The sequence below is a fragment of the Rubritalea squalenifaciens DSM 18772 genome (assembly GCF_900141815.1).
Taxonomy (GTDB): domain Bacteria; phylum Verrucomicrobiota; class Verrucomicrobiia; order Verrucomicrobiales; family Akkermansiaceae; genus Rubritalea; species Rubritalea squalenifaciens.
In genome coordinates this window covers 115,344-172,239 of sequence record NZ_FQYR01000002.1, presented here as the reverse complement: position 1 = coordinate 172,239, position 56,896 = coordinate 115,344, and the positions used below count along the sequence as shown (strand labels likewise).

Here is a 56,896-nt window from a genome sequence, read left to right as displayed (position 1 = left end):
GCAGGTCTATGACACACCTTCCTGCAACCCGATTAGCAATGACCCTGCTCCTGGCGGGCATCCCTATGACAAGCGTCATGGCGGAGGAACTTGCTAAGGAAACAACAGAGACCTTGGACCCAACCGTAGTCACCGCGACACGTTCACCGGAGTCCATTACCGATACACCTTACACCGCTTCCGTGGTAGACCGCAAAGATCTGGACGATCACCTGATCCGTTCCATCCCGGATGCTTTTGTCGCCGTTCCTGGCGTCTTGATCCAGAAAACTGCCCATGGTCATGGATCTCCCTACATCCGCGGTTTCACTGGCCGTCAGAATCTTCTCTTGGTGGACGGCATCCGCATGAACAACTCTACCTGGCGTTCCGGTCCGGTGCAGTACTGGAACACCTTTGACCAAGAGAACCTGCAGAGCATCGAGCTGATCAAAGGCCAGGGCTCCGTCCTTTATGGATCTGATGCCATCGGTGGTACAGCGAACCTGATTTCCCGCTCAAGCGGTTTCATGGATCAGAGCGGCTTCTTCAGCCAAGGCCGTAGCCACTACCGTTTTGACACCAACTCTGAAAGCCATGTCGGTCGCCTGGAGGCAAATATTGGTGAAGGTGGTAAATGGGGCCTGACCCTAGGCCTGACCGGCAAGGACTTCGGTGACATCCGTGATGACGCCGTCGGCCGCATGAAGCGCACTGGATACTCCGAAGAAGCTTTTGACCTGAAGTTTGAGACAGCGATTTCCGATTCAGCTATCCTGACTCTGGCGCACCAGTATCTGAACCAGGATGACATCTACCGCTGGCACCGCACCATCTACAACCCGGGTTGGGTGCATGAAGGCGAGCAACTCATCGGTGACCAGTCCACATCTGGAGCCAAGGCGGAAATCTATGATCAGGAACGTTCCCTGACCTACGCCCGTCTGGCTGGTTCCGTGGATGGTTCTTTTATCGATAACTATTCGGTGACTCTCTCCTATCAGAAGACCCAGGATTCTACCTATCGTGACCGTACCAATACCGGTGGCAATATCGATACCAAGGTGATCGATCTGGAGACCTACGGCTTTGATCTCCAGTTGGAGTCCAAAGTGGGTCCAGGTTCCCTCATCTATGGTCTAGACTACTACCGTGATGAGGCAGACGCCAGTGCGGCCCGTAACGGGACCTTCCGCCCTAGCAGCCGCCCGGTAGCAGATGATAGCACCTATGATCTCCTGGGTGCCTTTGCCCAGTATCAATGGGAGGCCACGGATGCGCTCAAAGTGACCGCGGGTGCCCGCTATTCCTATGCGGAAGCCGAGTGGGAAGGCTATCGCCCATCCGGCGCGAGTGAAGACCAGTCCGGTGACAACCACTGGGATGACCTCTCCCTCAGCCTGCGTGCCATGTATGACCTGAGCAACAGCTGGTCTGTCTATGGTGGGGTTTCCCAGGCCTTCCGTGCACCAAACCTTAATGATCTAACAGGCAGCACCTACTCCCTGAACGGGATTAACAGCTCCGGCTCCGTGGACGTAGACCCAGAGGAATACATCAACTACGAGCTCGGTTTGCGTTACGCATCCGAAAACACCACCTTCGGTGTAGCTGCCTACTACAATGACATCGAAGACCAGATTGCTGGTGTGGATGATGGCATGGGTGGCTCTACCGCGACCAATGCTGGTGAAGGCTATATCTTTGGTGTTGAAGTAGACGGTGCTTACCGTTTCGCCGAAAACTGGGAAGCCCGTGCCTGGGCTGCCTGGCAAGACGGTAAAGCCGAGTACCCAAGCGTGATCAATGGCCCAATGGAAGAAGACACCATCCGCCGCATGCACCCATTCATGGGTGGTGCTTCCCTGCGCTGGACCCGTACAGACGATCGCCTCTGGATCGAGTCTCGCGTCAAAGGTGCAGCCACTGTCACCAACGTGAATGCCTCCACCAAGGCTTCCGGCAATGACAATACCCGCGTGCCTACCAGCGATACCCCATCCTACTTCATTGTGTCACTCTACAGTGGCTATCAGGTGAATGAGAACCTGGAGCTGACCCTCGGTCTCGAGAACCTGCTCGATGATGACTACCGCTACCACGGCGCTGGTCAAAACGAGCCAGGCCTCAACGCCATCCTCGGCGTCACCATGACCTGGTAACCGCCAGCACAAAGTACCTTTACTCATACCAGGCGGCCCTACGGGGCCGCCTTTTCTGTGCAGGATTCCATTGTTCTATGGGGGTAGAGTATCCCTTCTAACATAGATCGATGAATTCATGTTTGTTAGATGTGGCTAAATGGTGACCTCTTCATGTTCTTTTAATGATCTCCTAGAGATCATGCTTGCGTGTGATCGGTCAGGGGTCTAACAAGAGGTCGCTGCCTGCTCTACCCAAATGTTCCGTGTCCGATTAACCAAGAGTCTGCTGACTGTCCTGCTGTTGTTCCCCATGTTGGTCTTGGCGGAGTCTCAGCCTGAGTTGATGAGTGCTCAAAACGAGGTGAGTCAGGAGAAAAGTGTCTTCAATCGCATTCCCGAACCGGCCACTTGTGCCCTGATTGGACTGGGAGGTATGCTGCTGATATTACGGAAACGCAGGGGTTAAGCTTGGACGCCCGAGATCTGTGTGCATATTTTGTACTCGGTGTTGCTTGCTATCGGTGCAGTCCTCCTGCACCTTCTAGGCATCATGAATGCGACAAGCTCCGTGAATCTCGATGCGGTAAAGTCCTATCTATTGGACCTACAGGACAATATCTGTGCCAAGCTGGAAGCAGCGGATGGCAAAGCAAAATTTAAGGAAGACGCTTGGAAGCGTGAAGAAGGTGGCGGTGGCCGTAGCCGCGTGATTACAGACGGTGCGGTGATCGAGAAAGGTGGAGTGAATTTCTCCCATGTGCATGGGGCTTCCATGCCTGCCTCGGCGACAGCACACCGCCCGGAATTGGCGGGTCGTTCCTTTGAAGCGATGGGTGTTTCCCTGGTGATTCATCCGGAGAACCCCTACGTGCCGACCTCCCACGCCAATGTGCGTATATTTTGTGCTCATAAGGATGGGGCTGACCCTATTTGGTGGTTCGGTGGTGGCTATGACCTGACCCCGTACTACGGCTATGATGAGGACTGTGTCTTCTGGCATGAGACAGCCAAGAAGGCCTGCGATCCCTTCGGTGAAGACATTTATCCACGCTTCAAGAAGTGGTGTGATGACTATTTCTATCTGAAGCACCGCGGTGAGCCGCGTGGTATCGGCGGCCTCTTCTTTGATGATTTCAATGAGCTCGGCTTCGAGAAATGCTTTGAGTTCATGAAGTCAGTTGGTGATTCCTACACAGACGCCTATGTGCCGATCATCGAGAAGCGCAAGGACATGGAATACGGCGAGCGTGAGCGTGAGTTCCAGCTGTATCGCCGCGGCCGCTATGTGGAGTTCAACCTGGTGTTTGACCGGGGAACTCTGTTCGGTCTGCAGTCTGGCGGACGTACCGAGTCTATCCTGATGTCCCTGCCTCCGCTGGTACGCTGGGAGTATGACTGGCATCCAGAGCCAGGCACTCCTGAGGAGAAGCTTTATACCCATTATCTGACCAGCCGCGACTGGCTCGCCAAGTAACTTTGTAGTAGTAGATGCACATATCATAAAGGCGGCACCAGAAATGGTGCCGCCTTTTGCTTAAAATCTAAAGTTTGCCTGAGGCTGTGTAGTCTCGATTATTGAGCGAGTTCTTTTGCGCGCTTCTGGCTCTCCTCGGAGAGGAACTTGATGTCGAAGCTGAGAGTCTTGCCGTCAGACTTCTCAATGGTCAGTTTGTCACCAACGAGGCTCACAAATTTACCAGAGATGGTTTTGTCTCCCTTGGCGCTGGCCCAGTCTTCCACGGCCAATTCCTTGTCCGAACCTTCTTGCGTGTCGGTGCTTTCCTCGGATCCTGATGAGGATTTGAGGCTGTTGGCAAAATCACCACAACCTTTGGTGAGAACATTCAGCGGGTAGCTGCGTTCCTTGCCACCGATGGTCACGATGATAGCTTTGTCGGTAGCTTTCTTGAAGGTGCCTTTGTAGTAGTTGCTGCTGTCTTTGAGCCTCATGAAAATTTCACCCTTTGGCTGAGCATCCGGGTTGTGGGCTTCCATCTTTTCTTTAAGCCCACCGGCAGCTTTTCTCAGTGCCGACTCGTCCGAGAGAACTTTATTGCTGTATATACCGAAGACCTCGTATTGGTTGGGCGAGCAAGCAACAGCAAAGGGATAGGTATTTCCTGCTTCAGGGGATTCAAGTGCACGATAAGTCACTGGCGAGATGTAATCATAGCGATCTTTTGCCTTTCTCGGGAGATATACCATGACTCCCTTGCGTTTGAACTTCTTGAAAGCGGCCACACTGGCCACTGCACAAGGTCCTCAGGTAGTCCCTTTGTCCGTATAGATAAATACCAGAGGAAGTTTTTCCTCCTTTGCCTCGGCAATCGCTTCTTTCATTTCGGTGTGCTCATAGACACCGCTGGGAATTTTGAAGCCTGCCAATGTCGTCATGGCCATGCATAACGACATGAGTACACACATTGCTTTCATAGTGGTGAGTAGGTAAAAGCACGAGAATGCATGATGCAAGGGGAAATCCTAGTATACAGGCATTTGATTTCCTTTTCTTTTTGAGCTGAAAGGTGTTAGCTTGTGATTAATGACTGCTAGAAAAATCAAGATCATCGCGGTGTCTTTGGCTTTGCTGCTGGTGGGAGTGGTGATTTTCCAGAACACGGGAACGATGGAGACCAAGGTGCTCTTTGCGCGCATTGAAATGCCACAGGCTTTCATGTTGTTCCTGACCTTTAGCTTTGGCATGCTGGTAGGATTTGTCCTGGCGTACTCCAAGGCCCACAAGCGCATCGCGGCCACGCTCAAATCCAAAGATTCCTAGATATTGGCGCATTTTAAAAAGCAAGTCAGCGCACGAATTGGACATCCGCCACGTATCGTGCATCATCGCTGATGTGAGGAAGTATGTGGGGACTATGCCGCACTATCGGCTTCCAGAATCATTTCAGAACCTGCATAATACCAATTACCAATATGTCCTATCTCGACAAACTTTATGACCTAGAAGGCAAGGTCGCCGTGATCATCGGTGGCACAGGCGAACTCTGCGGCCATCTCGCCCTCGGGCTGGCCCGTGCAGGTGTGGAAGTGGTTCTTGCCGGCAGAAACGAGGAGAAGGCCCAGGAGAAGCTGGACTTGATCGGAGAAGTCGGTGGCAATGCCTATTTCGTGCCGACCGATCTCACTCAGAAGGGCTCACTCTACGCCCTGCTGGACATCGTCAATGAGCAGTCTGGCCAGGTGGATATCCTGATCAATGGCGCCGGGGTCAACTCACCGACTCCCTTCTTCGATATCAAACTAGAGGATTTCAATACCATCCTGGACATCAACTTGGGAGCGGTCTTCCAGGCATGCCAGGTCTTCGGCCAGTACTTTATTGAGCGTGGAGCTCCGGCATCCATCATCAATATCGGCTCGATCTCAGGTCTCACTCCTCTCTCCCGCGTCTTCACGTACTCAGCTTCCAAGGCAGCAGTGCACAACCTGACCCGCAACCTGGCCCGTGAGTGGGCGGAGCACGATATCCGCGTGAATACTTTGGTGCCAGGCTTCTTCCCGGCAGAGCAGAACAAGGCGGTGCTGGATGAGTCCCGTGTACTGGAAATCCTGCGCAAGACCCCGATGTCTCGCTTCGGAAACCCAGAGGAACTTGTCGGCGCTACACTGCTACTGGCTTCCAGCACGGCTGGTGGATTCATCACTGGTACCGAGATTGTGGTGGACGGTGGCTTCAATGCCATGACCATCTGATCCCGAGTCATCCACTTTAACAAAGAGAACCCCACAAGCCTAGGCCTGTGGGGTTCTTTGTTTACGTAGTGTGCCCTAGAATCTAGCGGCGTCGGCGCAGGATAAATCCAAGTCCTGCCAGCCCGATTAGAGCGGTGCTAGACGGTTCAGGTACTGATGCGAGTGAGTAGCCGATACCGAGGTAGGTGTTACGCTGGATGCCAGAGCCGGTATCTGTGGTGGAAAGGAGGCCTGCGTCCACCGAGATGGTAGTGCCTGTGACTTCGCCGATTTTGACGGCATAGGCTTCCCAGTTGGAATCGCTGGCGCCAGTGACTCCGAGTGAGAACCCGTCTGCGTAGGTATTGGTGTCGACCAAATCAGGATAATCAACGAGTGCGTCTCCAGTGAGTGCTGCGGCGATGCCACCATCGTCATTGCCGTCAGTGCGGCCTAGGTAGATGGCGTAGACATTGTAGGTGGCGTTGGCCAAGCCGGAGATAGAGGTGGTGACAGTCAGGTTGGCGTTATCAGTCGCTCCGTTACCAAAACTGGAGTATGCCGCGCTAAACTCTGCAGGAACGGCGCCCCAAGAGCCGGCGGTGCGGTACTTCCAGGTGTCGGCATCACTGAAGCTGCCCTGGCTACGTGTGGTTACCGCAGTGCCGGGGTCGATATTGGCGAAGACTGTATTTCCAGCAGAGCCGGATGCGTCGAATTCATCGGCTTCGACGACGGTGATGCCACCTAATTCCATGGTGGCGGCCTGAGCATAGCCGAGGCAGGCTAGCAGGCCGGTGAGGAGGATTGTGTGTTTCATAGTTGCATGTGTTTGTTGAGTTTGTCTCCCGAATTGGCGGGAAATAACATTTTAACAGTATCCTCGGATCAAGTAGATTTGGCTATGGACGCCTGATTCAAATCTTATGACAAATCGTCTCACAAATCCTCCCATCACCATCATTTACGCCACTTATGTTTACGATGAGCGTATTCATCGTGGTATTGCGCAGTATTGTCAGTCGCGTGGTTGGCGGGTGAAGCTGCTGCTCCCTCACAATTGGAGGCAGACTGATGTGCCTGATCTGCTAGGCGTCATTAGCTCATTTGAGCCGGAAAAGGATTCCAGTGGGATGAATGCCTTTCTGCTCTCTCTCAAGGTGCCCATCGTGGACATGAGCCGGAATGCTCCGGAGATGGAGCTTCCCAGGTTTCTGCTGGATCTGGAGCGATCCGGTGAGTTGGCGGCCAGTCATCTAAGTGAGAAAGGCTACGATACTCTGGCCTACATCGGCTGGGGAGATACCTGGCATGATGATCTGCGGATCAAAGGCTTCACGCGGATGGCTGAGCAACTGGGTGTGGATGTGAGGATTTGCTGGTTGAGGGGATCTAGTGCGTCCCTTAGCGAGACAATTTCGAATTTTGTTACTAGTTTGCCTAACAATACAGGCATCTATGGTTCCTACGACCGGATTGCGGCCATGGCGCTCTATGAGGCGATCCATGCCAAACGCAAGGTGCCCGGCCAGCTGGGCATCATCGGCAGTCAGAACCATGAAGCAGACTCAGCCTTCACGGAGATCCCGATCAGCACGATAGACTTGAATCTGGTGCAGCAGGGATATTCGGCAGCTGAGGGCTTAGCAGCATTGATTGATGGGAAAACGCTACCAGCAGCAAGTTACCTGATTCCCGGTGCTATGGTCATCGAGCGGGCAAGCACCCAGCCGGGTGGTGAGAGTGAGGACTTTGCCCGGAAGATGACTCGCTACATATTGAAGAACTTGAATCAGGAGATCTCGGTAGCGGATTTATGTGAAGTAACAAATATCTCACGGGCGACATTGCAGCGGAAGTTCAAGGAAAGCTTTGGGCATGGCGTGGCCACCGAAGTCAGGCTACAGCGGATGGAAAAAGCCAAAGAGCTTTTGATGAATACCAAGCAGACCGCGACGTCCATCAGCGAACAGTTAGGCTATAACGACGTCACCCAGTTTTACCGAAGCTTCAAGCGGGTGGTCGGGCTGACTGCCCAAGAGTACCGTGACCAAGGCCGCCAGAGGAGTTCAGTCCAGTGGGCTTGATGACTTGTCAGGGATGCTATTTCTATCGACTGAGTTAGAGATGCTTGTTAATGATAGAGCATGTATTTTGGACCAAACTCTGGATGGATTTGCCGTTTGTTAGCTGCTGGTAGCTTGGTGCTATCACCCCTATTCTTGGGGAGCTGTGCCAATGAACCACTGGGGGCTATGCCCACGAAGGCCGCTCTGCCGAACATGAAGCGTGTCGGTGCAGATAGATATTCCATCAGCTTCCAGACTGCTCCCTTGGCACAACATCCAGGGGGAGCCCAGGCTGTCGTCAAGGGAGGAGGGTTCACCTACATCAGTGGTATCCGGCTAACGGTGGATGGACAGACTATGGAGATCCCTACCAGGGCCTGTACGGATCTGGGGGATCCCATGGAAAAGACGGCCAAGCTGGGTCAGTCTGCGGATGGTTACGTGCTGCAGTTTTCTGGTGGCGATGGAGCGGAGGCCTATATGGCCCGATTCATCTTGAAGAATGGTACGCTGGCCTGGCGTCGGATCACCTGGGTAGGTCCTGATGACACAGGTTTGCGCCTCATGAGCCACTACAAGGATACCTGGTACGCACCCAAAAGATGATCCTCCAAATCCCTCGGGGCTGACAGCATTTGCGGCGCTTTCTGTCGCATTATGTTCAGGATGAGGCCAATCTTCGCGGGTTTCGTCACCCTCTTTGGCGCAATATGTAACTCTAAAAGCCTTTAACTACGCCTTACTCGAATTATGAAATTTCTCCAGTACGCCAAACAATCAGGCCCCGGTTGGGTGCAAGCAGCCGTCACTCTCGGTGGTGGATCACTCGTGGGAGCTCTATATCTAGGGGTAATTGGTGGATACGAATTTTTGTGGCTCCAGCCCTTGGCTATGCTTTGCGGTATTATAATGCTGTCGGCAATCTCTTATGTGACGCTGTCAAATGAAGAGCGTCCCTTCCGCCTAGTGCAGAAAAAAGTTTCTCCTGCATTGGCGTGGGGCTGGTTGATTGCAACAGTCATTGCAGACACAGTCTTTTGCGCAGCTCAGTTCTCGTTGGGGAGTGGAGCTCTTACTGGTAATCTGGGAGTGGATATAAATCCCTATGTGATTACAGGCTCCTTTTTTATCATCTGCCTCTCCTTACTGGCGATTTCTCAAAAGGAGGGAAAGGCCTCCAAGATAATTGATAATGTTCTCAAAGTACTAGTGGCTATCATCGTTCTTTCTTTCATGGGGGTGGTTGCCACTCTGGCCCTTAAAGGAGCAATCAATTGGGGCCATCTCTTCGGTGGTCTCATTCCCGATTTCTCGGCTCTCTTCAAGCCAACGGATCAAATAAATACTGCTATTCAAGCGACGGGTGACCAAGCTGAGTACTGGACGAATTATGTTACGGGTGAGCAGCGTTCAAAAATCATTACGGCCTTTGGTACTGCAGTGGGTATCAACATGACCTTCCTACTTCCCTACTCCTTGCGTAAGAAGGGCTGGGGCAAAGAGCAACGTGAGCTTTCCCGCTTTGACTTGGTTTTCGGATTATTCATTCCGTTTATGCTTGGTGCTTCAGCTTTGGTGATCTCCTCCGCTGCATCATTTCATGCCAAGCATGCTGATGTTATATCGGCTGAAGGAAAGCCTCTGGAAGGTATGGAAGGCATCTACTATGAGGTGTTGGATAAGCGTATTGCTAGCTCGGATGATACGTATGCTGATGACGTAAAAGAAATGAAATCACTCTCCAAAGACATTGCTCTCTGGGAAAAAGAAGGCGGGCCTGCTGAAGAGATTTTAAATGCTCAAGCGCAACTGACTTTGCTATCTGAAGCTGTCGCTACAAAACGTGATGAGGTTCCTCTTCAAGAGAAGCAATTGGCTGCTATGCTCTCAAACCGCAAGGCGAGTAACTTGGCAAAGTCACTAGAACCATTCTTGGGAAGCAGTGCTCAGTTGATCTTTGGTGTGGGAGTTTTAGCCATGGCAATATCTACCATGCTGGTGCACATGATGATGAACGGTTACGCGATCTCTGAAGCATTTAACAAGTTGGGTAATGCAAAGGTATTCATGTTAGGTGCGGCCATGCCTGCGACTGCCGGTTTATTCTCTCCTATACTATGGGACGGCCCGTCAAAGGCGGCTATGCAGGTGCCTGCAGCGGTAATCGCCACCACCCTATTGCCTATTGCTTATCTAGCCTTCCTTTTGCTGATGAACTCGAAGTCTGCATTAGGAGAAGAGTTGCCGAAGAAGCGAGGCCTTATCAATATACTTATGATCCTTTCTGCTGGTATTGCCAGCTTTGCCTCAGTCTGGGCATTAAGTTCTAAAGGCACCGAGGGGATGATCGGTATTGTCGCTCTTGGCGTGCTCGCACTGGTCGGCATCTTCGGCTTTGTGAAGAACAATAAGGTCGCTTAGTAAAATCATTTTATACCAATCAAATTTTATTCCCCAGAACGACATGAAATTCGGAATTATTGGAGGAGGCATGATCGCTCGCTTTCACGCCCAGGCCATCAATGCGATGGAAGACGGCATCTTGCATTCTGTCTACGCTCGTGATGCAGCCAAGGCGGAGTCATTCGCCGAGGAGTTCGGCTGCAAGGCATACACGGAATTTGATGCCTTCCTAGCGGATCAAGAGCTTGAGGTAGTGACCATCGCTACTCCATCCGGTGCCCACCTGGAGCCTGCTCTCGCGGCTGCCAAAGCGGGCATCCACATCGCTTGCGAAAAGCCGCTTGAGGTGACTACCGAGCGTGTTGATGAAATGATTGCTGCGGCGGATGCCCATGGTGTGAAGCTTGCGGGTATTTTTAACCGTCGCTTCTCCCCTGCTGTGGCTGCGATCAAGCAGGCTGCCGAGCAGAAACGTTTCGGTACACTGGCTCTGGCGGAAGCCTCTATCAAGTGGTACCGCGATCAGGCCTACTATGATTCCGGCGCCTGGCGTGGAACCTGGAAACTCGATGGTGGTGGTGCGCTGATGAACCAGGGCATCCATACCGTGGACCAGCTCATCTACATTGCCGGCCCGATCAAGCGCCTCTCCGCAAGTATGGCCACACTGGCCCACGAAGGTATCGAGGTGGAAGACACCGCGGTGGCTGTGCTCGAGTTTGAGAATGGTGCCCGCGGCGTCATTCAGGCCTCTACCGCCTGCTTCTCCAAGACAGGCCATCCGGCTGAAGTTCAGCTCTGCGGTGATCAAGGCTCCGCATTCCTGACAGACGAGTCTTTCCGCGTCTGGGATTTTGCCGAGGAGCAGGAGGAAGACGCAGAGATTCTCTCCACACTCATGCAGGGTGCGGACCAAGGTCTCGGTGCCAATGACCCTACAGCCATCAATTTCTACGGCCACCAGCGCACCTTCGAGGATCTGGTGACCGCCATCCAAAACGATACGGTTCCTGCCGTCGACGGCCATGAAGCCCGCAAGGCGGTTGCCGTCATCCGCGCCATCTACGAATCCGCCCAGAATGGCGGCAAGTGGATGGAACTCTAAACGCTATCCTGGACTTCGCAGTACCTCTCGCGCTCTACATCTACTGCTCATTATCCATGAAAAATCGTACTCTCTCCATACTTCGCGGAGCGGCCTGCTCATCTGCGGCTCTCCTTCTTTCGCTAACATCACAGCTGACAGCGGCAGAAGCCCTGCAGCTGATGCCTTATCCTGCTAAAGTAGAACATGCGGAAGGCGTCTATCAGTTTCCTGAAACTGCGGTGATATCCCAGGGGGCTACCAGACTGAATCTGGAAACCATCGCTGGGCTGAAGCTCACCCCGGGCGAAAACCCGCAGGTGCTCCTGCTTAAAGCCAAAGACGACACTTTCCCAAAGTCTGTGACTTCTCCGGAGCGTCACCAGATTCAAGTGACCCCAAAAGGTGTCGCCATCCGTGCTGCTGAAGAAGTGGGTTACTACCGTGCGCTCCAGACTCTGGCCCAGATGGTGGCTACCACTGGAGGAAAGCTTCCATTGGCCACTGTAACCGACTATCCGCGTTTTGAATGGCGTGGATTTATGTTAGATGAGTCACGCCACTTCACAGGCAAAGATGCGCTGAAGAAGATTCTCGATGAAATGGCGGCTCACAAGATGAACCGCTTTCACTGGCATCTAACAGACTCGCAAGGTTGGCGTATTGAAATCAAGAAATACCCGAAGCTGACCACCGTGGGAGCGATCGGCAACAATACCAATCCGAAGGCTCCTGCTGAGTTTTACACCCAGGAAGAGATCAAGGAAATCGTAGCCTATGCCAAAGCGCGTCACATCACCATCGTTCCAGAGATTGACATGCCGGGCCATGCCGCAGCTGCGGTTCGCGCCTATCCGGAATTCAGCGGTGGTGGTTCCAAGCGTCATCCAGACTTTACCTTCAACCCGGCTTCCAAGGAGACGGAAACCTTCCTACTGGATATTCTCAAGGAAGTGGCCCAGCTCTTCCCGGATGCAAAGGTCATCCACTTCGGTGGTGACGAGTCCCACTTTGGTTGGGAGAAGTGGCCTCAGCTGCCTGCTGTAAAGGCACTGATGAAGGAAAAAGGCTACAAGGATTTGCATCAGGTGGAGCATGACTTCAACCGCCGCATGGCCAAGCACATCAATGACCTCGGCTTCACCGTCGGTGGCTGGGATGAGATTTCCCGCGTCGGTCTCGACAAGAAGAAGACCCTGCTCTTCTGGTGGCGCCACAACAAGCCGGCCGAACTGGATTACGCGCTTAAGAACGGCTACCAGGTTGTCCTTTGCCCGCGCATCCCTTGCTACTTCGATTTTGTGCAGCACAAGACCCACAAGATCGGCCGCCGCTGGGGTTCCGCCTTCGTGCCACTCGATGCCGTCTATGCCTATCCAGACTCTCAGAAGCAAATCGCAGGCAAAGAGCACCTGATCAAAGGGGTGCAGGCGAATCTCTGGACGGAGCAGACTCCGACCCAGCGCCGCCGCGAGTTCATGATCTTCCCACGCCTTCACGCTATCGCTTCTGCCGGTTGGGTTCAGAAGGAGAACAAGGACTACGAGCGTTTCCTTAGCTACATGAACTACAGGCTTCCAGTCATGCAGCAAACCGGTCTTCATCACGCCTCCATCGACCAGCCAAACCAGGAGACAGCCAAGGATGGCAAGGTCGTGGAACGCAAGTAATTCACGACTTATTCACAACCTGCTGTTCACAATGATTGGTGGGTGTGTAAATATCAGACAATCAATCGACAAGAACGCTAAAAAAGCTGGATACGCACAGCTTGCAAACGACTTATTCACATGAAGCTCACAGGATTCGCAGACGAAGCAGCCAGAGACCTCGCCACTCAGATCAAAGCTACCCAGGAACTCGGGTGGGAGTATATTTCCGCTCGCGGCATTGATGGCAAAAATATCCACGATCTCAGTGAGGAAGCATTTGAGACCAGCGTGCAGCAGCTTGAGGCAGCAGGAATCAAGGTGGCAGAGTTCGGCTCCCTGATCGGCAACTGGGCGAAGAAGATTGATACTGATTTTGACATCACACTCGGTGAGATCGAGCGAGCGATCCCGCGCATGAAGCGTCTCGGCACCCAGTACGTGCGCATCATGTCCTATGCTCAGGAGCCATGGGGTAGCGACCAGCAGGAGCAGGAGCGCTTTCACCGCCTGCGTGAGATCGTGGCGCGCTTCTCTGATGCCGGCTTGATTGCCGCCCACGAGAACTGCATGAACTACGGCGGATTCTCCTCTGAGCACACCCTCCGTCTGATCGAGGAAGTGCCCGGCATGAAACTGATCTTTGATACCGGCAACCCGGTCTTCCAGCGTGACCGTTCCAAGCCAGAGCCCTATCCATGGCAGGATGCCTGGGAGTTCTATCAGAACGTCCGTGAACACATCGTTCACATCCACATCAAGGACTGCAAGAACCCGCTAGCAGATGGCGTGGAGCCTGAGTACGTCTTCCCCGGTGAAGGCCAGGGCTACGTCCGTGAAATCATCCGCGATCTCAAGTCTAACAGTTACAACGGCTTCATCGCTATCGAGCCTCACGTCGCCACCGTCTTCCACGTGACCGATGGCCAGGAGCCAGACTGGCAGCAGTGCTATGACTCCTACGTCGCCTACGGCAAGGCAATGGAGGAGATCATCCAGGGGGCGTAATATGATTGGGAGTGGACTTATTCCCAAGAGGTATGGGTAATACCAGCCTCGTTGGTAAGGTTGTGTATCTCGAGTTTGTACTTCTTTCTCACCTGATGGGGGGCGAGAACGACTAAATCCATGAGTGGTCGACGATCCTCTCTGTTTAAATCTTTCAGAATGGGGACCGCGTCCTTGAAGTGGACTTTCTTGTTGTCTTCAAACGTGAGATAGCCGTCGGAATCCAATCTTACTAAGATGATAAAGCCTGCTTCTTTTAGATCAAAAAAATCTCCTTCAAACGCGAGATCTTTTTGGCAGCTTTCGCAGACTATATAGAAAGATTTTCCATTGACTCTAAAGTCAGGTTCGCCCCCATAAAACGCGTGAGGAAAGATGCTCTCCCAGTCATAACTCATGAGAAACTGCGCATGCTTTCTAGTGCCACAAATGGTAGCTTTTTGCACATGAAGGTATAGCCTCTCATGGTGTACTTCGCATTGTTCGTTGAGGTAGGTTTTTGGTTTACTAGGCAATTCGGTGCTCTCTTTGTCGCAAGACGTGAGAAAGAGTATGACGATGAAAGCCAGTAAGCATGTAGATGGTGACAGCACTAAGAGGTTAACGATTAGCCCCGGATTTTCTTAGCAGGTGTATGTCCCGGATTCTTTAAATAACCTCCGTAACCTTTGGTCAATTCGGCTGTAAAGCCTGCATGCAGATACGACCAATCGCTTTACTCATGCTGGCGCTGGCAGGTGCCGCTGAATTGCGCGCCGATGCCTTTGATGATCAGGGAAACCAACTTCAGGCGCAGCCGATGCCCCGGGTGTTCCGCTCGGTGATCGATGACCGTCCACGGATGTTGACGGTGATCTTGGATGAGACGCGTGCGATCTCTTATGACACCTGGCATGCTCACCTCGGGATGGTTTGGAAAGGCGAACAGGGTAATCTGGTGAAGCTGGATAGTTCCGTTTACACCCAGAAGAACGGGCCACAGCCAGAGCATCTCGGGGACATCATTTTTGATCACCGGGAGCCAGAGTTCACCAGCAGCTTGGGCAAGGTGCTGTATATGGGACATGCCTTTCGTGATGGGCAGCTCGTCTTACGCTATGGCGTGAAGAACGAGCAATTCGAACTCGTGGCGACCATTGAAGAGATGCCGACCTATCAAAACAAAACACTGAAGCGCTCGATCAGCGTTACGCCAGCCTCGGCGGGCGCTTCCATCCAGTTCAAGCCTGCCCGGGGTATCTCCTGGACTCAGGCTGGTAAGGCATTCAGTGAGGCGAGCTTGGCACAGCCGCTGAGTATCAGCACGACATTCTAACATTTTTACTCATGAAGATATCAATCATTCTCTCTCTCCTGCTCTCGCTGCTGCCCATGTCTCTTACTGCGGGTACGCTTGAACTGACAGGAAAGACCGCCAAGATCAAAGGCCCGAGTGGCGGTCGCCAGCTGACCTGGAACAAGGACAGGTTCCAATACTGGAGCTCCCAGAGTTCGGTGCCGAGCTGGACTTTCAAAGCAAAAGGCGAAGGCGAGGTGGAGCTCACAGTCTATCAATCGATGCATGAGATCCCCTCCTCAGCATACACGGTCCAGTTTGGCGAGCACGCCATCAAGGCGGCTGTGCAAGAAACCGCTTCTTGGACGGATTACCAGGCCGTGAAGATCGGAACCTTCAAGTTCAAGAAAGGTATCAATGTGCTCAGTATTAGGCCTGAGAAGTTGAAGGGGCGGGCCTTGATGGACCTTCAGAAAGTGTCTTTGTCCGGCGATACGGACTTGCTCAGTGAGCTGAAGCCACGGCTTCACAAGCGGGTGGGTATCCAGTCCAAGCTCACGAAGCCACACCCATCCACCAAGGTGGTGGATATTTCACCGGGTCCTTTGAACCTGAAAGTGACCGGGATCGATTTCCTCTCAGACGGCACCATGGTCGTGTCTTCCTGGGACAAGTGGGGATCAGTCTACCTAATCAAAGGCTATGGCGGTGCGCGTGAGCAGATGCAGATCACCCGTTTTGCCGAAGGGATGGCTGAGCCACTCGGTGTCGTAGTGGTGGACGATGTAATCTATGTGCAGCAGAAGCAGGAACTGACCCGCTTGCGAGATCTGGATAAGGACGGCAAGTGTGATTCCTATGAGGTGGTGTGCAATGCCTGGGAAGTGTGCGATAACTTCCACGAGTTCTCCTTCTGCCCACAGTACAAGGATGGCTACTTCTACACGACGCTGGCGATAGCCGTGAACTTGGGAGGGGCAACCACCAAGCCACAGGTGAAGGATCGTGGTACGGTGGTGCGCATCGATCCGAAGACTGGCCAGTACGAAGTGGTGGCAGCGGGCTTCCGCACACCCAATGGCATGGCCTTCTCAGCGGACAAAGAGCATCTCTTTGTGGCGGATAACCAGGGTGATTACTTGCCGGGTAACAAGATCGTGGATGTGAAGCCGGGACGTTTCTACAACCATCGCTATTTCCCTCCCCATCCGCTCAGCGAGCAGCCTGTGTCACCGCCGATGGCGTGGCTTCCTCATAATGAAATCGCCAACTCCCCTACACAACCCTATCAGCTAAAGAGCGGACGCTATCAGGGGCAATTGTTGGTTGGGGACATCCATCACGGTGGGATCAGACGGATTTCGATGGAGGAGATCGATGGTGAATTACAGGGTACCGCATTCCGTTTTTCCCAAGGTCTCAAAGGTGGCATCAACCGCCTGATGGAGGGCCCGGACGGCCATCTCTATGCAGGTGTCTGCGGGAGTCGTGGCAACTGGGGACGCGGAGCTTATCAGGGCTTGTACCGCATTGAGATGGGTGATGCCCCCGTCTTTGAGGTCCTGCGGGTGGATACAATGAGCAATGGCCTGACTCTGACCTTTATCCAGCCGCTCAAAGAGGGGCTGGGCTGGGATCCGGCTTATTACAAGATCGATACCTACACTTACAAGCCGACTGCCAATTATGGTGGCCCCAAGGTCGACAAGCACGACCTCCAAGTGCTCAGTGCGACCGTCTCATCTGACCGTACGCAGGTATTTCTGGAAATCCCGGGGATCAAGACCGGCTATGTGGTTCACGGTACACTGGACGCAGAGACGACTGGAGAGGACGGCAAGCTGGCCTGGGCCGGAGAATGGTGGACGACTGTCAATCAGATCCCAGCTGGTAAAATGGGTGAGAAATCCCCTGCCCCAGTTTACGCGAAGAAGATTGACCTGATGGAAGATGGCGAGGAGGTGAGCCCTCACGCCAAGGCGCTGACGCTGTTCAGCGAGAACTGTGTATCCTGCCACAAGATCACCCGAGAGCGTCTCATCGGTCCGGGTCTTGCAGGTCTGTTAGGGAAGAAGCAAGTCGTGATCCGGGATGGCAAGCGGGTGGAAGTCACCATCGACAAAGCCTATCTCCAGAAGGCCATTATGCAGCCCGGGGCTGAACACCCGGTAGGTTACCAGCCGATCATGAGTCCACTCGGGGACGCTCTGGGAGAGAAGAATGTGAAGCTCCTAGTGGAGTGGATCAGTACCTTGAAATAAGCACATAAAAAACACTCCCTAGGGAGTGTTAGAGTGCATGCGTGTGGGGTGTGGAACTACGACTATCGGCGATTAATCCACATCCACACCGACCATCCACTGAATGCCGAAGGGGTCAGTGACCATGCCGAATTTTGGAGACCAAAAGGTCTTTTCCAGTGGCATGTTCACCTTGCCTTTGTCTGCGAGGGCATTGAAGCGTTCTTCGGCTTCCGCTGCATTCTCGCAGCCTAGATAGATGGAGTAGCCTTTGTGCTCGGCTTCTTCACCGCATCCATCGGAGGCCATGATGTAGGCGTTGCCCACGCGCATACAGGCGTGCATGACTTTGTCCTCGTAGCCTTTGGGGATCTTGAATTTCTCCTCATCAGGCTCGGGGTTGTCTTTGTAGCGCATAAGGGCTTTGACTTCAGCTCCTATGGCTCGGGTGTAATAGACGAGGGCCTTTTCACAGAGGCCTCCGAAAAATAGGTAAGGTTGGATTTTTGGCTTCATGGGGTTTGGCTAATAGCAAGCAATGTATGGGGGTTAGACACACTCTCTGGAGCCTGTGCGAGGCACGTGAGGCTAAGAGACTAATATAGTTATATCACAGAGGGTGTGTCTCTGCCAATGGCTTTTCTTAAGTAGCCGAAGAAAGCTGATAGATGAGGCCGCTCGATGGCCTACATCAGCTGGGCGATGAGGTCGAATTTGCCAGAGACGCCAAACTTCCGGTAAATGGATGAGAGGTGCTTGTTCACCGTGGTGGGTGAGATTCCCAGGGAGAGCGCGACTTCTTTGTCTCGCCTTCCTTGGATGAGCAGATTAAGTACCGCCTTTTCTTGCGGGCTCAAGAGTCTGGTAGAAGGAAGAGCGGCGCCGCGCAGCTGCATCATACGCTTATGGAGCACCCCTATGCCCATACTGGCGGTGAAGGCGAATTCCCGTTCCTCCACGGTGAACGGTGCCTCGCCGATGCCCCGGTAGAAGACGATGTAGGACTCGCATGCGGAATCCACGGAATAGACAACGAACATCAGTTCAGAATCACCATTCTTCTGGTGGAACTCACGATGAATCCAATGGTTCTGCCACTCCTCATCAGTAATGACATCTCTGCGTGTAAAACTACGCGAGCTGCCAGCACTCTCAATGGCGGCTTTGGTCAAGGGGTCAATGCCGTGCTTCTGTTTGACCTCCATGTAGAGTTGATAGTTGTCTTCCGGAGTACGCGGTCTCTCGCTGGACTGGCAGTAGAGTACATCGACGGTCGTCCACTCGCCTAACATCTCGATTACCGGGGTATTGCTGGCATCCTTGCCTCGGCCGCTGCCAATCCAGAGTACGTTACGGGCATTCAAGTGGCGCTTCATTTCCTCAAGGAAATAGAGCATGGCTTGATCGCTCTCATGGTAGGAGTAATGAGCAATTTGCTGCCATATTTTTCGAATGTGGGAGGGACAGTGGGGGAGGCTCATCGAAGCCTATTTTTACAAATACCTGAGTGAGGCTGTATAGTAAAAAATAGGACAGTTAGAGCGCGGGCGGAGATGGTTCAGCGCATGCTACGACTTGGCTCAGCTCCATAACCATTGATTTCCAATCGGTCCTGAAAACAGCGGACAATGGCGTAGGCCGTTTCTGCTTGGGTTTCCACCATGCCCTTGAAATTCACGTAGTGGGCACCCTGGTGCTGGACGTAGTTGCCAGCGTGGTTGTGGCCATTGAGGTAGGCTGCCACGTGGTCGTGCTTTTCAAGCAGGGTGACCAGTTCCGGAGCATTCCAGAGGTTGTGGCCGTCCTCGGCCGGCAGGACGGGGAGGTGGTTGAACAGGAGGACGCGCTGGGAGGCCTTTTTGGCGGCCTGGAGCTCCTGCTCCAACCAGTTGAACTGCTTGGCAGTGAGGCCAGAGTTCCAGGGTCTGCCTCGGGCAGCCTTGGCTTCGGTCAGTTTATCCAGATAGGCCTGGGCTTCCTCTCGTCTTGGGTCTCCGATTCCGTAGCGAAAAACGCTGAGTTCCGTGCCGTCCAGATAGATGAGTCTCCAGCCGCTGTGTTGCTGGCTGAAGTAGGTGGCTTTGCCCAGTCCCAGGGTTTCGGGGACTCTGGCCTTTTCTGCGTCAGAGACCGAAAAGTCATGGTTCCCAAGCACGTGGTAGTAAGGCACTTTGAGTGACTGGTATTCCTTGAGCACCGGGTTGAAGCTGCTGAAATCCTCGTCAATCAAATCTCCCAGGGTGACTACGAGATCCAGCTGGTGCTGGTTGAGCTCGGCGATGGCACGGCGCAGCTTGCCGAGTGACTCACGGTAGTAGCGACTGCCACGCGCCTCTTTGTTGGCGTATTGAGGGTCGGCAATGATGCCGATGCTGAGCTGCGCTTTGTCCCCCTCCCCTGCTGACTGCGCCTTGGCCAGGCTGGCGATCATGGGGAGTGGCAGGATGGTTTTCAAAAAGCTTCTTCTGTGGATCATAGGGTTTCGCGGAGTTCACGTGGCGATTTACCTGTCTGGCGCTTCACGAAGTTCGAAAGGCCGGCGGCGTCGGTAAAGCCTGCTTGAGCAGCAATACGGTCCAGAGTCAGTGAATCTCTCGCCAAAAGGATCTCGATCGCCTTCATGCGGTGCTCGCGGATCACGGATGCCGGGCTGACTTTGGCGTGCTTTTCAAAGGCTCTTTCCAGGCCGCGACGTGAAATGCCGGTGACGTCTGAGAGTTCATCCACGGATGGTCCGCGCAGCGCATTGCTAGAGAGCCATTCCACGGCTTTCTGATAGCAGAGGAAGTAGCGGTCTACTTCGTGGCTGGATTCGCGGGCGACCAGACGGGCTGGAGAAATGACGGGTTCAGCTTTGGTAGGCAGTCCTAGCATGTTGGCGAGCTGCCAGGCGGCGCGCTGCCCTACCCCAGTGGCATGCAGGTCGATACTACTCAAAGGAGGCACGCTGGTGTGGCAGAGCTGCACATCGTTATCCACCCCGATGACGGCGACTTGGTTGGGTACCGAGAAACCGGCGTATTGGCAGGCCTGCAGGACCGTGAGGCCTGCGGAATCCGAGCAGCCAAAAACCCCGATCGGCTTGGGCACCTTGCGCAGCCATTCGGCGAGTCTGAGTACCCCACTCCAGCTCTCACGCTCGTTGCCTCTGAGCTCGATGGCGTGGACGACGGCGGGATGGTTCATCAGTGCCTCGCCACGGCCCCTGGACCAGCCCACGCCTTCAAATCCTACGAAGCCCCAGTGCTTCACACTCAGTCGTTTCAGTTCCTCAACAGCGAGAGCACCTACACTGGCATCATCCACGTGAGCGGCAGCCTTCATGGTCTCGGACTCTTCCACGGGCTCACCCATGGCACCACGCAGGACGACGGTGGGTACCTCCTGGCCTTTGAGTTCCTCCATGACCTCCGGAGAGGCATCGCGGACGATGACGCCGTCCACCTGGGCCAGCACCTGCGCGATAGCATCGCGGTCGGTCTCTGAGGCGGTCAGTCGCATGGTGTTCCACCAGTCGTGCGCGCGAGCTTCCATCATTAAGCCACTGAGGATCTGTCTGCCGTAGTGGGTGCGGAGCTCTGTGAGGACCAAAACTTTCTTCATGAAAGTGACTATATTGTCGCGAATTGAAAAAATCAATTCCGCACATAGATATCGTAAAATTAGCGGAAATGGGACAGAGTATGCGAAGCATGATGAACATCCTTGTTTCTGAAATTTCATACAACAAAGCGAAATCCACCTTCGAAGCGCTGAATGCTTCCCAGGATGAATTTACCTTCCTGCCAAGCGCAGAAGATGAGCCAACACTCTCCGCGCGCATCCGCGAGGAAGGAATCCGTGGCTTTATCGCTGATATTTATCCCTATACAGGTGAGCTCTATGAAGCCATGCCTGAGGGCTCTGTGATCTCCCGCTATGGGGTCGGCCATGACTCGATCGACAAGGATAAGGCGGTCGCCAATGGCATTACCGTCTGCAATACCCCGGGTGTGCTGGATAATGCGGTAGCGGAACATGCCGTCTGGATGCTGGGAGCTCTTTCCCGCCACGTGGCGACTGCTGATGCTACCACCAAGGCTGGTAAGTGGGAGCCACAGAAGGGCATTGAAGTCGCAAAGCGTAAAGTGACGATCCTGGGCTGTGGCCGCATCGGTCGTAACCTCGCTCGCAAGCTTGGCGTGGGCCTGAGCATGGAAGTCACTGGCTACGATATCATGGAGAATCCAGACTTCGGCGCTGACTCCGGTATCGCCCACTACACGACCAACATGGATGAAGCTCTCGCAGATGCAGACTTTGTGATCACCCTTCTTCCTGTCCTCGAGTCCACCAAGCACATCGCCAATGCCGAGTTCTTCGGCAAGATGAAAGCGGGTGCACGCTTTATCAACTCTGCCCGCGGTGCTTTGGTTGATGAAAAGGCTCTCTACGATGCTCTCTCCAGCGGCCACCTTGGTGCAGCTGCTCTCGATGTCTTTGAAGTGGAGCCATACCAGCCACAGGATCCGGCCAAAGATCTCCGCACGCTTTCCAATATCCTGCTGACCCCACACGTAGGCTCCAATACGGATGAGTCCAATGCCGCCATGGCTTCCACTGCCGCGGATAACATCATGACTTTCCTCAAGACGGGCACCTGCGTGAACATCGTCGCCAAGCCGTAATCTTTAACCATCATACTCTCTTGAGTTCAGCTTCCAATAGCTCTGTAAACGCCCGTGGCATCATCGTCATGGGCGTGAGTGGTTGTGGGAAATCCACTGTCGGCTCCCTACTCGCTGCCAAGCTGGGCGGGAAGTTCTTCGATGGGGATGACTACCATCCCCAGGCGAATATCGACAAGATGGCCAGTGGTCAGCCGCTGAATGACGATGACCGCCAAGGCTGGCTGGAGTCCCTCAGGGATTTGATCACCAGTGAAGCTCAGGCCGGGCGCACGGCAGTGATTGCCTGCTCCGCGCTCAAGAAAAAGTACCGGGACTTGCTGCGTGAGGCTGGTGCCGAGGTGAGCTTCATCCATCTGCACGGTAGCCGCGAGCTCCTGCTGGAGCGCCTTACAGACCGGGCCGCTGAAGGAAACCACTTCATGCCAGCGACTTTGCTGGACTCCCAGCTGGATACTTTAGAGTATCCTCAGGGTGAACCTTTCACACACATTTTAAATATCTCTCATTCTCCGGCATCGCTGGCAGATGAGGCCGCAAACCAACTCTAAACACTATTTTTTCATGAACGTAATCGACGTAGATGCTCATAACGAACTGGTAACTGCTGCTTACATGGCACGCGGTTACGATGAAGCTGAATCCCGCGAAGCCGCAGATATGGCGGCTGCCGCGACTTGGCACGGAAACAACACTCACAACGCCCTGAAGGCCCTTCACCTGGACGAACTCTTTGGTTCTCACGTAGGTGGCTGCGTGCCTTCCGCAGAAATCGAAGTCCTCCCTAGCCGTTTCGCTGCGAGCGAGGTCTGGAATTCCAACAAGAAGCTGGGTCAGGCGGTTGCCAAGCGCGCATTCCAGCGAGCCATGGATCTGGCGGACGAATTCGGTGTCGGCATCGTCAGCGTGGACAATACCTTCCACTACCTCTGGGGCGGCGGTTACGTGATCGAAGCTGCCAAGAAGGGCTACATCGCCTACACCAACTGTACTTCCACACTGGCTGAGGTGGTTCCATTCATGGGCAAGCGTCCTACTCTTGGGACCAACCCGCACACCTGGGGCTTCCCGACACAGGACATCCTCGGCTTCCCGATCTGCATCGACTGGGCGACTTCTACCGTCGCTATGGGCCGTGTGCAGCAGCTTGCCCGCGAAGGCAAAGAACTGCCACCAAACGCCGCAGTGGATGCGGATGGCAATGTGACTACCGATCCTAACAAAGTAGCCGCCCTGCTTCCATTCGGCGCGCACAAGGGTTACGGCATGTCCCTGATCAACGAATTTTTCGGAGCCTTGATTGGTACTTCACTTCCAACTCACCGCGGCCGCACAGCCCCGACTCCAGGTGAAAAAACATCCTGTGCTTTCTACTTCCAGGTGATTCACCCGGATGCCCTGAACGCGGGTAACTATGCCGAAGGCCGCACTCAGATGGAGAATCTCAAAGCCTGTTTGGATGATATCCTCGATGGCAATGAAGGTGCGATGCTTCCAGGTCAGCTCGAGGCTAATGGTGCCAAGCGTTCCGAGGAAGCAGGTGGCCTGATCTTCACCGACGCAGAGCTTGAAGCGCTCAATGAGATCGCTGCCGAACTTGGCCGCGAGCCACTCAAACCGATCAATTCCTAAAAGTCCCCTGCCCCGTATTTCCCACACCGCAAATAAAGTACCATGCTTCTTACATCCAAACTCGCAGAACAGATCTACGCATCGATCGCAGACGCGCCGATCATCGATTTCCATACTCACCTGCCACAGCAGGAGATTTACGATGATCATCGCTTTGCTGATCTCTGGGAGCTTTGGCTGAAGCATGACCACTACAAGTGGCGCCTGATGCGTGGTTGCGGTGTGGATGAGCAGTTCATCACTGGCGACGCGGAACCCTTTGAGAAGTTCAAGGCCTTCGCCGGCATCCTTCCGCTGGCGATAGGTAATCCGGTTTACCAGTGGGCTCACATGGAGCTTGAGGCCGTCTTCGGTATCACCACGGCTCTCAATGCGGATAGCGCGGAGACTATTTGGAATCAGGCAAATCAAGCGCTGGAGAATGATCCGCAGCTTAGTGTTCGTGGGTTGTTAGAAAAGTTTAAGGTCAAACTCGTCTGCACCACGGATGATCCTACCTGGGATCTGAGTATTCATGAAAAGCTGGCAACGGAGGATGGTCTTTACACGACCGTCTTGCCGACATTTCGCCCGGACCGCTTCCTCTCCCCACACCAACCGGAGAAGTTCCAACACGCAATCGCTGATCTAGCAAAGTGTGTCGGCTTCAAAATTGAGAGTTTCGATGATCTGGTGACTGCGCTGGCAAAGCGCCATGCAGCCTTCCATGCTGCGGGTTGCCGCATGTCTGATCACGGACTGCCCTACTGCCCTACCCAGCCATCTTCCGAATTCAATCTGGAAGAGATCTTCTCCCGCTCCATGAGCGGCACGATTGCCAGCGAAGATGAATGGAACGCCTTTGCCGCTGCGCTGATGCAGCACATTGCCAAACTGAACACCGAGAAAGGCTGGACCATGCAGCTGCACCTTGGACCGTTGCGCAACGTCAACTCACGCATGGCACTGGAGCTTACGGCGGATTCGGGCTTTGATACCATGGGATCTTGGCCACAGACAGAGCCGCTTGTGGCTTTTCTCGATCAGCTCAGCTTCACAGACTCTCTGCCGAAGACGATCGTCTACAACCTGAATCCGAACGAATCTGAGGCGATCTGCTGTGCCTTACAGAATTTCCAGTGTGCCCCTACCCCGGGCAAGATCCAGTACGGTCCGGCCTGGTGGCACTGCGACCACGTACGTGGTATCCGCGAGCAGATTGATATTCTCACCTGTCTCGGGGCTATCGGAACCTCCATTGGCATGCTGACGGACTCCCGCTCCTTCACCTCCTACGTGCGTCACGATTACTATCGCCGCATTCTCTGCTCCTATCTGGCGGATGCCGCCAACAAAGGAGAGATGCCGAATGATCTGGAGTTGCTCAGTACTACCGCGAGAAACATCGCTCACTGTAATGCGGAGAGCTATCTGGAGCTCTTCCTGACCAGTGACTCTCTGCTGGCGGCTACGCTGGAAAACTAAGCTGCTTTCCGGGCGCTTGGGCAATGTCCTTGTCTGGGATGGAACGTTTATGCCCAATTGAGCCCCTATAGGTGCGAAAATTAATAGGGCTATCGATGGCAGGTATGAACTTAGGGCACAGTAAGTCCTATTAAGGTTTGTCATGCAAAAAAGGCTCGTGGTAGGTATATTTACCTATGCCACACATGCTCTCATACACTCACACACTAATCATTGGCGCTTTGGCGCTGATGCCACTGTCTGCGCACGCAGATAAACGGATCTCTATTCTCAACCCTAGCTTCAGGGAAAAAGCCCCTGGAGCGAATACGCCTAAGGACTGGGTCGTTAACGTCAAGAAAGGGGCGAACCTCTCGCAAGTCAGTAAGCCCGGGCTCAGCGTCGTCACCATGTTTGGAACGGGTGCTGTGATGGAACAATCCTTCCTTAGCAGTGAAGCAACTGCGGATAAGTTCAGTACCTACTACATTACTTTCGATGCCGGTTGGCGCAATAACTCCAAGAAGAACCAAATCTTCAGCTTTGTTTTCGAGCTGGTCAATGTGACTGATAATACGGTTCTGGGTAAGGCGATCTATGTTATCCCGCCCAATGCCCCGTCTAACAAGTACGATGATTATCGTGTTGCTTCCCGTGGAACGACCCTACGTATCAGCTTTGATAATACGAACCTGAGCCTGCGCGGGGACGAAGTTTCCCTGAGGATCTCTAGTGAGAGCTCTATGGAGTCTGAAGATATCCAGCTGTCCCATCAGCTGACTGGATGGATCGATAATATCTACGTCAAGGCCGCCAAGTAGCAGCTGACCAGTTACCCAAAGAGTTCTGGATTCTGGGAAATTAAAGTTTCTTGTTAGAAATCCAGACGCACCCGTAAGGTGGTAGCTCGATTGTGGCATCTGTCGATGTATAAGTTTCTCCGCTGAGGAGATCACACCAAGTATCGGTGGCAATCAGGTTGAGCTCCACCAAAGGAATGGACTGTGCTTCGGTGGAGATATTATGCAGCGCAAAGATCGATTGCTCACGGTGCAGACTCTCACGCCAGAAGGCGAAGATTTTTTCCCCGAAGTGCAGCGTGTACTGGGTGGCATTCGGGTGGAAGGCAGGTTGCTTTCGGCGGATCTGGATCAGGCGCTTGAGTTCTGAAAAGACCGTCTGATGATGGAGGTTCTCGTCTTCCAGCGCTGCATAGAGACCATCAGCATCCCATTGATAGCGGTTGATGGTGCGCAGGCGGCCAGTCTCTGCGACACCGAGTGTGTTGTTCTCAGTTCCTAACAGACTGTGAATGTAGAGGGCTGGGAGACCTTCGAGTGCAAGCAGGATGGTATGGGCACAAAGGAAACGCTGTGTCTGCCACTGGTCTTTTCCTCCCTCAATGGTTCCAGCCAGAGCAGAGTAGAGGGAAATGTTCGCTTCATAAGGCTTGAGTTGACCATCAGGCATGCGGCGCATGGAGATTTCGCCACCGAAGTCCCGGATTGTTTGCATCAGTGTGTCTTGCTCCTTATCGGAGAGCAGCCCTTCTGCGGGGCGAAGGCCGATGCCGTCGTGCGAGGCGATGAAGTTCAGGTAGGCACGGCCACGGCGCGCTGGAGGCATGGACATGATCCACTTCTTGAGGTACTTGCAGTTGCCGCTGAGTAGGGCCTGGAGCAGAAGTGGGGGAAGGGAGAAATTGTAGATCAGGTGGGCTTCGTTATCGTTACCGAAGTAGCTGAGGTTCTCTTTGTTAGGGACGTTGGTCTCGGTGATGATGATGGCACTAGGTTCCAGAGTTTCGATGACGACACGGAGCAGCTTGATGATCTCATGAGTCTGTGGGAGGTGCACACAGTTGCTGCCGTCTTCCTTCCAGAGGAAGGCTACGGCATCCAGACGGAAGAGGCGGATGCCTTTTTCCAGATAGAGGCGGATGATCTCGATGATTTCGATGAGGACATCCGGGTTGCTGAAGTCCAGGTCGACCTGGTCGGCGCTGAAGGTGCACCAGACTTCCTTTTCTCCTTCGGCTGTCTCTACGGTGGTGAGCAGGGGAGTGCTGCGTGGGCGGACGACGAAGCGAAGGTCCTGGAACTTGTCTCCGGTCACGAAGTAGTCTTTGCCCGGGTCCTTGCAGGCGAGGAAGTTCTTGAACCACTCGGACTCGCTGGAGCAATGATTCAGCACCAGGTCTGCCATGACTTTGAAATCCGCTTGAAAGTCCTGAATGTCATCCCAGCTGCCGTGTTCCTCCTTCACTTGCTTGTAGTCGATGACGGAGAAGCCGTCATCCGAGCTGTAGGGGCAGAAGGGAAGAATGTGGATATTGTTGATGGTGTGTTTCAGTTCGTGCTGGAAGAAGTGGCGCAGTGTCTGCAGGGGCATCTCTCCTTCGCGCTTGATGCTGTCTGCATAGGTGATGGCGAGCACATCGCTCTGATCCCACTTGTTGGTCTGTGGGACGTTGGAAATAGCGGTTTGGGCGAGCGGTGCAGTCTGAAAAATACGTTTTACAATGGCATCACAGCGTTCGTCTCCATAGACCGCATGGACGTGCTGGCGGATTTTCTGACGGACTTGCACCACCTTGGGGTGCTGTGCTGGATCATAGCTGGACTTGCTGCCGAACTCGCGCAGGTCACCCTCCACGGCATCACGCAGCATTTCCATGATGTCTGGTACGGCAGAGCGTACCCGCTTCCAGCTTGGCATGAAGGGTGTGGCCATGGATTGCTCTGGATCCAGGAAGTCGTGACCTGCCTGCATGATGTTCTCTGCAAACACTTCGATGGCAGAGCCCTCGGTGTGGAGGTCGTAGTCGAGACCGTTGATCTTGGCATCGGCCTGATAGCTGTCTACCAGATCGAGGGCGATGCGGTAGTAGGTGGCTTTGATGGTGCGGATGCTCTCAGGGGTGAACACTTCACCCTGGGTGGCCATCTTACGGTAGAGGGATTTGGCGATGTCGCAGCTCATCTTGGAGAGCCCGCGGGTCTTGTCCTTGAGTGAGAGGTCCTGGTGCTTGTGGTCGTAGACGTCTGCAATATCTACCTGGCAGATCTGGTTGGTGGCGTAGTTGCGGTGCATCTCAGAGAGGATGCCCATTTCCAGCCCCCAGTCGGAAGGAATGCGGATGTCCTCGATGACGTCGCGCTGCAGGGAGAATTCACCGGCGAGTGGATAGCGGAAGCTGTCCAGATACTCGAGGTAAGTGCTGTCAGGCTTGCACACTTTGTTCAGGGCACGCAGCAGGGGAGTCACAAGCAGGCGGCAGACGCGGCCGTTCATCGAGTTGTTCGCGATGCGGGCGTAGTAGCCTTTGCAGAATTTGAAACTGAACTCCGGATTGGCCACCGGGTAGATCAGGTGAGCCAGTAGGGAGCGGTCGTAGGTGAGGATATCACAATCGTGCAGGGCTACTGTCTCAGCTTTTCCAGATGCCAGGATGTAGCCGAACATGTACCAGACGTTACGCCCTTTGCCGGCTTCTTTAGGAGCCAGGCCTTTTTCTCTCAGGAGTTGGTCGATCTTTCGGAGGCGGGGACCATCATTCCAGAGGATGTTAGGGCGCTGAGGAAGGCGGTCGAAAAACTTGAGGGCGTAGCGGAACTGATCTTCGTCCGCTCGATCCAGGCCGATGACGATCTGGTCGAGATAGGGGACTTGGGCGATCTGATCCACGATGGATGAGAGGGCAGGACCTTCGAGTTCTGAGAAGAGTGACGGTAGTACCAGGGCCATGGGTTTGCGCTTGCGGAATTCCATCAATTCTTCTTCCAGTTTCTCCAGTGGTCGTTGGTTGAGCTGGTGCAGGGTGGTTACGATGCCGAATTGATGAAAGTCTCCCATGTATCTGTTAGGTTAGTTTTTTGAATTTTTCTGTGAGTTCTTGGATCACGACATTCCACCCGCGGCTGGCAGGGTAGGGGGCGATGATGACTTGGCTTGCCCGTGATGAAAGTTTGGGGCCGTCCTCATGCGGAATGATGACTGCAATGTCTGCGCAATCCAGCATGGCGGAGTCGTTCGGGCTGTCACCGAGGGCTACGGTGGTCCACTGGACTTCTGGTTCGCTGGCTTCATAGATACTGCGGACGGTGCGGGAGCCGTCTGCTTTATCCGAGGTGCCCATGAGGTGGATGAAACGACCTCCGCGCAGGGTGCGGATGCCTGACTCGGCCATTTTCTCTGCGAAGGCTCCCCAACGCGTGGATGAGTCTTCCCAGACGATCGGTTCAGTAACCTGACGGTCTGCGGAGAGTGCGGCCTGATCGTGTGTCAGTCCGGTGCGTGTACTGATTTGATCTACGCTCCAGTCTGCAAAGCCGGAGAAGCGGTAGCCCTCCTGATCGCGCAGAGCGTGCGCGGTCTTGAGGATGAACTCTCTGGAAAGGCCAGTGACTTTGGTCAGGAAGTCGGGGTCGGTGTCCTCGAATCCATGGCCAGCTTGCCAGCCTCCACGTTTGGGGATGGCGACGAGGCCTCCATTTTCGGAAATGATGGGGGAGTCGAGGTCGAGTTCCTTGGCGAGTTGTCTCATTTCCGCCAGGGTCTTGCTGGAGTTGAGCACCAGCGGATAACCCTGTTCTTTGAGCCCATCCAACGCTGGCTTGGCGGCCTCCCAGCTATAGTCATGAGTTAGTAGGGTGGCGTCCAAGTCAGTCACCACAAGTATTTTGCGTGTTGCTGGCATGGGCAATGAGGGGGTGTCTCTGCGTGCTTTCTAGCACTTCACTTACAGCACAGAGGGTGCCAGATTTGATGAATTCCCTATGAGGGCTACTGAGACCAGGTGGAGGCCCTGACGGAAACAGGGGAAATAGGCAATTTTCTGTCAGGATTATGAGGCGAGATGGTCTATGCTGGGTAAGGATGCAGGAAAATCGCCCAGATCATGAAGAGAGACGCAAAGACGAGCGTTCCGTGGCATCACGGGCGAGCGACTATGGCAAGCGTGCGATCCGAGTGATCAACCCGGAGTCGCCTGAATCCATGCTGGAGGAGATCCAGAGTTCGCTGAAAGCCTACATCATTTCCCTGACTGCGAATAAGCAGGAGGTGGATGATTTACTGCAGGAGACAAACCACTTTTTGGTCGAAAGCCTTGCAGAATATACGCCAGGGACAAATTTCAAGGCTTGGGCGTTCAGCGTAGCGAGGTATCGCCTGCTAGCCCTACGCCGTGACCAGAAGCGCAGTAAGCTTAGTTTCCTCTCTGATGAGGTGGTGGAGATGCTGGCGGACTCCCACTCGGCAAGGATCCCAAATGAGGACCACCGGGTGGACGCCCTGAAAAACTGTATCCAAAGACTGGCGCCCGGTGAGCGCAGCTTGCTCAGGAAAGTCTATGTGGAAGATGTCTCTATGACTATGCTGGCAGATACTTTGGGGCGCACTGCAAATGCCTTACACAAGAGTCTCTCAAGGGTGAGACAGGCACTCAAAGTGTGTATTGAACGACAAATTTCCAATCGACCATGAAAGCTGCAGAGAGAAAAGAATTACGTGAATACGCAGACACGATCCTGGACGGGCAAACTTTAAGTTCAGCTCAGATGGACCGCTTGGACACCTTGTTACGAGATGCCGAGGCGAGGGACTTTTATCTCGGCATGGTTGAGATTGACACGCATTTGCCCGAGAGTATCGAGCACTGCGATATCATTTCGGCCCTTGGTCAAGAGGGCCAGCCAAGCGCAAGACTATGGACGAGGTGGCTGGTGCCTGCTGCGGCTGCGGTGGTGGCGTTCGGGGTTGGATGGCTGATGAATGACAGCGAACCCGCTCAAGAGCAAGCACAGCAGTCAGCTCAGCTGAGTGCGCCGGATACAGCAACGGCTCGTATTACTGGCTTGATAGGTGTGAGGTGGAATCAAAATCCGAGTGAGTATCTCGATACGGACTCCATTGATATCGAGTCCGGGGTGCTGGAGCTCACTTATCCAAATGGGGTCAAAGTCGTGATTGAAGGTCCTGCTGAGTATGATGTTACAGGGGCGAATGACGGGCAGCTGAAACACGGTAAGTTTGTGGCCAAGGTACCGGATGGAGCCGAGGGCTTCACGGTGTCTTATGCTAATGGCAAGATTGTCGATCTAGGTACGGAATTTGGCTGCCATCTCTCACCAAGTGGACAGATGAGGCTAGGAGTGTTTGAGGGTGAGGTGGAGCTCTACCCTAAGGGTAGCCGTAAAGTGCTGCTGACGAAGAATCATGCGGTGGAGCAGCTTTCTGATTCGCCAGAGGAATTAGCGTCGATTCCTTTTGACCGTGATAGCTTCATTCGCGAAGCGCCGTCCCGTGAGTTCTCTTGGCATGTCGATTCTGCTGAGGCTAAAGAGGTCGTCTTTGACGTGAGTCACTTGATCTGGAGCGAGGGTGAATTTTCCGGCGTGTTCAAGTGGATGCGAGGCTATCGCGCCGTCGTCGTGAGCAATGTGGCTTTGTACCGGGATAATGTTCTCATTTCACGCTGTGATCATGATGGCAGGGCAGGAGTCCTGAGCTTCACAAGTGACAATGTGTTTGCCTTTGCTATTCCCAAAGGGGCCTATCAGCGAGGAAACTGGCAGGTACGCGCCACGGTAGAATCTTATAACAAGAAGCCTTTGGTGGTGGATGAGCCTTGGGTGGAGGGAGTGTTCTTGTTTGAGGACGCACTCTCCCGTAGGGCGACAGCTGAGGACTACATCGGAAGATGGGCCTACACCCATAACGGAGAGCAATGGGTTCGTGACATCCAGGCCGGGGGCGTGATTGATCTCTACAAGAACGGAAAACTTTACTCTAGTTTCAAGAATGCTAGCTGGACGGTCGGAAATGGCGCCTTACGGGTGTGGATACCACACTTGAAGGTTCATGAAGATCATCTGTTGAGGGACAGCAATACGCTGATCTTTACTGATCAGCCCTACCGGAATGCTCACCGGATCGAATAAGTGTATGGAGGTGAGTTTTTTTTGTCAGGTTTTGAGAGTCAGTGGTCTTTGCGGATAATCGCACCCCCAGTTTGGTTGCGATTGTACGCAAACAAGCAAAACATATGACAAATACAAAACTACTCACAACTATTGTCGGGCTCAGTGCCGCGCTGATTGCCAGCTCTACCGCAGCCACCATCACTCTTGCGAATGCTGATTTCGAAGTGGAAGACGGCTCCGAGGTTACCACTGGTTGGACATCGATTGAAAATGGTATCAATGGCCCAGTGTATCGTGCCAACGATGTAGTTGCGCTCGGTGGCAATGCGGTTGCGCTCTTTAAAGCCCGTGATACGACCATTGATGGATTGGTGCAGTCTATCGGTACAGGTGAAGCCACCGCAGATACATACTCATCTTTCACGGTAAACTTTGATGCTGGCTACAGGAATTACACCGGAGCCAGTGAGATGTCTTTCGTCTTCTCGATTGTGGATCTCAGCAGTGGTGATCCTGCCGCCGGGACTGCTGCTATTCTTGGTACCGCCACCTACACACTGACTGCAGCCTCTTCCACAGGAACAAATCTGTGGGAGTGGACGGATGCCGGGCAATCCGTAACGATTAATTATGACAATTCAGCGGTAGGCCTTGCCGGACATGAAATTGGACTACTCATCGACTCAGGTGCGACAGTGTATCAAAACTACGAGACCACAGCGATGCTTGATAATATTTCCGTGACTGCTGTGAACGCTGTACCAGAACCAAGCAGCACTGCACTCATCGGGCTTGCTGGTCTTAGCTTCATTCTGCGCCGTCGTCGCTAGTCTGAAGAAATATTTCATGTGTCTATGCCGGCCTGCTGTTACTCAGTCGGCCGGCATTTTTATGGGGATCTGATGTCACCTTTCCCCTGTCTGGCGGAATAGCTTGCTACATAAGCAACCCTTCATTCTCTACTTTCAATTCCTCAACTGCCAATAAACCCATGCCGCGGCACCGTCACTACCTTCTCTTATCTGGCTTGCTGATCACTTCGCAACCAGCCTCAGCCCAAGCTCCAGAAGCCTACTGGCGCTTTGACGGGGGAGATGTGTCCGCCAGACTGGCTGAGAGTTATGGTCGTAGTACTCTCAATGCGGTGGAGGTGGATGGGTCCTCTGCGTGGAACACGCGTGCAGGCTTTGGTGAGGTGCTGGCGAATGGATTCGGGTTTCCCTATTTGAGCGTTCCTGCTCAGTCGGCCATTGATCCGGGCAGTGGAGACTTTTCCCTCTCGGTCTGGGTCTACAGGACTTCAGATGATGCTTCGGCCTCCGGCATTGTGGATGCTCTGGATGGGGCAGGTACCGGCTATCAGCTTTTTTATCAGGGGGATGATACCCTGCGCATGCGTCTGGATGATGACCAGGGCCATAGCGTGAATGTTACCACCACTTCTGGACAGCTTGCTCTGAATGCTTGGAAGCATCTTGCGGTGACAGTGGACCGCAGTGCCAATGTGGTGAAGTTCTACGTGGATGGTTCCGAGGTGACGACGGATAATGGCAGTGACATCACTTCTCTAACAGGATCTATCTCACCTGATCAATCGCTCTTCATCAGTATCCTGAATGATACTAGTCCGGCGGATGGCAGGCTGGATGATCTGGCTTTCTTCAAGAGAGTGCTGAGTCCGCAAGAGATCACTGACATTAATGCCAATGGGGGGGTACCGATTGGAGATCTCTACTCACTAGCTGAAGCGCCATCCATCAGTCCAGCAAAGAGCTTTGTGAAGAGTGGTGAGCAGATCATTCTTACCAGCAATGGAGCTGGGGATATTCGTTATACGCTCGATGGTTCAGAGCCTGATGCGAGCTCGAGTTTGTATACTGCGCCCTTCACGATCAGTGAATCCACCACGGTCAAAGCAGTGGTGATTGAAAATGGCCAGCTCAGTACGGTCACAAGCCAGAGTTATGCTCTGGTGGAAAATTCCAAACCTAACATCTTGCTGATCGTGGCAGATGATTTGGGATTCAATGACCTGGGTTGTTATGGAGCGGTTTCGCTGGTGACTCCAAGACTGGATGCCTTGGCCTACCAAGGTCAACGCTACACCCAGTTCACGACGACAGGACCTGGAGAGCTGGCCAGTCAGTATGCTCTACTCACCGGGCGCCTGCCTCGCAGGGGAGCCATGCCAGCCGAGGCCGCTCCGAATACCAACGCTCTGGATTCCAGGGAGTGGACCATAGCTGAGGCTTTGCGCAAAGGGGGCTACCAGACTTCTTTTGTTGGCGTGTGGAATCTGGGAAATCAGCCTGGATCACATCCGAATGACCAAGGCTTCGTGAATTTCTACGGACTGCCGTGGGGCATTGCTCAGGCCAGCTTCCCTCCTCTGATGGAGAATGGGCAAACACTTCATGCCAGTCCTGACCCTGAAGGAGTACTCGATTTATTGACCACCCGTGCGGAATCCTGGCTTACAGGACAGGGGAGTGATCCTTTCTTTATGGTATTCCAGCCGCCATCATTACCAGCTAGCGGTACGTCCTTACTTGGGGATTACGGTAATCGTCTAGAAGCTCTGGATGCTGCCGTAGGTAAGCTGTTAGATAAGCTGGAGAGTGAAGGCCATGCTGATGATACTCTGGTGATTTTTCTCTCCGATGGAGGAGCTGACAAGAACACGGGAACATATCCAACGGGATCGAATGGTCAGCAGCGTGACGGCAAAGGGACGACCTGGGAAGGTGGAGTGCGGGTGCCAATGATTGTGCGTTGGCCAGATGTCGTGCCACAAGGCAGCAATTACTCCACGGTATGGTTGCCGGATCTCTATGTGTCATTGATAGAACTAACAGAAACGTACTTTCCCCCCGAGCATGTGTTCGACGGCACCGAGCAGGTAGGTTCTCTGCTCGGTGTCAGAGCTCAGCCGGATCTAAATCACCAGCTCTATCTGTACCGGCATGATGGCAGTGACTATCAGCTGCAGGCCGTGCGAAAAGGCCAGTGGAAGTATCACCAGACAGTCACGGTCAACGATCCTGACAATGACTTCTCCGGCTCAGCGCCCTTGCTCTATGATCTTCTCGTAGACCCGATTGAGCATGTAAACCGCAGTTCAAGCCACAGCTCGGAACTTGCAGCACTGCAGGCATTGGCAAGTGACCACCTAGCTAGCTTGCCAGCTAGTGGTACGAACGACCTTCCTGATGCGAGGCCGGAAGTGCTCGGCCCGATCGAGGTACTGTCGACTCCCGGACAAGCGGGAGAAGTCCAATACCAGTTTACCCGTCCGGCGGATTCCCTCAATGACCACTATGTACTTCAAGTCAGTGAAGACCTGATCAGCTGGGTGGACGTATCCAGTGGTCCGTACACCGTTGCCGCAGCAGGTGCTGATAACACCGAGCACGTTACCGTGAGTGTCTCTATGGCTGATTTGGCCAATGGAAAAAGCAAGTATTTCATCCGTCTCAAAGCAAGCCGTCCCTGATCATGAAACTCTCTAGCCTATTATTCCTTTCTCTCTTGGTAATGCCTTTGCAGGCGCGCCCTGCCACCGAGAAACCCAATGTCATCATGATCTTTCTGGATGACTGTGGTTATGGTGATTTCTCTCATACCGGGAACCCAAGCATTCATACTCCTAACATTTCACGAATGGTACGTGAGGGGATGAACTGCCCGCAGTTCTACTGCGCCTCGCCGGCTTGTACGGCATCACGCTATGCCTTGCTGACAGGGAGGAATCCGGGAAGATCTGGGCTCGGGGCTTGGGTGCTTGGCCCTACAGCCGCAAAATATATTCACCCGAATGAGGTCACGATCCCTGAGGGACTGAAAAATCAAGGCTATGCAACGGGTTTCTTTGGCAAATGGCATTTAGGAACTCCTAACAGCAATAACAGTATGACGGCGAGTGCCTTTCCTTTGGCGCACGGCTTCGATACGTGGGAGGGAACCAATGTCTCGAACGACTATGAGACGGGCAGTGACCTCATCAAGTCCAACCCCTCTGGAAATACCCCGATAGCGGGTTATGAGATGATCGCGGAGGATATCCTGAATAAAACCGATATCCACGATAATCTGACCAAGCGCTACCGTGATCGCACGGTGGAGTTTATCCAGGCCAACAAGGACCAGCCCTTCTTTGTGTATCTCGCGCCGAACATGCCCCATCTTCCCGTGCATGCCTCGGATGAGTTCAAGGATACCTCGCTGCGGGGCCTCTACGGGGATTGTATCGAGGAGATTGATGCCATGGTGGGGACGATTTTGTCGACACTGGAGAATGAGGGGATCGCGCAAAATACCTTGGTGATCTTCACCTCGGACAACGGGCCGTGGATCCGTTTTCAAAATACCGCAAGTAACAGCAGATATGGTGAAGCGCGTATTCTCATAGGCTCGGCTTTACCCTTTAGGGATGGCAAGGGGTCTACCTGGGAAGGTGGAGTCCGTGTTCCCGGAGTGTTCTACTGGCCGGGGACGATCCCTGCAGCCACCGTGGTCAGAGAGCCGGTGTCTACCATGGATATCCTGCCCACTGTCTTCAAACTGGCAGGTGAAGCGGTGCCGACTGACCGGACTTTGGACGGGAGGGACATTCGTCCCTTGCTGAATAGCTCACTCTTCCAGGGTACGGTGCCGGACTTTGAGTTCATCTACACTGGTGCCAGCAATAACCAGGTTTATGGTGCCCGCAAAGGCGCTTGGAAGCTCCATACCAAGCTCTATTCCCAGACGGGAAACAATTATGGATTCAGCGCCTCATTCTCTGATCCTTTGCTTTTTAATGTGGAGCAGGATCCCCATGAACGATTCGACCGCAGTGATGATGAAACCACTACGGTCAATGAGCTAAAGCAGATGATCACGGATTTTAACAATTCGGTCAGTACCGAAGGTACCTTCTGGAACCCGTGATAGGAGAGGTGGCTTAGTTTACCTTCTTCACATACTGGGCTTTGAGGGCGATGGAGATGCCGTTCATCTTGCAGTCGATCTCATGGTCGCCATCGACAATGCGGATTGGCTTGGACTTGGTGCCGCTCTTTAGCACATCGGAGGAGCCCTTGAGCTTGAGGTCTTTGATCATTTGAACGATGTCACCTGTCTGGAGGACATTCCCGTAGGCGTCTTTGACTTCACGCTCTTTTTCCTCTTTCTCCCATTCGTGGCCACAGGTCACGCATTCATATTTGAACTCGTGCTCAAGCACTTCATCCATGGTGCACATTGGGCAGGTAATCTCAGACATATCTTGAGATAAGCGAAGCCCGATCTAACATGCAATGCCGAGGTGTAAAAAATAGTCTAGGCCGCCTTCTTGATCTGGTGCTGCCACAGCTTGATGTGGCGTACGAGAGACTTCTCAGCCTTACTGTCGCGCTCGGCGTCTCCATAGACGACGCGGTTATGATAGTCTAACAAAACATTGGAGAAGATAGGGAGTATGCCGCGTTTCTCAAGAGCGATCATTTGCTGGCGGAGAGTTCTGTGGTCAGGGTAAGGGCAGCCAGAGCGAGCGCAGGCCATGCGGAAGAGGCGCATGTAATCAGGCTCCACGTAGGTAATACCAGTGCCGCCACTGCGTGTGCGTGGAGGAATCGAGCGGAACTTGAGAAAGACGAGCAAGGATAGGGCAAAGGTGCCCAGACCCATGATGCAGGCAAGCATGAACCAGGGAGATTGGTTGTACTCTGTATATTGCTGCTCTGGAGTTTCCTCTAGAGGTGGCTCGGTCAGGGGTGGGGGCGTTTCGCCACTGCCGGCGATCTGTCTGCGGTTCTGATCAGGGGCAGTGGTGTCAAAGACTACCCAGCCATAGTCCTTAAGGTAAATCTCCGTCCAGGCGTGCGCATCGGCGGAGACAAACATGAACTGGTTTGAATCCTCGTAGTATTTACCCCCGGCCCAGCCAAAGGCGATCCGGCTGGGAATGCCCAGCTCGCGGCACAAGCTGGCGGTGGCAGAAGCGAAGTGCTCGCAGTATCCCTTCCGTTCACCAAAGAGGAAGTTATCCAGCGGGCTAAGGTTCTCGGGGTTTTCGACTTTGAGCGAGTACTCACAGCGTTCTCTTAGAGCCTCTCGTATGGTAATCAGGGTGGCCGCTAGATTGTCTTCGCTGATCGCGAAATCGTCCAGCCAAGCTACCATCTTGGCCCTCAGCAGTTCATCTGGAAGGGTGTCGAAGTAGACCGCGTCTAGGCCTTCATCTGGGGTGCCTGGGATGATGCGTCCGCCGCGAGAGATGATCTGATCCAGCAGGATAGGTTGTGAAGCTACTTCATAATCATAGCCATCTTGGTCGGCTTTCTTTGGTGGAAGCAGGTAAATATCCGGGGCGATTCTTGTGATGTAGGGCTGCTTCACCTGACGAGCACCATGAATGCCTAACAGGACGTTCTGACCGTTGTCATGATAGCTGTGGGTGATGGTATGGTAGTAGACAGGGAAGCCTTGGATCGGCGGTCTGGACTTCAGGCGGATGAAGCCGTCTTTGCTGGGGTCTAGTACCCGTTTGATGGGGTTGGCCAGATACCAGCTATCACCATCAAAGTGGTTCAGCATGAAGGCGCGCACGTAGATCTGCTGCCGATTCATGAGCTGCGCTTGATCTGCTGAGCTGGCTGTGATGAAGACTTCGGGCCGGTTAAGGGGCCTGTGGTTGGCGCGTTTAGGTATCTGCCTTTGGTAGTGGCTGTTCCATAGCCAATTGCCATCATTGCCGTGTCTCAGATGCTCTGGTGCCTGCTTTTCTTTTTCATTAGCGACCTCGCCGTACTTGACCTCCCTGAGCCAGTCCTCCACCCGGTAGGAAAGGTCACGCCCAAGTTCAGGTCCATAGGTGAACATGGTCATGAAAAAGAACTCTAGCAGGAGTACGGTGATGCCTGCAAAAAGGTAATCTAACAGATTAGGTTTCCGCAGGCTGGAGAAAAATCCTTTCTTCTGGTCGCCAGTGCTGCGCCAGAGTAGCAGAGCGATGCCAATGATCGCGGCGGCGATGCCGGAGCGCATCCAGCTACTCATGTGCTCCGGCCACCCCGAAAGGAAGACGTAGCTCATGGCAATGGCTGGAATGAAGATCAGGTTACGCATGCTTTATGGAGAGAGCCGGGCTGTTGGTTTTGGGGCGTTGAAAGTGGATCTGCCTGATGTCGATGACCATGGTGCCGTGAGGAAGTTTGACCGAGGGAAGCCAGGCATCAGTGGTCATATCAGAGATAATGATACAGGAATGGTTGCGCTCCACGAGCTTGAGCGCACTCTGGAGTTCGTGGCTCTCTGTGCCTTGGGCACGCTTGGTTTCAGCCATGATGGCCAGGCACTCCTGGTACTGGGCGGTGTTTTGGCAGGGTAGAGATGACCAGCCCAGGAAATCCGCCTGGAGTTTGGCCGCCACATTATGGCGCATCAGTAGTGAGAGGGTGCCTGCCAGCAAGGAGAGAGCCCGCTCGAAACGGTCTTCACGCAGTACTTCACCGCGGCCGAAGGAATGATAGATGACATGGCAGAATTCAGGCTGGAAGCCGGGTGGGTCATTCTCACGGACACGAAGGCCATGGCCGCGGTTGAGTGAGCGTGCGGAAGCCGGCCAGTGGATCTTCTTTGCTGGATCCCCCGGCTGCCACGGGCGGATACCACGAGGTTCTCCTAGTGCATCACCCTGGGTGCTGCCTTGGTTTGGGTTGAGGTCGCTTAGCGTTCCTTCAGACAAGAGTTCGCGGGGGATGATGAGGCGCGGATAGACTAGTAAAGGGGCTGAGACGGTGCCCCGTTTTCGCATCGTGAAGAGACCGAAGGGGAAGCGGGAGACGAGCTCGTAGTGCATTTCCAGCACGGAAGCTCGCATCGGGATGGAGGGGCGGAAATTGTACTCCGCGCCGCATTTGGAGGGGATCCATTTCGCCTTGGCCTGCTGGACTTTGCCCTGTGGGAGATGGATGCTGATGTCTACATTGTAGGTATCCAGAAAGGCGCGCTGGTTGATGATGCGTGCGCGGGCGGAAAAGCTTTTGTGGGCGTGCACCCGGTGGGGGAGATCGAGTTCCACCTTGAGCTTGGCGATGTTTCTTCTTCCGAAGATGATCGCGCCTAGCAGAATGATGAACAGGCAGACTCCGAGCGTAATGAGCGCCCCGTCCTTGAGTAAGATGCCAACCAGTATCAACCCCAGCTCAAGCCCCAGCAGGGCTGAGCCGCGAAAGGTGAAGTTACTGGGTATCAGTCGCATGGTTGTGGGTGGGAAACGCCTGCCATGGCAGAATTCTTAGGCCATGGCAGTTTGTTCCAGAGCTGTCTGGAGAACATTCTCCACATCGCCTCCGTCCTCGCAGGTGACGCGGTGGCGCATGACGTGGGTGAAAACATCCTGTACGTGGTCGGGCAGTACGTGGCCTTGCCCGTCTAGCAGTGCGCGGGCCTGTGAGGCGCGCAGGAGGCAGAGTGAACCGCGAACAGAGACGGTGTGATCACCTCCGGCAAGGCGGCGGACCTGCTCGCAGAGTGCCACGATGTAGGCTGCCAGCTGCTCGCTAACATGGATCTGGGAGGTCATTTCCTGGAAAGCGAGGATTTCATCGGTGCTCAGGATGGCATCGTGATGAGGCTTCATCCCGTTCTGAGATGCGTGTTGGAGCAAGATGGATTCCTGGATGGAGCGCTCGGGGAGCTCCATCGGGATGGAGAGCAGAAAGCGGTCAAGCTGAGGCTCGGGCAGCGGGAAGGTGCCGGTCGATGTCGTGTCGTTCTGGGTGGCGATCACGAGGAAAGGTTCCTCGAGCTTGCGGGTAGCACCATCGATGGTGACCTGTCCCTCGTTCATGGCTTCAAGCAGCGCGGACTGAACACGAGGTGAAGTACGGTTGATCTCATCCGCAAGCAGCATATTGGCGAAAATCGGGCCCTGGACAAAGTCGAAGTCGCCATTGTGCTGGCGGTAGAGGTGGTAGCCGAGGATGTCTGAGGGCAGGAGATCCGGGGTGAACTGGATACGCTTGAAGACGCCGCCGATGCTCTCTGCCAGTGTCTGAGCCAGCGAGGTTTTGCCAATTCCAGGAGCACCTTCAATCAGGGCGTGGCCTTTCGCGAGCAAGGCTACCAAGAGGAGCGTCGCTGGCTGGTGGCTGCCCAGAACCGTCGTGGTCAGGCGCTGGTGGAGGTGCTTGAGCTTTTCTGCAGAAGTCATAGAACGCCAGAACTCTCGCAGGGAATCAGGCTACGAGCAATGATTTGTTGGTGATGACAGTAATATATTAAGAGATTTTCTCGACAAGTTGAGCGATGGCTTCCCCCCATTCTTGCTGGGAGTATTTCATCTGACGATAAGCTGCAATGATGTCCTTCGCAGCAAATTGTACATCGATAGGCTTGTCCTGGATCCAATCGAGAAGCTTGCTAGGAGTTGCAAGGTGATAGCGTGTTCCTTTAAGTTGCCCTGTTCTGAAAAGCAGTCCTCTTTTTACTAGATTGCTGAGATCGCGATTGGCGGTCTTATCGATGCAACTAGTGATCTTGGTGTAGTTAGAGTTGCTCAAACCTCCATGAAACCCTTTGCCTAACTCATATTTGATGACTGTTTGTAAGGCTTTGGATTGTCTTGGGTTAAGGTCATTCCCGAGGGCGTGTGATTTGATGTAGGTGAGCTCCGCGACGTGGAAGGATTCGTGGATGGAAAGCTCTAGGATTTTGTGGCCTCGCCTTAATACGTCTTCAATGTTCAAGCTGTCACGTTGCTCAAACATCCCATAATAGTGTTCGGTGTCTTGGCTGATTGCCCTGGAAATGGCAAAAGGTATTTTTTGGCCAAAACTCTTGCATAAGCTCATCACCATCAATGTGCGGCCAATTCTGCCGTTTCCATCGATAAATGGATGAATGATTTCAAAGTGATAATGATCTTTAATCGCTTTTGTAGCAGGTAGATGGCTTTCTCTGTTATAACTATCAATGAAATCATTCATGTGAGCATGAACAACAGAGGCCGGGGTTCCTCTATCCATGATGCGTTCTTCTCCCCATTTAGGATTTGAGATAATCTGCATATCTCCCGTGTAGGCACCGATAGATTTTTCTGGATACGGCGATCCCTGTAATAAGATGCGATGCATCTCATATAGCATATCGTGACTGAGATTTTCCTTATAGTGCTCGAGGCCAAACTTTAGCAATTGTACAGCCTGTTCCTCTTTCCTTTCTACATAGGATGGAATTTTAGTAGATATGGAGGAAAGGACACTTGCTCTGTCGAGATCGATACCCTCAATTTTGGAATTGTTGAGAACCTCTTCACACCAGATTTCGTTTTGAAAGGAATCGGAGCCTTTAACGAAATTAGATAGTTCGAGAACTAGTCTTTGGAAGCTGCTGTCATGAATCTCAAATGCAGATTCATTGAACTCGAAGTGAGGAAAATTCGAGTGCTGCCAAATATGTTCCATTTCTCCCATGTCCGATAATATGCAGTTTATCGGACATTTTGGCTATTTAAATCATTAAGTCCGAAATTTTAACATTTATCGGACATTCTGTATTTTGACATCACTGCACAGGGGAAGGTCTGCGTCAGGGGAGCGGGCCGCCTGGAAGCTGAAAGGGGAAATGATAAAACAATTGAAAATAGTGTGTCGTAAGAACCGATCTGGTTTCTCCACCAAACTTAAAGTGGAGTTTCATGTTGGAAGAAAATTTGGCAATTCGTTCGCTCGATACTGTTAATAGTCTGGGTTCTAACGGCGAAGTGATGAGACAGGAGAGTCTTCTATTCTTTCTTACTCTCCTCTTTTGTTTCTGCCTTCTTCTCTTCGCCTTTGGGCACAAACTTTAGGACAATGCCATTGATGCAGTAGCGTTTGTCGGTAGGTGTGTTGAATCCCTCACCTTCAAAGACATGGCCGAGATGGGCGTCGCATTTGGCGCAAATGACCTCGGTGCGGATCATGCCGCCGCTGAGATCCTGCTTGGTCTTCACATTCTTGGCATTAGCGGGATCATAGAAGGATGGCCAGCCGCAGCGAGCATCGAATTTTTCTTTGGAAGAGAAGAGTTTAGCGTTACAGCCCACGCAGTAGTAGGTGCCGGCACCCTGCTGCTTGAACTGCTTGTAAACTGCTCCATTTGGCCTCTCGGTGCCAGCCTGGCGGGCTACGCGGTACTGCTCAGGGGTGAGGACCTTTTTCCATTCTTCGTCAGTTTTGACGACTTTGTCAGATGGTTGCTCAGGAGTTTCTTTGGATGTTTCCATGGGTTTCTTGTCAGATGGTTCAGCCTGGCAAGAGGTGAATGCCAGTGAAAGCAGGGCGAGGGTTGTATAGATAGCACGCATAATAGTGGGATGAGCTGCAACTCAATTTATTCACGAAAAGTCACTAGGTCAATGGAGCGCTTGGCCATGAGTTGTGGTAAAATCGTTCCAATGACAGAATAGAAACCCGTGGATCTCACTCACAGAAGAGCCACAGGGAAAAGAGGATGAAGACAGGAAATGATCATGAGGGGAAGACCCTGTGGCAGGCCGTAGCCATGAGGCTGCTGGCGGCGGTGTACCGAAAATGTGCTGACGCCAGGCGGGATGGGACATAATGTATCTAAAGGCTCCCAATCCGGCAAAAGCGTGCTACAAGTGCGCGCACCCAGCACCATGAGATCACTTTTTCCAGAGAACCGGCCAGCTCTCGTCCTCGCTCCCATGCAGGACGTGACGGACCTGCCGTTCATGCGGGTGATGTCCGAGTTCGGTGGGCCGGATTACTTTGTAACTGAGTACTTCCGGGTGCATCAGGACTCCCGGCCGGAGAAGCACATCCTGCGTTCCATTACTCAGAATGAGACGGGCAAACCGATCTTTGCCCAGCTGATCGGCATGGATATTCCCGCCATGGTGAAGAACGTGGAAATCCTGCAACGCTACGAGATCGAAGGTATCGATATCAACATGGGCTGCCCGGCTCCCGTGGTCTGCCGCAAGGATGCTGGCGGCGGGCTGCTACGTAAGCTCGATCATGTGAATGACATGCTCGGTACCTTGCGTGATGCGGTGCATAAGAAGTTTACCGTGAAAACCCGTGTGGGCTATGAATCCCATGAGGAATTCGAAACCATTCTCCAGCTTTTCCGCAAACATGACATCGATGCGCTGGCCATCCATGGGCGTACCGTGAAGGAGCGCTACCAGACACCGGTGCACGATGACTGTATCAAGCACGCCGTGGAGACGATGGCTTGCCCGGTGATTGCCAACGGCAATGTGGTGAATGTGGCAACGGGCCGTGCCTACCATGCGAAGACCAATGCCGCGGGTCTGATGATCGGCCGTGGTGCCATCCGCAGTCCCTGGATTTTCCAACAGCTCAAAGACAGTTACGAGGGCAAGGACTATCACAAGCCTACCCGGAAGCACCTCCGTCACTACGTCGAGGTGCTCTATCATGAGCTGGCCAAGGAGTGGAAGGAGTTCGACGAACAGCGCCACGTCAACAAGATGAAGCGCTACCTGATCTACATTTCCCAGGGGATTGATGCCGACTTTGAGTTCGAGATCCGCCGGGTGAAAAGCGCCGAGGCCTTCTTCGGTGTCTGTGACAAGTATCTACTCCGGGACGAGCTCCTTCCCGAGTTGCCGCCGGAGAATTCAAAGATCTTCTGTGGGTTCTCTGCTTTGTTAGAGGACTAGTTGGCCAGTGCGCTCTTTGTAAAAGCTTGGTAAATCCGCCCAGCGCCTACTTGTGCCTGTGACTTGTATCTGCCATGCTTAAGTGTCGAAATTTACTCAAGTTGCTATGAAACGATCACTACTTACTCTGGGTGGCTGCCTGCTGATTTCTTGGTCAGCGATGGCGGAAGATTATTTATCTATCAAGGAAGGTCTGTCTTCCGCTGAAAAGGAGGTGGCTACGGCGGCAGTGGATTCCTGCGTGACCGAGGGGAAAGCGATTATCCCCAGTCTGCAGAAATGGGCGGGAGATGAAGATCCTCGCCTCAAGGCGCGTGCGCGCCATGCCCTGGGCAAGATCACCGGACAGTGGGGAAGCCAGACGAAGGTAGTCTGGAAGCGTTCGGTCAAAGAGGCGATCAATGAGGACAAGCCGTTATTAGTGCTGCACCTGTTTGGCAAGCTGGACGAAGAGTATTGCTGAGCGAACGGTAAACTAGCGAGAGCCGTGACGTTCTCCGACAGCCGTATCGCCAAGCTTTTGGAAACTGAGTATGTCCCCGTCTGGGAGAGTGTCTCCCCGGTTAGAATCGTGACCTTTGATTTGGGGGAAGGGCGTAGCTTTACCGGCACTGCCAATGGAGAGATTGCCATCTACTTCTGTACTCCACAGGGAAAAGTGTTTGATATTCTACCAGCATTGCAGTCGCCGGCCGTGACTTTGGCGGCGATGAAGGAGGCGCTCGCCTTTTATAAGGAACATAAGTGGGGCGGACTGAATGAAGAGAAAATCAGATCTTATCACCGCGAGCGCATGAGAAAGGCTGCCGCTGCCAAGTACCAGGAATTGGTGAACTCTGGAAATCCACCAACGATGCTTATCAAAAAGGAAGTCGCTCAGCTCAAAGCGGAGGAGGTCTATCCGGATTCTCGCAGAGGAGAAATTTCACGGGATCATTATATTCGTATGGCCGTGGATGACGCCACCCGCGATATGCGGGTTATGATTTATAGCAAAGTGGCTACACCTGGTGTGACAGAACACAGAACACGCGTGCTAGGGGATGCCATGACAGTGGTGGAGCCGGGAGGAAAAGGCTATTATCAGTGGCAAATCGGAAGGGCGTTTCATGGCTTGGCTCCTGAGAGTTATCATAAGCTCTATAGGGATAGACTCGTAGAGAAGGTTCAGAAGAAGGCAAAAGCGGAGAATCCACATGGGGTACCAAACATCCCTGTGGTTTATCCTCCGATGCGGGTAAAGATTCCCTTGGAAACACCCGAGCAGTGGAAAGAGATGCTGTTTGAGCACATCTTCAAGCAGGAGCTCAAAGGGGGACGGGTGAAATACAACTCGGATAGCCTGGAGGCGATCAACCTCATCGAGGAATAGCATTAAAAAAAGCGGGCCCGCCAGCTACCCCTATCTGACGGACCCTAAGTATTGATGAATACATCAAATGATGTGCATCACTTGTGTGAGTGGGTATTTGCACCAGATATTCCGCTTTGAAAACGTCTATCGCTAAACGAACGTTCACTGAAAAAGTGATTTGAAATCGTTCTTGAGTGGATGATTTCGTGGATCGCTTGAGTTCTCTGGCAGTGAAAAAATAGGGAAATTTTTTGAGAATAGTTCAGGAGCATGATCCAAGCAGGGGGGATCAGAGACTTTTATATCTATGTCCTTGAAGGTGTGTGACTCAATAGGTCATCAATGAACGCGGGGTGAAGGGGGGCGAAGCAAAAAAACGGGCCCGCCAGCTACCCCTACCTGACGGACCCGAAGTATAAATGAAACCATCAAATGATGTGTTACACTTATGTGAGCGGTCATTTGCATCGGAAATTCCCCAATGCAAACGCAAATCGTAAAACATACGTTTACCATAAAAGTGATTTGAAATCACTCTAGAGGTTGTGGAAGCGAACAAAGCTAAGCATTTCTAACAGAGTAAAAAGTGCAGTCCGTGGTGTGATCGTTAGTCATTCCGATGGCTTGCATAAAGGAGTAGATGATCGTGGTGCCAACAAAGTTGAAGTCGCGCTTCTTGAGGTCCTTGCTGATTTGGTCGGAGAGAGGGGTATTTACAGGGACATCCTGTAGGTTTTGAAAGTTGTTTTGGATCGGTTGGTCGTCCACCCAGGACCAGAAGTAGCGATCCAACGAGCCGAATTCTTCTATGAGTTTGAGGGCTGCGCGTGCATTGCGGCGAGCCGAGAAGACCTTGAGGCGGTTGCGGATGATACCCGGGTCGAGCAGTCGTTCCTCCAGATCGGCATCACTCATGGCGGCGACTTTACGGACGTCGAACTGATGGAAGGCCTTGCGGTAGTTTTCCCTTTTCTTGAGCACGGTGATCCACGAAAGGCCGGCCTGAGCTCCCTCCAGGATAAGCATTTCGAAAAGGTGACGATCATCGTGCTGGGGTACTCCCCATTCCTCATCGTGATACTGGATATAGAGTGGATCGTCTGAGACCCAGGCACAGCGTTTCATGCTAAGGATGATGGCTGGAGATGTAGCTCAGGGCAAGAGTTGAGGTCGTTACTTTACATTCCTCAGATCTGCGTTAGAGCTAGGCTCATATGAAACCTAAAGTTGGATTTGTCGGTGTAGGACGTATGGGAGCAAACATGGCTCGCCACCTGAAGGACTCAGGCTACGTGGTCTCTGCGGTCTTTGATGTGAATCAGGAAGCTGCCCAGTCTCTGGCTGAAGAGCTTGGGGCGGAGCATGCCCAGAACCTGGCGAATGTGACTGCGCATTCCGACGTGGTGCTTACCGTCGTTACCGATGATGACGCCATGCGAGACATCTTCAACCAGCAGGGCGATACACTCCTCAATGGAGCCGAAGGGGTGACCTTCATCAACTGCGCGACCCTCAGCCCGGGTGTGCATGAAGAAGTGGAAGCCGCAGCCAATGCCGTGGGAGCACACAGCCTGGAGGCCTGCATGGCATCCAGCATCACCCAGGCCCGCCAAGGAACGCTCTACCTGATGATCGGCGGTAAGGAGGAAATTTTCGAACAGAACAAGGAGCTGCTGGAGACTCTCTCCACTGCACTACGCTACGTGGGCCCAACGGGTACCGCAGCGAAGGTGAAAGCCTTGGTCAACATGGTGATGAACATCAACACCGCAGGTCTGGCTGAAGGCCTAGGACTAGGTGAGGCACTTGGGCTGGACCTGGCGATGCTGCGTGATGTCTTCTCCCAGACAGGCGCGAACTCCCGTGTGCTGGAGACCGATGCTGAAGACATGGTGATCCGTGATCACGAGTGCTATTTCTCTGCCTCCCATGCGGCGAAGGACAGTGGCATTGCCAATGACCTGGCTAAGGAGGTTGGAATTGCCGTGCCGCTTTCTGAAGCAACCGAGAAGCAATACCGTGAGATGATCGATCTCGGTCTTGGCGAGCTGGACAAGTCCGGCGTGGCGGAACTTACCTTCAAAGGCAGAGCCAAAGAGTAGACTGATGGATATACGTAACCGACATGGTGAGAAGATCGATCATGCCTTTCACGAGGCAGATCGAGACGATGTCCTCGTCGTGCTGGCGCACGGGGTGACTGGAGACAAGGACCGTGAAATGCTGATGACTCTCGCGAATGGTCTGGCCGCAAAAGGCTGGCCTGCGATGCGCATGTCCTTCTCAGGAAACGGCCACTCCGAGGGCGATTTCCGGGATTCCACGGTCAGTAAGGAAGTGGATGATTTGCACGCGGTGCTGGATCAGGTGAAAGGTTCCAAGAAGATTGCCTACATTGGTCACAGCATGGGAGGTGCCGTGGGCGCGCTCGCTGCTGCCAAGGATGACCGCATCAATGTGCTCGTTTCTCTGGCGGGCATGGTGCGTACCAAGGATTTTTGCGACACAGAGTTTGGCGAGGAAACCCCAGATTCCGGCTATATGTGGGAGGATGATACCAAACCTCTCTCTCAAGCCTATGTGGATGACATGCACGCTATCGGGGATACCTTCGCGGCTGCACGGGATGTCCGTACTCCGTGGTTGCTTATCCATGGCACGGAGGACGATGTGGTTCTTCCTAAGGATAGCGATGACCTCTACCTGAAGCTCAAGGGTAAGAAGAAGCTCGTTAGAGTGGAAGGTGCCGACCACATGTTTGCCAATGACTACGATCTACTGATTGAGGAGATCGACGACTGGCTGGGTGAGCATCTCGGCTAAGTGCCTGAAACGTTCTAGCAAAAAGCCCCATCGAGGAAGATTCCTTGATGGGGCTTTTTCTCATTAAAGGGTGTGAGTGTGTTTATCCTTCTGTCTCGTCCTTGATGACGGAGCTGGTAGAATTCTTTTTGACGGATTCGATACCGTTATCGCGGGCTTGTTCAGAGCTATACATTTCACTGGTGCCAATGATTTGGCCATTACCTGCTTTGAGGACGAAGTAGGGATCTCCAGCGCTGGAGGATTTACGCTCAAAGCGTGCCTCCTGTGAGCCGTTTTCTTGCACGGAAGCAATTCCGTTCTCAGCAGCAGCCTTGGACTCGTAGCTCTGGCTGGTGAGAATGATTTCGTGGTTAGCAGCTTTGAGAACAAAGCTGTGCTTCGTGATTTTTCTTAATACATAGTATCCTGTAGCCATAACAATCATTCTGTTACTAGGAATGATTGTTGTCAAATTCTTGTCTGTGTCAGGATTGTGTTTGAGTGGTTTAAGGTGATTTTGTGTGCAGCAAATGGTTGGTGTAGCCTGCCTCGATCAGTCTATCCATGGCTTGTTGCACGTGATCAGGAACTGGCTGTTGGATCATGAAGCCTTGCTTGGGGTATTCCATGATGCGCTGCAGGTCGCCGATCATGATGTTAATGACGGTGTCTGCGCAGATGTCCTCGGTGCAGTACTCGAAGAGGTTGAGCTGAGGTGAGCTGGCCTGGACTTCGAGTTCTGGCCATTGGGCGCGAATCGTAGCGTAAGCCCGGCGCTCCATGTAAGGCTTGTGAACCGCAATGGCGCTTTTTACCGAGATCATCTTGCTATCTAACAGTTGCCTGCTCAGGGAAACATTTTCGCCAGAGTTCGTGGACTGGTTCTCGATGAGGATGGAGTCCCAGGGGACTCCTAAATCAAGAGCGCGTTCGGCAAAGAGTTCGGCCTCCGGCTTTTTAAAATGTCCTCGCGTGAAGTTGCCCAAACCTCCCGACATGACAACGATGGGAGCCATGCCCTGATGCCATAGCTCGGCAGCTCTGTCAGCCACTCTGAGGTCGTGACTGCCGAGTGCCCAGATCATGTCTGCTGGCTGAATGTCGTGATGCATCTGGTGGTAGTCCCAGATGGTCTGGGCGTCTGCGAATACATTGAAGCTCATGGATTTCCTAGTTGAGATATTTGGCGGTTATTTCAGCGATAGCTCTGGCTCCCTCGGCGTTAGGGTGCAGCTTGTCAGGGAAGAGATGGCCCTTTCCCTTGAAAGGGGAAGCCATGTCCAGAGTCTCTAGATTCTCTGACTCAGCGACTTTCTGGATGGCCTGGTTGATAGCGTCTACGGCTGGGTTGCCATAGTAGGTCTGGCCTTTGAATAGAGGAGCCAGTGGTTGCCAGATGATGATGCGCGGTCGCGTATCCAGCGCTTTATAGCTCTGGAGCAAGGAGCGGTAGTCGGAAACAAAGTGATCTTTGCCAAACTTGTTCCAATCCATGAGATCATTGATGCCGAGGTTGCAAATCACGATGTCTGGCTGGAAGGCGAGAGCCTGCTGGTGTTCCTTCATGAAGAAGTAGGCTCGCTTCTCTTTGCCGCGCATCGACTTTTTGACGACCCCTCTGCCGGGGTTGCCGAAGTTTTTGACTTCATAATTCTTACCTAACAGATCCTGAAGTTGAAGTGGATAGCTATTTTGTAGTCTGTCTGTAGTTCCTGAACCAAAGGTGATGCTGTCGCCAATGCAGGCGATCCGGACGGTTGCAGTGTCCGATCTGGCGCGGAAGGGGCTGGCGGGTAGGCCGGTGGCATTGACAAGATTGCATTTCGGATCATTGGCCCAGGCATAACGAATGAATGCAGGCTCCTTGACCTTGACCGAACGAACGAGAAGGTAGCCCTTGGATGGAGTGGCCTCGGCGGGGTGGAAGACGCGGTCATTGCCTGCCAGCTCAAAGCCTTTGATGGCGCCTCCACCAGATGCACTCAGTCCCTTGGAGTTTTCGAAGTCGACGTAGACCTTGTCCTGCTTGAAAGTGCTGCGCTTGTAGATGGGGCCATTGGTGATGATGTCCTTGCCATAGCTGTGCTTCAGGGCGAGGCGGGCCAGGCGTTCTCCCACTGGCTGTTTGTTTCTGGGGTGAACATCTGTAGAGTGTCCTAGGTCGATACTCACGGCCATATGGGCGTGTGGGATTTCCTGGCTAGCTTCCAACTGCATTTCCCGGAATAGGGCCCAGGGACGGTTCAGCCCTGGTAGTTGGACAAAATAGACGGGAAGGGAGTCGTCCTTCCAAGCCTGACGCCAGGATTTGATCAGGCTCTTGAACTTCATCTTGTTCAGTGCCGGGTCGACAGGTGGCCCGCCTGCACCATCCTGAGTGGCATTGGATTCACCTTGGTACCAGAGAATACCTTTTACGGGTAAGGGGAGGATTTTGGCGATGCCTGCCTCCCAGAGGAAGTGGGGTGCAAAGGGGTGAGGTGGGGCCTGGTCACGAAGATCGGCAGAAGCGGTCCACTGGCTCAAGTTCAGCGCCGCGCGCTGTCTGCACCACTGGGGATAGTCTTCATTTTTCCACCATTGCGGCAAAAGTCTGGAGAGCTCAGGGCTTTTCTGCATGACCTCCGGGGACAGGTGAGCTTCTATGGGGGAGCCTCCCACTGCCAAGTTGATGACTCCGACGGGGACTTTGACCTCGCTGCGTAGCGACTTTGCAAAGTGATAGGCGACGGCGGAGAAATTTGCGGAACTTTGTGGACCGGACTGCTGCCAGCCCTTGTTGCGGTAGTAGTTGTCCTTGTTGAGTTGCTTGAGGAACTTGAGTTCGTAGTGCTTGTTGTTCGGGTGAAGCGTGCCTTCCAGATTGAGGAGGCGAAGTTGCCTGTCCTCGGAATCGGCGATCGAGCTCTTGCCGGTGGTGGTCTGGTTGAGTTGCCAGTCCATGTTCGATTGACCGGTCGCGATCCAGAGATCGCCGATGAGTACATCCTTGATCACGAGTTGCTTCGTGCCTGAGGTGACAGTCAGTTGCTGATCGCGGCTTGATGCTGGCATGGCTTTCAAGCTCAGCGACCATTTGCCCTCTGCAGATGCTGTGGTGGTGAGCTGTTGACCTGCGAACTCGACTTGGATAGCCGCGCCGGGAGTCGCAGTGCCCCAGATGGGGACAGCTTGTTCCCTCTGGAAAAGCATCTTATCGCTGAAGACAGACGCCAAGCTAAGCTCCGCCTGCAGCTGGGAGGGGAGACATACCAGTAAGATCAGGAGCCGAGTAAGAAACCTGCACATTCCATAGCTTTAGCATGAAATGATTGTGCTGCAAAAGCTACGAACTGGTCTGGTTTGGGGACCTGGCTGGGCCGTGCGGATGTCATTTTAAAAATTTTTTTCATTCATGGTGAATAAGTTCCGGAAAGCTGCCGTCGAAGTATGCGAACCCAAGATAAGGAACTATGAAAAAATTCATCACATTTCTCGCCCTGGTAGCAGCTACTCTGATGCTGACTCCCACAAACGCGCAAGCTCGCGACCGTCATTGCCATAGTCACCGCACTTATACCTATCTCAGTGGTCACAGCTCATGCGGATGCGCCATCTACACCAAGCGTGTTTTCCGCCACTATGATTGCCACGGTCACCCAGTCTACGCTTACTACCGTGTACCTGTGAAGCACCGCTGCAGCAGCTACAGACACAGAAGTCATCACCATCACCGTGTACATGGGCACAGATCATACCATCGTGACCGTTACTACAGCAGTCATCGCCGTGGTCACAGCCGAGTAAGCTACAGCAATCGCTATGGGAGAGTGACTCTCTGCCGCTAATCAAAGATTTATAAAGTCGTTTCGCAATAATGGGTGGGGGCCTCCGGGCCTCCACCTGAAGCGGTTTACGGGAGTGGTAGTTGGCGAGCTGCCAGAGGGTTCCTCCCGTTGGATTTTAGAGCGAAATGTGCTAAGTTATCCTATGTTCCAAGGAGGGCACTCAGCCTTCCATGAATAAATGCTTCCCCAATCACGTCTCACCAGATGACTCAAACCCCTGAGACCAATGAAAACCATTTCCACCCTTCTGGCTTTGCTGGCCATGGTATTGGTTTACCAGCCAAGTGAGGCTCAAGCTGGACGATATGACACCAGCATCTACACCTATGTGAGCGGCTACGCTTCCTGTGGTTGTCCATTGTATACCAAGCGGGTGTTTGCGCGGTACGACCGCTATGGTCGGCCAGTATACACCTACTACAGCCAGCCCATTGTCCACCGTTGCGGTCAGGGCGCGGCGATCAGGGTACAATACGGTAATTACGGTTATTACCGGAACTACTATCCGTACTATTACTACCGTGGCCACAGGTCACATTACCAACATGGTGGCTACAGGCATCACCGACATCATAGTCACCATCGTGATAGCCGGAGACATAGTCACCGCAGATAGTGGCCTGCTGATATAGCCTGAGAAGTTACGGGAGTCTATTGACTCCCGTTTTTCTGTTTAAAGACGATTTGCAAGAGCTGGTTTAGTGGTTAGTAGATAGGCATGACATTGGATCCTCTGCTGCCACCAGATTTTATAGAGAACAGAAGAATCGAAGCGAAACTGGCACAGGGGAGGGACGGCCGTGGGGATCTACCGGATTCCATCTGGGAAACTTATTCCGCATTCGCCAATAGTGGCGGCGGTTCCATTTATCTGGGGGTGAAGGAACTCAGTGAATCCCACTATGTCGCGGTGGGTATCCCGGACATCGAGAAAGTGATGGGGCAGTTCTGGAATTGCCTCGGAGACCGCAATGTAGTGAGTCATCGTCTCATCTGTGACAAGGATCTGGTACAAGTGATGACCAAGACGGGGAATCCCATGCTGATCATCCGTGTGCCCGGGGCTTCGGCAGACATTCAGCCGGTCTACATTCATGGCGATCCTTACAGTGGAACCTACAAACGCATCCGCAGTAGCGATGTACGGTGCAGCCGTGAAGAGGTACAGGAAATGCTGGATGCGCTATAGAGCGTCTTGATCCCGCTTGTGTGAGAAGAGGCCCTTCTTCCAATCACGTCTCTGCTTTTTGGTCATTCGCCCTTGATCGCCTTCCTTGCGCTGGATGCGGCTGAGGCGTTTCTCGGCGCGCACTTCCTTGGCTCGCTCCAAGGTCTCCTTAGGTGTGTGGTCGGTATAAGCCTCGCGGGCTATCGGGGCGCCGACGCGTTTTTCGTGGATCTCGAGTACTTCGACGTGTCGCTTGTGGGTTCCATCGTTCGATGGAACGTCGAGGTGATCACCCACTTTGACTGGGGTGGAGGCCTTGATGCTCTTGTTGGCCCGCTTCACCTTCCCGGCATTACAGGCCTGGGCTGCCTGGCTGCGGGTCTTGTAGAGACGCACAGCCCAGAGCCATTTGTCGATGCGGATGGACGGTGTGGGTTCCATGGATGATCAATCAAGCCACTTGGCGAGGTCCTTCTCCAGTTGGGCTGACTTGCGGACGCTGAGGTGCTCGCTGATATTGAGCGAAATCCGGTTACCGAGCGTATTCTGGAAATGAAGAGTCACAGGGGTCTTGCCCGGATTGTTGCGAATGATGGAGTGGATTTCATCCAGATCCTTCTCACTGGTGCGGGTAGTCCAGATGGTCAGGTTGATTCCCTTACTGTTCTTCTTCGGAGTCCGTTTTTTGGTTAGATCTTCGATCTTGGAGCCTGTGACGCGGCGGCCGTCTGAGCGGTCGTCTTCCTGGATGTTCGCCATGAGGCGGACGACTTTGCCAGACTCTAACAAACCTTCTTCGCGTGCGGGAGTGTAGCTTTCACTCCAGCTGAGGATTTCCGTGGTGCCGGTGAAGTCTTCCAGATAGATCACACCGAATGGCTTGCCCGCTTTGGTGGTCTTGTGTTCCACGTGTTTGATCATGCCTGCGAGGCGGTGGCGCTTCTTCTTGTCGCCAAGTTCGAGGTCCGGGATGGAGCCGATCTGGGTGTAGAGTTCGGCATCGATGATTCCGCGGTAGGCATCCAGTGGATGGCCGGACACATAGAAACCCAAGAGCATCTTCTCTTCCTCAAGGCGCTGGTCCTTGGACCATTCCTCGATATCGGAGAGAGTGTCATCAGGTTCCGGTGCAGCGCCGAAGTCGATGCTGTCGAAGAGGGCCACCTGGCCAGCCGCGCGGTCACGGTGGGCAGAGGAGGCAGAGGCAATGACGTTCTCAATGCGCTCGAACATACCGGCACGTGTCTCGCCGGTCCAGTCCATGGCGCCGGCTTTGACCAGGTTCTCCAGGATGCGTTTGTTGACCACCTTGGTGTCGAGGCGCTGGCACAGATCGTCCATGGACTCAAACTCGCCGTTCTTGTTGCGCTCTTCGATGGCAAGCGCCATAGCGCCTTCACCCACGTTCTTGATAGATGCCAGACCGTAGCGGATGGCCATCTTGCCGGAGGGCATTTTCTCTGGTGAGAAAGCCAGCTGGGAGCGGTTCAGATCCGGTGGCAGTACCTCGATGCGCATGCGGTGACACTCGGCAATGAAGACGCCGATCTTGTCTGTGTCCGCCACGTTGGAAATCAGGCCGGACATGAACTCGACCGGGTAGTTTGCCTTGAGATAAGCGGTCCAGTAGGAAATGTGGCCGTAGCAGGCGGAGTGGGATTTGTTGAAACCGTAACCCGCGAAGCCTGCGATCTTGTCGAAGATCTTGTTCGCCATGTCTGGCGGGATGTCGTTGGTTTCCTTGGCGCCCTTGATGAAAATCTCGCGCTGCTTGGCCATCTCAGAAGGCTTCTTCTTACCCATCGCTCGGCGGAGAACGTCCGCGCCACCGAGTGTGTATCCCGCAAGGACCTTCGCAGCGTTCTGCACCTGCTCCTGATAGATCATCACGCCGTAGGTATCACCACAGATTTGTTCTAGCAGCGGGTGCTCGTAGTTTACCTTATTGACGCCCTTTTTCACCGCGATCATCTCGTCGATGTATTGCATGGCGCCCGGACGATAAACGGCCAACAAGTCAATCACGTCCTCGATTTTGTCGATCCCGTATTTCTTACAGGTTTCGACCATGCCGCCGGATTCCAGCTGGAACACACCCATGGTTTCACCACGGTTGAGGAGGGCGAGGGCTGGCTTGTCATCCAGCGGGACTTGGGTGATGTCGAAATCAGGCTCGTACTCCTTGATGAAGTCGACTGCTTCCTGAATGATAGTGAGGTTCTTCAGGCCGAGGAAGTCCATCTTCAACAGGCCGATCTCGGTGATCGCACCCATGTCCGCCTGGCTCACAACTTCACCTTCCTTGGCTCGGGCGAGTGGCACGTGACGGTCGAGATCGCCGTCACCGATCACCACACCCGCAGCGTGGACACCGGTGTTACGGGTGAGGCCTTCCAGCTTGATCGCGTAGTTCCAAAGTTCTTTGTAGGTAGAGGAAGACTCGATCATGTCTCGCAGCTCTTCCTTGCTGTCGTACTCGCCCTGTAGTTTTACGCCGGGCGCTGCCTCAATGAGCTTGGCAAGTTTATCTGCGTCACCATAGCCGACCCCCATTACGCGGGCCACGTCTCGCAGCACACTCTTCGCGCCGAGGGTACCATAGGTGATAATGTGGCAGACGCAGCGTTCGCCGTATTTCTTGCGCACGTAGTCGATCACTTCCGGGCGTCGAGTCTGGCAGAAGTCGATATCCACGTCGGGAGGGCTCACACGTTCCGGGTTCAGGAATCGTTCGAAGAGCAGACCGAAGCGCATCGGGCAGATGTCGGTGATCTGCATCACGTAAGCCACCAGCGAGCCAGCGGCCGAACCACGGCCGGGTCCTACCGGGATATCCTGTTCCTTGCCCCAGAT

At 53.5% G+C, this 56,896-nt stretch carries 53 protein-coding genes (1 of these 53 running past the window's edge); 31 read left to right on the top strand and 22 right to left on the bottom strand.

Annotated elements, in window-relative coordinates; translation table 11 throughout:
• The first annotated feature begins 38 nt into the window (after positions 1–38).
• From BUB27_RS00725 to hemF, 3 genes are all read left to right on the top strand, one after another.
• Positions 39–2,141 (top strand): TonB-dependent receptor plug domain-containing protein, encoded by a 2,103-nt coding sequence (locus BUB27_RS00725; protein WP_159434711.1) that lies wholly within the window; start codon positions 39–41, stop codon positions 2,139–2,141.
• 238 nt (positions 2,142–2,379) lie between these two features.
• Positions 2,380–2,589 carry a PEP-CTERM sorting domain-containing protein gene (locus BUB27_RS19245; RefSeq protein ID WP_143157622.1) on the top strand — a complete coding sequence of 70 codons (210 nt, stop codon included), beginning with the start codon at positions 2,380–2,382 and terminating at the stop codon, positions 2,587–2,589.
• Between the two features lie 84 nt (positions 2,590–2,673).
• Positions 2,674–3,597, top strand: a complete 924-nt coding sequence (hemF, locus tag BUB27_RS00715; protein WP_143157621.1) for an oxygen-dependent coproporphyrinogen oxidase — start codon at positions 2,674–2,676, stop codon at positions 3,595–3,597.
• A gap of 98 nt (positions 3,598–3,695) precedes the next feature.
• Here hemF and BUB27_RS00710 read toward each other — a convergent pair whose 3' ends face one another.
• Positions 3,696–4,364, bottom strand: a complete 669-nt coding sequence (locus BUB27_RS00710; RefSeq protein ID WP_143157620.1) for a hypothetical protein — start codon at positions 4,362–4,364, stop codon at positions 3,696–3,698.
• 21 nt (positions 4,365–4,385) lie between these two features.
• Positions 4,386–4,517: a hypothetical protein gene (locus BUB27_RS19155; RefSeq protein WP_268793957.1), complete on the bottom strand. Its 132-nt coding sequence runs from the start codon at positions 4,515–4,517 to the stop codon at positions 4,386–4,388.
• Positions 4,518–4,665: 148 nt separating this feature from the next.
• Between BUB27_RS19155 and BUB27_RS00705 the strand changes: the two genes are divergently transcribed.
• Positions 4,666–4,902 (top strand): LapA family protein, encoded by a 237-nt coding sequence (locus BUB27_RS00705; protein ID WP_143157619.1) that lies wholly within the window; start codon positions 4,666–4,668, stop codon positions 4,900–4,902.
• 152 nt (positions 4,903–5,054) lie between these two features.
• Positions 5,055–5,834 carry an SDR family oxidoreductase gene (locus tag BUB27_RS00700; protein ID WP_200797032.1) on the top strand — a complete coding sequence of 260 codons (780 nt, stop codon included), beginning with the start codon at positions 5,055–5,057 and terminating at the stop codon, positions 5,832–5,834.
• A gap of 82 nt (positions 5,835–5,916) precedes the next feature.
• Here BUB27_RS00700 and BUB27_RS00695 read toward each other — a convergent pair whose 3' ends face one another.
• Positions 5,917–6,633 (bottom strand): PEP-CTERM sorting domain-containing protein, encoded by a 717-nt coding sequence (locus BUB27_RS00695; RefSeq protein ID WP_143157618.1) that lies wholly within the window; start codon positions 6,631–6,633, stop codon positions 5,917–5,919.
• Positions 6,634–6,739: 106 nt separating this feature from the next.
• Here BUB27_RS00695 and BUB27_RS00690 point away from each other — a divergent pair, with 106 nt between their 5' ends.
• The 6 genes from BUB27_RS00690 to BUB27_RS00665 all read left to right on the top strand — a co-directional run bounded on the left by BUB27_RS00690 (position 6,740) and on the right by BUB27_RS00665 (position 14,026).
• Complete coding sequence (locus tag BUB27_RS00690; RefSeq protein WP_143157617.1) at positions 6,740–7,900, top strand: substrate-binding domain-containing protein; 1,161 nt, start codon at positions 6,740–6,742, stop codon at positions 7,898–7,900.
• A gap of 168 nt (positions 7,901–8,068) precedes the next feature.
• Positions 8,069–8,488: a hypothetical protein gene (locus tag BUB27_RS00685; RefSeq protein ID WP_159434710.1), complete on the top strand. Its 420-nt coding sequence runs from the start codon at positions 8,069–8,071 to the stop codon at positions 8,486–8,488.
• A 144-nt stretch (positions 8,489–8,632) separates the two neighbouring features.
• The gene (locus BUB27_RS00680) at positions 8,633–10,303 is read left to right on the top strand and encodes a divalent metal cation transporter (protein ID WP_143157615.1); all 1,671 of its coding nucleotides are present in this window, start codon (positions 8,633–8,635) and stop codon (positions 10,301–10,303) included.
• A 43-nt stretch (positions 10,304–10,346) separates the two neighbouring features.
• Positions 10,347–11,390, top strand: a complete 1,044-nt coding sequence (locus BUB27_RS00675; RefSeq protein ID WP_143157614.1) for a Gfo/Idh/MocA family protein — start codon at positions 10,347–10,349, stop codon at positions 11,388–11,390.
• A gap of 56 nt (positions 11,391–11,446) precedes the next feature.
• On the top strand, positions 11,447–13,039 hold the full coding sequence (locus tag BUB27_RS00670; protein ID WP_143157613.1) for a beta-N-acetylhexosaminidase: 1,593 nt from the start codon (positions 11,447–11,449) through the stop codon (positions 13,037–13,039).
• Positions 13,040–13,159: 120 nt separating this feature from the next.
• On the top strand, positions 13,160–14,026 hold the full coding sequence (locus BUB27_RS00665) for a sugar phosphate isomerase/epimerase family protein (RefSeq protein WP_143157612.1): 867 nt from the start codon (positions 13,160–13,162) through the stop codon (positions 14,024–14,026).
• A 17-nt stretch (positions 14,027–14,043) separates the two neighbouring features.
• On the opposite strand, the gene BUB27_RS00660 is transcribed toward BUB27_RS00665, so the two are convergent.
• On the bottom strand, positions 14,044–14,424 hold the full coding sequence (locus tag BUB27_RS00660; protein WP_143157611.1) for a hypothetical protein: 381 nt from the start codon (positions 14,422–14,424) through the stop codon (positions 14,044–14,046).
• Between the two features lie 296 nt (positions 14,425–14,720).
• Between BUB27_RS00660 and BUB27_RS00655 the strand changes: the two genes are divergently transcribed.
• Together BUB27_RS00655 and BUB27_RS00650 are read left to right on the top strand one after the other, a co-directional pair.
• Complete coding sequence (locus BUB27_RS00655) at positions 14,721–15,341, top strand: hypothetical protein (protein WP_143157610.1); 621 nt, start codon at positions 14,721–14,723, stop codon at positions 15,339–15,341.
• An 11-nt stretch (positions 15,342–15,352) separates the two neighbouring features.
• Positions 15,353–17,563: a DUF7133 domain-containing protein gene (locus BUB27_RS00650; RefSeq protein WP_143157609.1), complete on the top strand. Its 2,211-nt coding sequence runs from the start codon at positions 15,353–15,355 to the stop codon at positions 17,561–17,563.
• A gap of 72 nt (positions 17,564–17,635) precedes the next feature.
• Here the strand turns inward: BUB27_RS00650 and BUB27_RS00645 are convergent, their stop codons facing one another.
• From BUB27_RS00645 to BUB27_RS00630, 4 genes are all read right to left on the bottom strand, one after another.
• A complete protein-coding gene (locus BUB27_RS00645) occupies positions 17,636–18,058 on the bottom strand; it encodes a VOC family protein (protein ID WP_143157608.1) in 423 nt (140 codons plus the stop codon).
• Between the two features lie 170 nt (positions 18,059–18,228).
• Positions 18,229–18,939: a response regulator transcription factor gene (locus tag BUB27_RS00640; protein ID WP_159434709.1), complete on the bottom strand. Its 711-nt coding sequence runs from the start codon at positions 18,937–18,939 to the stop codon at positions 18,229–18,231.
• 161 nt (positions 18,940–19,100) lie between these two features.
• On the bottom strand, positions 19,101–19,997 hold the full coding sequence (locus tag BUB27_RS00635) for a metallophosphoesterase (protein ID WP_159434708.1): 897 nt from the start codon (positions 19,995–19,997) through the stop codon (positions 19,101–19,103).
• A gap of 17 nt (positions 19,998–20,014) precedes the next feature.
• Positions 20,015–21,145 (bottom strand): substrate-binding domain-containing protein, encoded by a 1,131-nt coding sequence (locus BUB27_RS00630; protein ID WP_159434707.1) that lies wholly within the window; start codon positions 21,143–21,145, stop codon positions 20,015–20,017.
• An 89-nt stretch (positions 21,146–21,234) separates the two neighbouring features.
• Here BUB27_RS00630 and BUB27_RS00625 point away from each other — a divergent pair, with 89 nt between their 5' ends.
• The 5 genes from BUB27_RS00625 (at position 21,235) to BUB27_RS00605 (ending at position 26,105) form a co-directional block, all read left to right on the top strand.
• Entirely contained in the window at positions 21,235–22,209 is a 975-nt protein-coding gene (locus tag BUB27_RS00625; RefSeq protein ID WP_143157604.1) for an NAD(P)-dependent oxidoreductase, read from the top strand.
• Between the two features lie 68 nt (positions 22,210–22,277).
• Positions 22,278–22,760: a gluconokinase gene (locus tag BUB27_RS00620; RefSeq protein ID WP_143158503.1), complete on the top strand. Its 483-nt coding sequence runs from the start codon at positions 22,278–22,280 to the stop codon at positions 22,758–22,760.
• 13 nt (positions 22,761–22,773) lie between these two features.
• A complete protein-coding gene (locus BUB27_RS00615; RefSeq protein ID WP_143157603.1) occupies positions 22,774–23,841 on the top strand; it encodes an Ldh family oxidoreductase in 1,068 nt (355 codons plus the stop codon).
• A gap of 42 nt (positions 23,842–23,883) precedes the next feature.
• Positions 23,884–25,305, top strand: a complete 1,422-nt coding sequence (gene uxaC / locus BUB27_RS00610; RefSeq protein ID WP_143157602.1) for a glucuronate isomerase — start codon at positions 23,884–23,886, stop codon at positions 25,303–25,305.
• A 185-nt stretch (positions 25,306–25,490) separates the two neighbouring features.
• Positions 25,491–26,105 carry a hypothetical protein gene (locus BUB27_RS00605; RefSeq protein WP_143157601.1) on the top strand — a complete coding sequence of 205 codons (615 nt, stop codon included), beginning with the start codon at positions 25,491–25,493 and terminating at the stop codon, positions 26,103–26,105.
• A 40-nt stretch (positions 26,106–26,145) separates the two neighbouring features.
• Here the strand turns inward: BUB27_RS00605 and BUB27_RS19000 are convergent, their stop codons facing one another.
• A complete protein-coding gene (locus tag BUB27_RS19000; protein WP_200797031.1) occupies positions 26,146–29,139 on the bottom strand; it encodes an alpha-amylase family glycosyl hydrolase in 2,994 nt (997 codons plus the stop codon).
• Positions 29,140–29,146: 7 nt separating this feature from the next.
• Complete coding sequence (locus BUB27_RS00595; protein ID WP_143157600.1) at positions 29,147–29,983, bottom strand: HAD-IIB family hydrolase; 837 nt, start codon at positions 29,981–29,983, stop codon at positions 29,147–29,149.
• Positions 29,984–30,162: 179 nt separating this feature from the next.
• Between BUB27_RS00595 and BUB27_RS00590 the strand changes: the two genes are divergently transcribed.
• The 5 genes from BUB27_RS00590 (at position 30,163) to BUB27_RS00570 (ending at position 37,139) form a co-directional block, all read left to right on the top strand.
• Positions 30,163–30,771, top strand: a complete 609-nt coding sequence (locus BUB27_RS00590; protein WP_159434706.1) for a sigma-70 family RNA polymerase sigma factor — start codon at positions 30,163–30,165, stop codon at positions 30,769–30,771.
• Positions 30,768–32,228, top strand: a complete 1,461-nt coding sequence (locus BUB27_RS00585) for a FecR family protein (RefSeq protein ID WP_143157598.1) — start codon at positions 30,768–30,770, stop codon at positions 32,226–32,228. The genes BUB27_RS00590 and BUB27_RS00585 overlap by 4 nt, the downstream gene beginning before the upstream one ends.
• A gap of 104 nt (positions 32,229–32,332) precedes the next feature.
• Positions 32,333–33,040 (top strand): PEP-CTERM sorting domain-containing protein, encoded by a 708-nt coding sequence (locus tag BUB27_RS00580; RefSeq protein ID WP_143157597.1) that lies wholly within the window; start codon positions 32,333–32,335, stop codon positions 33,038–33,040.
• A gap of 161 nt (positions 33,041–33,201) precedes the next feature.
• Entirely contained in the window at positions 33,202–35,703 is a 2,502-nt protein-coding gene (locus BUB27_RS00575) for a sulfatase-like hydrolase/transferase (protein WP_143157596.1), read from the top strand.
• A 2-nt stretch (positions 35,704–35,705) separates the two neighbouring features.
• The gene (locus tag BUB27_RS00570; RefSeq protein WP_143157595.1) at positions 35,706–37,139 is read left to right on the top strand and encodes a sulfatase family protein; all 1,434 of its coding nucleotides are present in this window, start codon (positions 35,706–35,708) and stop codon (positions 37,137–37,139) included.
• Positions 37,140–37,152: 13 nt separating this feature from the next.
• Here BUB27_RS00570 and BUB27_RS00565 read toward each other — a convergent pair whose 3' ends face one another.
• The 6 genes from BUB27_RS00565 to msrB form a co-directional block, all read right to left on the bottom strand.
• Complete coding sequence (locus BUB27_RS00565; protein WP_143157594.1) at positions 37,153–37,473, bottom strand: zinc ribbon domain-containing protein YjdM; 321 nt, start codon at positions 37,471–37,473, stop codon at positions 37,153–37,155.
• Positions 37,474–37,529: 56 nt separating this feature from the next.
• Positions 37,530–39,317 (bottom strand): transglutaminase-like domain-containing protein, encoded by a 1,788-nt coding sequence (locus tag BUB27_RS00560; RefSeq protein WP_143157593.1) that lies wholly within the window; start codon positions 39,315–39,317, stop codon positions 37,530–37,532.
• Positions 39,310–40,452 (bottom strand): DUF58 domain-containing protein, encoded by a 1,143-nt coding sequence (locus BUB27_RS00555; RefSeq protein ID WP_143157592.1) that lies wholly within the window; start codon positions 40,450–40,452, stop codon positions 39,310–39,312. Before BUB27_RS00555 ends, BUB27_RS00560 begins: the two co-directional genes overlap by 8 nt.
• Positions 40,453–40,488: 36 nt before the next feature.
• Positions 40,489–41,406, bottom strand: a complete 918-nt coding sequence (locus BUB27_RS00550) for an AAA family ATPase (RefSeq protein ID WP_143157591.1) — start codon at positions 41,404–41,406, stop codon at positions 40,489–40,491.
• A gap of 67 nt (positions 41,407–41,473) precedes the next feature.
• On the bottom strand, positions 41,474–42,667 hold the full coding sequence (locus BUB27_RS00545) for a Fic family protein (protein WP_143157590.1): 1,194 nt from the start codon (positions 42,665–42,667) through the stop codon (positions 41,474–41,476).
• 311 nt (positions 42,668–42,978) lie between these two features.
• Positions 42,979–43,461 carry a peptide-methionine (R)-S-oxide reductase MsrB gene (gene msrB, locus BUB27_RS00540; RefSeq protein ID WP_143158501.1) on the bottom strand — a complete coding sequence of 161 codons (483 nt, stop codon included), beginning with the start codon at positions 43,459–43,461 and terminating at the stop codon, positions 42,979–42,981.
• Positions 43,462–43,857: 396 nt separating this feature from the next.
• On the opposite strand from msrB, the gene BUB27_RS00535 reads away from it, so the two are divergent.
• From BUB27_RS00535 to BUB27_RS00525, 3 genes are all read left to right on the top strand, one after another.
• Complete coding sequence (locus tag BUB27_RS00535) at positions 43,858–44,889, top strand: tRNA dihydrouridine synthase (protein WP_143157589.1); 1,032 nt, start codon at positions 43,858–43,860, stop codon at positions 44,887–44,889.
• 106 nt (positions 44,890–44,995) lie between these two features.
• Positions 44,996–45,352, top strand: coding sequence for a hypothetical protein (locus BUB27_RS00530; protein ID WP_143157588.1), 357 nt, complete (start codon positions 44,996–44,998; stop codon positions 45,350–45,352).
• A 24-nt stretch (positions 45,353–45,376) separates the two neighbouring features.
• Entirely contained in the window at positions 45,377–46,261 is an 885-nt protein-coding gene (locus tag BUB27_RS00525) for a hypothetical protein (protein ID WP_143157587.1), read from the top strand.
• A gap of 543 nt (positions 46,262–46,804) precedes the next feature.
• Here the strand turns inward: BUB27_RS00525 and BUB27_RS00520 are convergent.
• Positions 46,805–47,368, bottom strand: a complete 564-nt coding sequence (locus tag BUB27_RS00520; RefSeq protein ID WP_143157586.1) for a DNA-3-methyladenine glycosylase I — start codon at positions 47,366–47,368, stop codon at positions 46,805–46,807.
• A gap of 89 nt (positions 47,369–47,457) precedes the next feature.
• On the opposite strand from BUB27_RS00520, the gene BUB27_RS00515 reads away from it, so the two are divergent.
• Together BUB27_RS00515 and BUB27_RS00510 are read left to right on the top strand one after the other, a co-directional pair.
• Positions 47,458–48,345, top strand: coding sequence for an NAD(P)-dependent oxidoreductase (locus BUB27_RS00515; protein WP_143157585.1), 888 nt, complete (start codon positions 47,458–47,460; stop codon positions 48,343–48,345).
• Between the two features lie 4 nt (positions 48,346–48,349).
• Positions 48,350–49,066: an alpha/beta hydrolase family protein gene (locus BUB27_RS00510; RefSeq protein ID WP_143157584.1), complete on the top strand. Its 717-nt coding sequence runs from the start codon at positions 48,350–48,352 to the stop codon at positions 49,064–49,066.
• A gap of 82 nt (positions 49,067–49,148) precedes the next feature.
• Here the strand turns inward: BUB27_RS00510 and BUB27_RS00505 are convergent, their stop codons facing one another.
• The 3 genes from BUB27_RS00505 to BUB27_RS00495 form a co-directional block, all read right to left on the bottom strand.
• Complete coding sequence (locus BUB27_RS00505) at positions 49,149–49,484, bottom strand: YegP family protein (protein ID WP_143157583.1); 336 nt, start codon at positions 49,482–49,484, stop codon at positions 49,149–49,151.
• 70 nt (positions 49,485–49,554) lie between these two features.
• A complete protein-coding gene (locus tag BUB27_RS00500) occupies positions 49,555–50,211 on the bottom strand; it encodes a YdcF family protein (RefSeq protein ID WP_143157582.1) in 657 nt (218 codons plus the stop codon).
• A gap of 7 nt (positions 50,212–50,218) precedes the next feature.
• Positions 50,219–52,336: a GDSL-type esterase/lipase family protein gene (locus BUB27_RS00495; RefSeq protein WP_143157581.1), complete on the bottom strand. Its 2,118-nt coding sequence runs from the start codon at positions 52,334–52,336 to the stop codon at positions 50,219–50,221.
• A 164-nt stretch (positions 52,337–52,500) separates the two neighbouring features.
• On the opposite strand from BUB27_RS00495, the gene BUB27_RS00490 reads away from it, so the two are divergent.
• The 3 genes from BUB27_RS00490 to BUB27_RS00480 all read left to right on the top strand — a co-directional run bounded on the left by BUB27_RS00490 (position 52,501) and on the right by BUB27_RS00480 (position 54,064).
• Positions 52,501–52,875, top strand: coding sequence for a hypothetical protein (locus tag BUB27_RS00490; RefSeq protein WP_143157580.1), 375 nt, complete (start codon positions 52,501–52,503; stop codon positions 52,873–52,875).
• A 226-nt stretch (positions 52,876–53,101) separates the two neighbouring features.
• The gene (locus BUB27_RS00485; RefSeq protein WP_143157579.1) at positions 53,102–53,491 is read left to right on the top strand and encodes a hypothetical protein; all 390 of its coding nucleotides are present in this window, start codon (positions 53,102–53,104) and stop codon (positions 53,489–53,491) included.
• A 102-nt stretch (positions 53,492–53,593) separates the two neighbouring features.
• A complete protein-coding gene (locus BUB27_RS00480; RefSeq protein WP_143157578.1) occupies positions 53,594–54,064 on the top strand; it encodes an AlbA family DNA-binding domain-containing protein in 471 nt (156 codons plus the stop codon).
• On the opposite strand, the gene BUB27_RS00475 is transcribed toward BUB27_RS00480, so the two are convergent.
• Positions 54,059–54,484, bottom strand: a complete 426-nt coding sequence (locus BUB27_RS00475) for an RNA-binding S4 domain-containing protein (protein ID WP_143157577.1) — start codon at positions 54,482–54,484, stop codon at positions 54,059–54,061. The two genes, BUB27_RS00480 and BUB27_RS00475, sit on opposite strands and share 6 nt — an antisense overlap.
• Before the next feature lie 6 nt (positions 54,485–54,490).
• Positions 54,491–56,896 carry the 3' portion of a DNA polymerase III subunit alpha gene (gene dnaE, locus BUB27_RS00470; RefSeq protein ID WP_143157576.1) on the bottom strand. Its footprint extends 1,095 nt past the window's final position, so only the last 2,406 of its 3,501 coding nucleotides appear in the window; the start codon falls outside the window, past its right edge; its stop codon occupies positions 54,491–54,493.

Excerpts from the sequence above, each read along its gene's own strand:
- BUB27_RS00725 (WP_159434711.1), top strand. The coding sequence starts at position 39 with ATGACCCTGCTCCTGGCGGGCATCCCTATGACAAGCGTCATGGCGGAG.
- BUB27_RS19245 (WP_143157622.1), top strand. The coding sequence starts at position 2,380 with ATGTTCCGTGTCCGATTAACCAAGAGTCTGCTGACTGTCCTGCTGTTG.
- hemF (WP_143157621.1), top strand. The coding sequence starts at position 2,674 with ATGAATGCGACAAGCTCCGTGAATCTCGATGCGGTAAAGTCCTATCTA.
- BUB27_RS19155 (WP_268793957.1), bottom strand. The coding sequence starts at position 4,517 with ATGACGACATTGGCAGGCTTCAAAATTCCCAGCGGTGTCTATGAGCAC.
- BUB27_RS00705 (WP_143157619.1), top strand. The coding sequence starts at position 4,666 with ATGACTGCTAGAAAAATCAAGATCATCGCGGTGTCTTTGGCTTTGCTG.
- BUB27_RS00700 (WP_200797032.1), top strand. The coding sequence starts at position 5,055 with ATGTCCTATCTCGACAAACTTTATGACCTAGAAGGCAAGGTCGCCGTG.
- BUB27_RS00695 (WP_143157618.1), bottom strand. The coding sequence starts at position 6,633 with ATGAAACACACAATCCTCCTCACCGGCCTGCTAGCCTGCCTCGGCTAT.
- BUB27_RS00690 (WP_143157617.1), top strand. The coding sequence starts at position 6,740 with ATGACAAATCGTCTCACAAATCCTCCCATCACCATCATTTACGCCACT.
- BUB27_RS00685 (WP_159434710.1), top strand. The coding sequence starts at position 8,069 with ATGCCCACGAAGGCCGCTCTGCCGAACATGAAGCGTGTCGGTGCAGAT.
- BUB27_RS00680 (WP_143157615.1), top strand. The coding sequence starts at position 8,633 with ATGAAATTTCTCCAGTACGCCAAACAATCAGGCCCCGGTTGGGTGCAA.
- BUB27_RS00675 (WP_143157614.1), top strand. The coding sequence starts at position 10,347 with ATGAAATTCGGAATTATTGGAGGAGGCATGATCGCTCGCTTTCACGCC.
- BUB27_RS00670 (WP_143157613.1), top strand. The coding sequence starts at position 11,447 with ATGAAAAATCGTACTCTCTCCATACTTCGCGGAGCGGCCTGCTCATCT.
- BUB27_RS00665 (WP_143157612.1), top strand. The coding sequence starts at position 13,160 with ATGAAGCTCACAGGATTCGCAGACGAAGCAGCCAGAGACCTCGCCACT.
- BUB27_RS00660 (WP_143157611.1), bottom strand. The coding sequence starts at position 14,424 with ATGAGTTATGACTGGGAGAGCATCTTTCCTCACGCGTTTTATGGGGGC.
- BUB27_RS00655 (WP_143157610.1), top strand. The coding sequence starts at position 14,721 with ATGCAGATACGACCAATCGCTTTACTCATGCTGGCGCTGGCAGGTGCC.
- BUB27_RS00650 (WP_143157609.1), top strand. The coding sequence starts at position 15,353 with ATGAAGATATCAATCATTCTCTCTCTCCTGCTCTCGCTGCTGCCCATG.
- BUB27_RS00645 (WP_143157608.1), bottom strand. The coding sequence starts at position 18,058 with ATGAAGCCAAAAATCCAACCTTACCTATTTTTCGGAGGCCTCTGTGAA.
- BUB27_RS00640 (WP_159434709.1), bottom strand. The coding sequence starts at position 18,939 with ATGCTCTATTTCCTTGAGGAAATGAAGCGCCACTTGAATGCCCGTAAC.
- BUB27_RS00630 (WP_159434707.1), bottom strand. The coding sequence starts at position 21,145 with ATGAAGAAAGTTTTGGTCCTCACAGAGCTCCGCACCCACTACGGCAGA.
- BUB27_RS00625 (WP_143157604.1), top strand. The coding sequence starts at position 21,235 with ATGATGAACATCCTTGTTTCTGAAATTTCATACAACAAAGCGAAATCC.
- BUB27_RS00620 (WP_143158503.1), top strand. The coding sequence starts at position 22,278 with ATGGGCGTGAGTGGTTGTGGGAAATCCACTGTCGGCTCCCTACTCGCT.
- BUB27_RS00615 (WP_143157603.1), top strand. The coding sequence starts at position 22,774 with ATGAACGTAATCGACGTAGATGCTCATAACGAACTGGTAACTGCTGCT.
- uxaC (WP_143157602.1), top strand. The coding sequence starts at position 23,884 with ATGCTTCTTACATCCAAACTCGCAGAACAGATCTACGCATCGATCGCA.
- BUB27_RS00605 (WP_143157601.1), top strand. The coding sequence starts at position 25,491 with ATGCTCTCATACACTCACACACTAATCATTGGCGCTTTGGCGCTGATG.
- BUB27_RS19000 (WP_200797031.1), bottom strand. The coding sequence starts at position 29,139 with ATGGGAGACTTTCATCAATTCGGCATCGTAACCACCCTGCACCAGCTC.
- BUB27_RS00595 (WP_143157600.1), bottom strand. The coding sequence starts at position 29,983 with ATGCCAGCAACACGCAAAATACTTGTGGTGACTGACTTGGACGCCACC.
- BUB27_RS00590 (WP_159434706.1), top strand. The coding sequence starts at position 30,163 with ATGCAGGAAAATCGCCCAGATCATGAAGAGAGACGCAAAGACGAGCGT.
- BUB27_RS00585 (WP_143157598.1), top strand. The coding sequence starts at position 30,768 with ATGAAAGCTGCAGAGAGAAAAGAATTACGTGAATACGCAGACACGATC.
- BUB27_RS00580 (WP_143157597.1), top strand. The coding sequence starts at position 32,333 with ATGACAAATACAAAACTACTCACAACTATTGTCGGGCTCAGTGCCGCG.
- BUB27_RS00575 (WP_143157596.1), top strand. The coding sequence starts at position 33,202 with ATGCCGCGGCACCGTCACTACCTTCTCTTATCTGGCTTGCTGATCACT.
- BUB27_RS00570 (WP_143157595.1), top strand. The coding sequence starts at position 35,706 with ATGAAACTCTCTAGCCTATTATTCCTTTCTCTCTTGGTAATGCCTTTG.
- BUB27_RS00565 (WP_143157594.1), bottom strand. The coding sequence starts at position 37,473 with ATGTCTGAGATTACCTGCCCAATGTGCACCATGGATGAAGTGCTTGAG.
- BUB27_RS00560 (WP_143157593.1), bottom strand. The coding sequence starts at position 39,317 with ATGCGTAACCTGATCTTCATTCCAGCCATTGCCATGAGCTACGTCTTC.
- BUB27_RS00555 (WP_143157592.1), bottom strand. The coding sequence starts at position 40,452 with ATGCGACTGATACCCAGTAACTTCACCTTTCGCGGCTCAGCCCTGCTG.
- BUB27_RS00550 (WP_143157591.1), bottom strand. The coding sequence starts at position 41,406 with ATGACTTCTGCAGAAAAGCTCAAGCACCTCCACCAGCGCCTGACCACG.
- BUB27_RS00545 (WP_143157590.1), bottom strand. The coding sequence starts at position 42,667 with ATGGGAGAAATGGAACATATTTGGCAGCACTCGAATTTTCCTCACTTC.
- msrB (WP_143158501.1), bottom strand. The coding sequence starts at position 43,461 with ATGGAAACATCCAAAGAAACTCCTGAGCAACCATCTGACAAAGTCGTC.
- BUB27_RS00535 (WP_143157589.1), top strand. The coding sequence starts at position 43,858 with ATGAGATCACTTTTTCCAGAGAACCGGCCAGCTCTCGTCCTCGCTCCC.
- BUB27_RS00530 (WP_143157588.1), top strand. The coding sequence starts at position 44,996 with ATGAAACGATCACTACTTACTCTGGGTGGCTGCCTGCTGATTTCTTGG.
- BUB27_RS00520 (WP_143157586.1), bottom strand. The coding sequence starts at position 47,368 with ATGAAACGCTGTGCCTGGGTCTCAGACGATCCACTCTATATCCAGTAT.
- BUB27_RS00515 (WP_143157585.1), top strand. The coding sequence starts at position 47,458 with ATGAAACCTAAAGTTGGATTTGTCGGTGTAGGACGTATGGGAGCAAAC.
- BUB27_RS00510 (WP_143157584.1), top strand. The coding sequence starts at position 48,350 with ATGGATATACGTAACCGACATGGTGAGAAGATCGATCATGCCTTTCAC.
- BUB27_RS00505 (WP_143157583.1), bottom strand. The coding sequence starts at position 49,484 with ATGGCTACAGGATACTATGTATTAAGAAAAATCACGAAGCACAGCTTT.
- BUB27_RS00500 (WP_143157582.1), bottom strand. The coding sequence starts at position 50,211 with ATGAGCTTCAATGTATTCGCAGACGCCCAGACCATCTGGGACTACCAC.
- BUB27_RS00495 (WP_143157581.1), bottom strand. The coding sequence starts at position 52,336 with ATGTGCAGGTTTCTTACTCGGCTCCTGATCTTACTGGTATGTCTCCCC.
- BUB27_RS00490 (WP_143157580.1), top strand. The coding sequence starts at position 52,501 with ATGAAAAAATTCATCACATTTCTCGCCCTGGTAGCAGCTACTCTGATG.
- BUB27_RS00485 (WP_143157579.1), top strand. The coding sequence starts at position 53,102 with ATGAAAACCATTTCCACCCTTCTGGCTTTGCTGGCCATGGTATTGGTT.
- BUB27_RS00480 (WP_143157578.1), top strand. The coding sequence starts at position 53,594 with ATGACATTGGATCCTCTGCTGCCACCAGATTTTATAGAGAACAGAAGA.
- BUB27_RS00475 (WP_143157577.1), bottom strand. The coding sequence starts at position 54,484 with ATGGAACCCACACCGTCCATCCGCATCGACAAATGGCTCTGGGCTGTG.